This window comes from Amycolatopsis sp. (assembly GCF_035546795.1).
Taxonomy (GTDB): domain Bacteria; phylum Actinomycetota; class Actinomycetes; order Mycobacteriales; family Pseudonocardiaceae; genus Amycolatopsis_E.
This window is the reverse complement of record NZ_DASZWC010000052.1, coordinates 55423-111617: the sequence shown is the minus strand read 5'-3', so window position 1 is coordinate 111617 and position 56195 is coordinate 55423. Positions and strand designations below refer to the sequence as shown.

Sequence of the window (56195 nt, the reverse complement as noted above, 5' to 3'; positions counted from 1 at the left end):
GGGCCGGCGCCGTCGACGACGAGCAGGTTCGGCGGGTACGCGAACTTGCGCGGGCGCCCCGTCTCCGGGTCGATGCCGGGCTTGCTCTCGTCGACGGCGGTTTCCTTGAGGTAGCGCTGGAACCGGCGCCGCACGACCTCCGCGATCGAGGCGACGTCACCCTCCTCCGCCGCCTCGCGCAACGCGAAGCGCTTGTACTCGGACTTGCGTGGCAGCCCGTCCTCGAAGACCACCAGGGACGCGACCACGTCACTGCCCTGGATGTGGCTGATGTCCACGCATTCGATCCGCAGCGGCGCGCTGTCCAGGCCGAGCTGCTCCTGCAGCTCCGACAGCGCCGCCGACCGCGCGGTGAGATCGCCGGCGCGGCGCAGTTTGTGTTGCTGGAACGCCTCTTGCGCGTTGCGCTGCACGGTTTCGGCCAGCGCGCGCTTGTCCCCGCGCTGCGGCACCCGCAGCTGCACCCGGGAACCACGCAGCGTGGACAGCCACTCGATGAGCGCCTCGGCGTCGGCGGGCAGCTCGGGCACCAGCACCTCGCGCGGCACCGGCGTGGCGTTGTCCGCCGTCTGCTCGGCCAGCTCCGCCTGCTCGCCGTAGAACTGGGCCAGGAAGTGGTCGACGAGATCCGCGACGTCCATCTCCTCGGCCTTGTCGATCACCCAGCCGCGCTGGCCGCGCACCCGGCCGCCGCGCACGTGGAAAACCTGCACCGCCGCTTCGAGTTCGTCGTGCGCGAAGGCCACCACGTCCGCGTCCGTGCCGTCACCGAACACCACGGCCTGCTTCTCCATCGCGCGGCGCAGCGCCCCGAGATCGTCCCGGAGCCGGGCGGCCCGCTCGAACTCGAGCGTCTCGGAGGCCTCGGCCATCTCCTTTTCCAGGCGGCGCACCATCGCGTCGGTGCGGCCGGCCAGAAAATCGCAGAAATCCTCGACGATCGAACGGTGCTGCTCCGCTGTCACCTTGCCGACACAGGGGGCGGAACACTTGTCGATGTAGCCGAGCAGACAGGGACGGCCGATCTGGGTGTGCCGGCGGAAAACCCCGTTGGAACAGGTGCGCGCCGGGAACACGCGCAGCAGCAGGTCGAGCGTCTCGCGGATCGCCCACGCGTGCGCGTACGGGCCGAAGTACCGCACGCCCTTCTTGCGCGGCCCGCGGTAGACGTGCAGGCGCGGGTACTCCTCGTGCATCGTCACCGCGAGCACCGGATACGTCTTGTCGTCGCGGTAGCGGACGTTGAACCGCGGGTCGAACTCCTTGATCCAGTTGTACTCGAGCTGGAGGGCCTCGACCTCGGTGGCCACCACGGTCCACTCCACGCTCGCCGCGGTGGTGACCATCTGGCGGGTGCGCGGATGGAGCCCGGCGAGGTCGGCGAAGTAGGAGTTGAGCCTGCTGCGCAGGCTCTTGGCCTTGCCGACGTAGATGACCCGCTTCGTCGCGTCGCGGAACTTGTACACGCCGGGCTGGTCCGGGATGCTCCCCGGTGCTGGACGGTAGGTGGACGGATCAGCCACGCACCAAGCCTATGGCTCCGGTGCGACAGCCTCGCGCACCCCCACCATCACAGCGGCGGACCGGCTGTGCAGTGCACCGGCCCGGCGCCGGCGGGGTCGAGCGCGTTGCCGATCATGTCCGCGACCCCGCCGTCGAAGGCGAGCCCGCCGTGGCCCACCGGGTCGGCCGGGCAGGTGTCCTGGACGAAGGCGTTGTGCACACCGGATTCCGGCACGAACGACGTCGCCGGCGGCGTGACGACGACGTCCGTGCGCGAGGCGATGATGGTGTAATCCACGCCGGGCTGGGCGACCGGGCCGCTGGTCAGGGCCTCGACGGCGGAGCCGCCGGGCAGCATCTCGGGACAGGACTGGCAGCCGGCGGAATTCAGCACCGCATCGACCGCGGGCCGCAGCCCGAGCAGGTCGGCCAGGGTCACGAGCCCGGACACGTCCGTCCCGTGCGTCGGCGGCGCGAGCGCGACCACCCGGCTCACTTTGCCGGCGTACCCCAGCACTTTCGGGACGTACAGGGACTGGAAAGCGCCCTCGGAATGGCCCACCAGAGCGACTTTCGCCGCCCCCGTCACCTGCCGCACGCGATCGATGAAGGCCGCGATTTCGCGCGAGGAGTTCTCGATCGCGGTAGTGCCTCCGACCGGGGAGCCGGGCGCGGCCTGGCCGTAGGTGAGGGTGAACGTGCAGTACCCGGCCTGGCGGAGATACGGGTCGAGGAAGGAGAAGTTGTCCGGCCCGTTCGCGCCGAGCCCGTGCAGCAGGACGACCGGCGCGCCGCCACGGCAGCCTTCCGCGGTGGCCGCGGTCGAGGGCAGGAACAGGCTCGCCAGTACCGCCAGCACCACGGCGATCGCGATCTTGCGCATCGGACTCCCTGTCCCCTCGGCGACGCGGCATCGAAACCCTATGGGCGCGGGGTGGAAAGCGCATTTCGGAAAGCCTTGTCGCGTTGGGGTGGCAACGGACGCGCGCGGGCCGTCGCGTTGCGCGGCGGTGGTGGACAGGCGTGTGCGGCGGGTGTGCGATTCTCGGGGGCATGCGCATCGCCACGTGGAACGTCAACTCGGTCACGGCCCGGCTGGAACGGCTGCTCGCCTGGCTCGAAACCGCCCAGCCCGACGTGGTGTGCCTGCAGGAACTCAAATGCGCCACCGACGGCTTCCCCGCCGCGCAGGTGGCAGAGCTCGGCTACGAAACCGCCGCGTACGGCACCGGGCGCTGGAACGGCGTGGCGGTCCTGTCCCGCGCAGGCCTCGAAGACGTCAAGCGCGGGCTGCTCGACGAGCCGCGGTACGAGGACACCGCCGAGCCGAGGGCGATCGGCGCGACGTGTGGCGGGGTGCGGGTCTGGTCGGTCTACGTACCCAACGGCCGCGAGCCGGGGCACCCGCACTACGAGTACAAGCTCCGGTGGCTGGAAGCCTTACGTGGCACGGTGATCGCGGAGACCGACGGCGCGCGGCCGTTGGCGGTGCTGGGTGATTTCAACATCGCACCCACCGACGACGACGTGTGGGACATCAGCCTGTTCACCGAATCCACCCACGTGACCGACGCCGAGCGCAAAGCGCTGGCTGTGCTCCGCGAAGCCGGCCTCACGGATGTGCTGCCACGCGCGCTCAAGTACGAAAAGCCTTACACCTACTGGGATTACCGCCAGCTGGCCTTCCCCAAGAACAACGGGATGCGCATCGACCTCGTCTACGGGGACGCGAAGTTCTCCGGCGCGGTCACCGACGCCTACGTGGACCGTGAGGCGCGCAAGGGCAAGGGCGCGTCCGACCACGCCCCGGTGGTCGTGGACCTCACGGTCTAGAAGATGTGCAGGCCGCCGTCGACGTTGTAGGTGACGCCGGTGATGAACCCGGCGTCCTCCCCCAGCAGGAAGGCGATCGTGGCCGCCACGTCGGCCGGGGTGCCCACGCGGCCGACGGGCAGGTCCCGCACCAGCTCGCCCTTGCGTTCGTCGCTGAGAGTGCCGCCCATGATGTCGGTGTCGATGGGGCCCGGCGAGACGGCGTTGACCGTGACCCCCTGGCCGCCGATTTCCCTTGCCAGGGCACGGGTGAAGCCCAGCACGGCGGCCTTCGCCGCGGAGTAGGAAACGCGGCTGTACGTGCCGCCGCCGCGCTGCGCGGACACCGAGGAAACGCTCACGATCCGGCCCACGCCATGGGAAACCATGGTCCGCGCGACCCGCTGGGTCAGCACGAACAGGCCACGCATGTTGATCGCGAAAACCCTGTCCCACTCGGCAAGATCGAGTTCGAAGAACGGGACCGGCGAGGCCACCCCGGCGATGTTCGCCAGCCCCACCACCTGCGACAGCTCGGCCTCGACCCGCGCGACGGCAGGCTCGATCTCCTCCGGCCGCGCGAGGTCCACGCCCACACCGAGCGCACGGACTCCGTGCCGCCGCGCCAGATCCGACGCGACCTCCTCGGCACCCGCGCCGTCGATGTCCACCACCGCGACGTCCCAGCCCGCCCCGGCCAGCCTGCCGGCCGTCACCCGCCCTATCCCGCGCGGGGACGCGCCGCCGGTCACGATGGCCGTCCGCCGGGCGGGAAACGACGTCACGGCTGGTTCGACCACGCCTGCTTGTGCAGGCGCCGCAGCGCGCGTACCGCCTCGACCGCCCTGTCCCGGTCCACGGCCTGGATCGCCAGCACGCCGTGGTACTCGTCCTCGGGCAGTTCGAGCCGGGCGAAGGACGCGCCGTCGGGGAAGCTCACCGACAGCACCTCCAGCCAGCTGAATCGCTTCTGCAGCAACAAAACATTGCGCACCTCGATGCCTTCGGCGTCGGCCCGCACGCGCGGCGTGGCGAACAGCAGCGCACCGGCCGCGAGCAGGATCCCCACGCCCATCATCGCGATCTGGTCGGACACCTCGAAGATCGCGCCCGTGTTCGAGCTGCGCAGCAGGATCGCGACCACCGCGAAGGCCACCACCAAGATGACCGCGAGGATGACCGACATCCAGGCAGCCCGGAAGGGGCGGATCACGACGGTTTCGTCCTGCTTGGTCATCGTCCCGTTCATGCACCGCCTCGCTGACGCTCGGTATCGCGTTCACGAACAGTTGCCGTGCCGCATGATTCGCCCGCAGGCTCGCTCATATGAACCCTCGTTCGGTCCACGGCTGGCGCAGCGTCCGCAGCACGTGCGCGGTGTCCAGCGCCGCCTGGGTGGCTTCGCGCCCCTTGTCCTCCGCCGACTCCGGCAGCCCGGCGCGGTCCAGCGCCTGTGCTTCCGTTTCGACCGTCAGCACGCCGTTGCCGACCGGGGTGCCCTCGTCGAGCGCGACCCTCGTCAGCCCGGCCGTCACCGCGTCACAGACGTACTCGAAATGCGGCGTGCCACCACGGATCACGACGCCGAGCGCCACGACCGCGTCGTGGCTGCGGGCCAGCGACTGCACCACGACCGGCAGCTCCACCGCGCCGGCCACCCGCACCACCGTGGGCTCCTCGGCGAGCTTGGCCTCCTTGGCCGTGGCCAGCGCCCGCTCCAGCAGCGTGTCGGTGATGTTCGCGTGCCACCGCGTGGCGACGATGGCCAGCTTGAGGTTCTCGCACTCGCTCAGGTCGAGGTCCGTTTCCGGACGTCCCGCACCGCTCACTGTGCCGCGCCATTTCCGTTCGGCGCCCGGTCGAAGTCGGCTCCGACCTGGTCGAACTCCTCGAGGTTGGACAGGTCGTGCCCCATCCGGTCCCGTTTGGTGCGCAGGTACCGCACGTTCTCCGGGTTGGGCGAGATCGGCAGCGCCACCCGGCCGGTGACCTTGAGGCCGTAGCCTTCCAGGCCGACGCGCTTGGCCGGGTTGTTGGTGAGCAGGCGCATCGAGCGCACGCCGAGGTCGCACAGGATCTGCGCGCCGGTGCCGTAGTCCCGCGCGTCGGCGGGCACGCCGAGCGCCAGGTTCGCGTCCACCGTGTCCGCGCCGAGGTCCTGCAGCTGGTAGGCCTGGAGCTTGTGCAGCAGGCCGATGCCCCGGCCCTCGTGCCCGCGGATGTAGAGCACCACGCCGCGGCCCTCGTCGGCGACCGCCTGCAGAGCCGCGTCCAGCTGCGGGCCGCAGTCGCAGCGCAGCGAGCCGAACACGTCGCCGGTCAGGCATTCCGAGTGCACCCGGACCAGGATGTCCTCGCCGTCGCCGACATCGCCGTAGACGAACGCGACGTGCTCGATGCCGTCGAGCAGGCTGTCGTACCCGACTGCGCGGAAGGTGCCCGCGGCCAGCGGGATCCGGGCTTCGGCGACCCGCTCGACCTGCTTCTCGGTGCGGCGGCGGTAGGCGATCAGATCGGCGATCGTGATGATCTCCAGATCGTGGTCGGCGGCGAACACCTGCAGCTCGTCGCGGCGCGCCATGTCCCCCTCGTCCTTCTGGGAGACTATCTCGCACAGCACCCCCGCCGGCTGTAACCCGGCGAGCCTGGCGAGGTCCGCCGACGCCTCGGTGTGCCCGGGGCGGCGCAGCACGCCGCCTTCCTTCGCGCGCAGCGGCACGACGTGCCCGGGACGCTTGAAGTCGGTGGCCTTCGAATCCGGGTCGGCCAGCAGCCGGATCGTGCGCGCACGATCGGCGGCCGAGATCCCGGTGGTGATGCCTTCGGACGCGTCCACCGTCACCGTGTACGCGGTGCCCCGCGCGTCCTGGTTCGTGTGGTACATCGGCGGCAGGTCCAGCCGCTCGCAGTTGTCCTCGGTCAGCGATACACACACGTACCCGGAGGTGTAGCGCACCATGAAGGCCAGCAGCTCAGGCGTGGCCTTCTCGGCGGCGAAGATCAGGTCGCCCTCGTTCTCGCGGTCCTCGTCGTCGACCACGATCACCGGGCGGCCGTCCGCTACGGCGGCGATGGCCCGCTCGATCCCGGCGGTGTCCACCGGCACTCCAGCGCCGCACGGCGTCCCTGCTGTCACGTTGCCTCCCGGGTCGAAACCTCAAGCTCCATTGTGCTCCGCCAGACCGGCCAGATGCGGTGTGGCCAGCTTCTCGACGTACTTGGCGAGCACGTCCACCTCGAGGTTGACCAGATCGCCCGGCTCTGCTCGGCCCAGCGTCGTCAGCTCCAGTGTGGTCGGGATGAGCGCCACCGTGAACTCGTCGTTCGTCACACTCGCCACGGTGAGCGAAATCCCGTCCACCGCGATCGAACCCTTTTCGACAACATAGCGCGACAAGCCGGCGGGCAGCGCGAACCGGGTCAGCCCGTTTTCGTCCCTGGACCGGAAGACCCCGGTGCCGTCGACGTGGCCCTGCATGATGTGCCCGCCGAGGCGGGCGCCGACCGCGGTGGCCCGCTCCAGGTTGACCCGGTCGCCGGTGGCGATCTTGGCCAGCCGCGAGCGCCGCAGGGTCTCGTTCACCACGTCGAGGGTGAACTCCTCGCCGCGCACCTCGACCACGGTCAGGCAGACCCCGCTGACCGCGATCGAGTCGCCATGGCGGGCGTCGGAACTGACGACGGGCCCGCCCACGGTCAGCCTGGCCGCGTTGGGCAGCTGCTCCACCGCGGTGATCTCGCCGAGCTCCTCGACAATGCCGGTGAACACTGGCGCCTCCCTTTACTGGTGTGCGGCGGCGCGTGCGCGCAGTGCGGCGACGGCCTTGCCCGGGTCTTCGGCGCCGTAGACGGCGGAGCCCGCGACGAAGCAGTCGACTCCCGCTTCGGCGGCCTGTTCGATCGTATCGGCGTTGATCCCGCCGTCGATCTCGACGATCACGTTCAGATGCCCGGTGTCGACAAGGCGGCGCGCGGTACGGACCTTCTCCAGCACGTCCGGGATGAAGGACTGGCCGCCGAAGCCGGGCTCGACCGACATCACCAGCAGCGTGTCGTAGTGCTTGAGCGTGTCGAGGTGGTCCTCCAGCGGGGTGCCGGGCTTGACCGACAACCCGGCCTTCGCACCCGCCGCGCGCAGGTTCTTGGCCAGCATGACCGGGTCTTCGGCGGCCTCGACGTGCACGGTGACGTTGTAGGCGCCGGCCTCGGCGTACCCGACGGCCCAGCGGTCCGGGTCCTCGATCATCAGGTGGCAGTCCAGCGGCAGGTCGGTGGACTTGAGCAGCGACTGCACCACCGGCAGGCCCAGCGTCAGGTTCGGCACGAAATGCGCGTCCATCACGTCGACGTGCACCCAGTCGGCGCGCGTCTCCCCGGCCCCCGCGACGGCGTTGATCTCTTCGCCAAGCCGGGCGAAATCGGCGGACAGAATACTCGGGGCGATCAGGGGTCGGTGGCTCACGGTTACGCAGTGTAGAAGGTCAGACCGGCAGGAGTTCCAGCGCCGTCGTCCACGGTCCCGCCAGCTGGGACACCTGCGCCCCCGCCGAGGCGAGCGAGTCCAGATGCCCGCGCCACGCGGGATGCCCGGCGCGCGCCGGGCTGACCTGATACGCCACCGCCACGGAGACGGCCGGGTCGCCGAGTACATCGCCGAGCACGGTCAGCGCCTGGTTGTCGGCGATGCCCAGCGCCAGCTTCACCACCGAGTTCGCGCTCGCCGGGGCGAACAGGAACACCTCGGGATCCGGATGCGGCCGCGGCTCGCCCGGCAGGCGCGAGCCGCTGCGCACCTCCAGGTCGGTGAGCTCCTGGAGCCGGGCGAGCTCGCCGGTGTGCGCCAGCCAGGCCGCCGTGTTCGGGGTCAGCGTGATCGCCAGCCGCCAGCCTCGCGCCACGGCGGGTTCGGCTATTTCGGTGCGCAGGCGCGACTCGACGCCGCCGCACGAACTGGCGACGAGGCCGAGCAGTCTCATTTCCGCAGTACGGCGCAGAACATCGCGTCCGTGCCGTGCCGGTGCGGCCACAGCTGCACGTACGGACCGTCCCCGAGCAACGGCATTTCGGGGAAGAACTCCCGCGCGTCGAGCATTTCGGCCTTGCTGCGGCGGGCCACGTCGCTGACCACGCCCTCCGTCTCGGCCAGGTGCGGCGAGCAGACGACGTACGCGACGACGCCGCCCGGGCGCACCAGTTCGAGCGCCGCGCCGAGCAGTTGTCCTTGCAGCTTGGTCAGATCCGCGACGTCGGAGGGCTTGCGGCGCCAGCGCGACTCCGGCCGGCGGCGCAATGAACCAAGGCCGCTGCACGGGGCGTCCACGAGGATCCGGTCGTAGCCCGGTTCGAGCCCGGACTCGCGGCCGTCGGCCACGTGCACCTTCACCGGCAGGCCCGCGACGGCGTGCTCCACCAGACGGGCACGATGCGGCGCCTGCTCGACGGCGTCCAGCGTCGCGCCGGAAAGCGCGGCGAGGGCGCCCAGCAGCGCGGCCTTCCCGCCCGGACCGGCACACAGGTCGAGCCAGCGTTCGTCGGCGCCATCGAGGGGCGCCCTGGTCAGCGCGACCGCGCACAGCTGACTGCCCTCGTCCTGGACCGCCGCGAGCTTTTCGCGAATGGGCTCGGAATCCGCCGGGTCGCCCGACCCGGCCGGCAGGTGGACTCCGTAGGGCGAGTAGGGCGCGACGTCCCCGCCGGTGATCGCGGCCAGCTCGTCCGCGCTGATCTCGCCGGGCCGCGCGACCAGGTGCACCTCGGGCCGCTGGTCATCGGCCTCCAGCGCGGCCTGCAGCTCGGTTCCCTTGTCCCCCAGCGCTTCCGCGAACGAACGGGCGACCCAGCGCGGGTGCGCGGTGCGCAGCGCGAGGTTGCCGATCGGATCCTTCACCGGATCCGGCGCGAGCTCGTCCAGCCAGGCCGCTTCGTCCTTTTCGGACACTTTCCGCAGCACCGCGTTGACGAACCCGGCGACGTGCGAACCGCCCTCGACCCTGGCCATGTTGACCATCGAGTCGACCGCGGCGTGCTCCGGGATCCGGGTGCGCAGCAACTGGTAGGCGCCGAGGCGCAGGCAGTCCAGCACCACACCGTCCACTTTGGACACCGGACGGTCGAGGTTGGCGCCGATGACCTCGTCCAGCAGGCCCTGCGCGCGGGACGTCCCGTAGGCCAGCTCCGTGGCCAGCGCGGCGTCCCGGCCGCCGAGCTTGCGCTGCCGGAGCAGGTCGGGCAGCACGAGGTTCGCGTACGCGTCGCGTTCGCGGACCGCGCGCAGCACCTCGAAGGCCACCCTGCGCGCCGGGTCCTCGTACGGCGGCGGGCGGCGGGGCCCCTGTTTACGCGGGGCAGGCCTGTTCCGCTGCGGCCGTGACGGCCGTTGCTGACGTTCACCACTCATGAAAGGCGCTCTCCCTGGTCGATCCTCGTGCCACGCGCCCAGTCGGTGGCCGCCATCCGTTTCTTGCCCTGCGCCTGCACCTCGCCGAGCCGCACCGGCTGCGTGGCGGTGCCCGCGAGCACCCGCTTGCGTTCCACCCGCAGCTCGCCCGGCGGCAGCGCCGGCTCGTCGAGCACCGTCACCGGCCCGAGCTTGAACCGTTCGCCACGGAATTCGGTCCAGGCGCCCGGATCCGGCGTCACCGCCCGGATCAGCCGGTCCACCGCGTGCGCCGGATCGGCGAACGACACCTTGGCGTCCTCCACCGTGACCTTGGGCGCGTAGGTGACCCCGTCGGCGGGCTGCGGTACGGCCTGGATCGTGCCGTCCTCGATACCGTCTATTGTGGACACCAGCAGCCGGGCACCGGACTCCGCGAGCCGCTCCAGCAGCGCGCCCGCGGTGTCCGTGGGCTGGATCTTCTCGGTGACCACGCCGAAGACCGGGCCCGCGTCCAGTTCCTTGACGATCCGGAACGTGGACGCGCCGGTGATCTCGTCCCCGGCCCGGATCGCGGCCTGCACCGGGGCGGCGCCCCGCCACGCGGGCAGCAGCGAGAAGTGCAGGTTCACCCAGCCGCGGGCCGGGATGTCGAGGGTGCGCTGCGGCAGCAGGGCGCCGTACGCGACCACCGGGCAGGCGTCCGGGGCCAGCTCACGCAGGCGATCGAGGAATTCGGGCTCCCCCGCCTTCGCCGGGGTCAGCACCTCGATCCCGTGCTCGTCGGCCACCGCTCCGACAGGCGAGCGCACGACCTTGCGGCCGCGGCCGGCCGGCGCGTCAGGTCGCGTGACCACCGCGACCACCTCGTGCCGGGGCGAGTCGAGCAGGGCACGGAGAGCGGGTACCGCGGGTTCGGGGGTACCGGCGAACACCAGGCGCATCAAGGCACCTCGGCGATTTCAGGCTGGGAGAACATCGTCGCTCAGTCTATGGCCGGCACCATTCCGCCAACATGCGGGAGCGGCCCGCGCCGGTGACGCCCATGCGCTGCCGGTGCCGGACCGCAGCGTCGAGCGGGCCCGCGCCGACCGGATTGTCCAGCACGTCACCGACCCGGCCGCGGTGTTCGCCGAGTTCCACCGGGTACCGCGGCCCGGGCGGGTGGCGTGTGTAGCCGAACCGGACTGGGACAGCATCGTCGTCGATCCCGGCGGGCGCGCTGGAACGTGCGGAGGCAACCGCCGGCTGGCCGGGATGTCCGCAGGCCCGTTCCTCGCGACCAGCATCCTGTTCGTGGCCGTCCTGCGGCGCCCTGACCAGATCGCGCCTAAATGAGCGCCTGCGGGTCCAGCTGGATGCGCACCGGCTCGGCCTCCTTGCGCGCCACGCGGCGCGCCTGCGCCGTCGCCAGGGTGGCCGCAAGCGCCCTGCCGTCCGCGCGGGGCACGCGAACCAGGGCGCGCTCGCGTTCCGTGCGGCCCTCGTCGTCCATCTCGCCCAGCGGCACCGGGCCCAGCACCTCGCCCGACTCGGGCAGCGAGAGCTCGTCCAGCAGCGCGCCGACCGCCTCCGGAGTGCCCTCCAGGCTCGCCATCCGCACCGCGGGCGGGAAGCCCAGTTCGCGCCGCTCGGCCAGCTCGCGTTCGGCATGCCACGCCGGGTCCCACCGGACGAGCGCCTGCACCGGCGTCAGCCCCGCCTCGGCACCCACCACGATCCGGCCACCCGCCGCGCCCGGGCGCACCAGCGCCGCCGCGGCCATCCAGCGGCGCAGCGTCTCCTCTGCCGCGCGGAGGTCCTGCCTGCCCAGCAACGCCCACCCGTCCAGCAGCAGCGCGGCACCGTAGCCGCCTTCGGCCACCGGCTCCGCGCCCGGCGTGCACACCACCAGCGCCGGTTTGCCCGGCACCGTGGCCAGCACTTCCTGCGCGCCCGAAGTCCGCACGGCGAAGCCGGGAAACGCGCGGCCCAGCTCTTCCGCCGTCCGCTTCGAGCCGACCACCATCGCCCGCATCCGCTGCGAACCACAGGAGTTGCACCGGAAACCACCCTCGGGCGCCCCGCACCAGCGGCAGCTCGGCGCCCCGGAACCGGTCAGCGCCAACGGTCCCGCGCAACGGCGGCAGTGCGCCGGAGCGCGGCATTGCGCACACGCCAGCGCCGGCACGTAACCGCGCCGCGGCACCTGCACGAGCACCGGCGCCCCACCGCTCAGCGCCTGCCTCGCCGCCTCGAACGCCACCGACGGCAGCCGTGCGACGCGGGCCGCTTCATCCCGCGCGACATCGAAATCCTCGCCGACCGGCGTGACCCTGGGGACCGCCCGCCGCAGCTCCTCGCGGGACGCGAGCACCGGATGCGCCCAGCCCGATTCGACCAGCAGCTGCGCCTCGGCCGTGCGCGCGAATCCGGCCACCAGCATCGACGCCTTCTCCGCGTGCGCGCGCAGGATCAGCACGTCCCGCACCTGCGGATACGGCATATGCGGGTCGACGTGCAGATCGTCCCCGTCGTCCCAGACCACGAACAGCCCGGGATCGTGCACCGGCGCGAACATCGTCGCCCGGGTGCCGACCACGATCGGCGCCGAACCGCGCGCGACCGCCAGCCACCGCCGGTACCGTTCCGCCGGGCCGAGATCCGCGGACAGCCCGACCACGGCGTCCTCCCCGGCCAGCTCGGCACACGCGGCATGCACCCGTGCCAGATCCCGCTGATCCGGCACCACAAGCACGGCACCGCGCCCACCGGCCGCCACGACGGCGGCCGCTTCGGCCAGCCGCCGCGGCCAGTCCTCGCCCGGCAATGCCTGCCACACGGCGTGCGCCTGTCTGTTCCCGCGCAGCGCTTCGAGGAACGCCGCACCTCGCTGATAGCGCGCCCAGCCGCTCTCCGACGGGACGGCCTTCACCTCCGCGCGCGGACGCGCGGGCTCGGCCTCCGTCTTCGCGTGCCGCGGCGGGATCGCCAGCCGCAGCACGTCGATCATGGTGCCGCCGTAGCGTTCGGCGACCGTCCTCGCCAGCGCCGCCAGCCGCGGATCGAGCACCCGCTCGCTGGACGTGACCCGCTCCAGGAACGCGAGCCGCCCGGTGTGTTCGGTGGTCGCGGCCCGCTCGATCAGGAACCCGTCGACGAGCTGCCCGGCGAACCGCACGCGCACCCTGGCGCCGGGGACCGCGTCGGCGTCGAGCTTGTCCGGGACCTGGTAGTCGAACGTGCGGTCCAGATGCGCCAGCGGCACGTCGACCACGATCCTCGCGATCGGGTCGACGGCCGCCGCCTTCTGCTGTCCCTTGCGCGCCTGGGGTTTCCTGGCCGCCGGTTTCGGCTTGGGGAGGTCCCAGAGCGGGGTGGTCTGTGCTCCGTCAGGCACCGGCGGCGGAGCGGAGGGCTTCGGCTCGATCGGTGTTCTCCCACGGCAGGTTCAGCTCAGGACGGCCGAAGTGACCGTACGCCGAAGTGGGCGCGTAGATCGGGCGGAGCAGGTCCAGGTCGCGGATGATCGCGGCCGGGCGCAGGTCGAACACCTCGGTGATGGCGCCCTGGATCTTCGTCGGGTCCACGGTCTCGGTGCCGAAGGTCTCCACGAACAGCCCGACCGGGGAAGCCTTGCCGATCGCGTAGGCCACCTGCACCTCCACCCGGCTCGCGAGCCCGGCGGAGACCACGTTCTTGGCCACCCAGCGCATCGCGTACGCGGCCGAGCGGTCCACCTTCGACGGGTCCTTGCCCGAGAACGCGCCACCGCCGTGGCGGGCCATCCCGCCGTAGGTGTCGACGATGATCTTGCGGCCGGTCAGCCCGGCGTCACCCATCGGACCGCCGATGACGAACCGGCCGGTCGGGTTCACCAGCAGCCGCACGTCCGTCGCGTCCAGCTCCAGGCCCGCCAGCTCGGGGGCCACCACCTGCTCGCGGATGTCCACACCCAGCATCGAGTCCAGGTCGATGCCCTCGGCGTGCTGGGTGGAGACCACCACGGTGTCCAGCCGCACGGCCTGCTCACCGGCGTACTCGATGGTCACCTGGGTCTTGCCGTCCGGGCGCAGGTACGGCAGCACGCCCTCCTTGCGGACCCGGGTCAGGCGCTGGGAAAGCCGGTGCGCCAGCGCGATCGGCAGCGGCATCAGCTCGGGGGTGTCACTGCACGCGTAACCGAACATCAGGCCCTGGTCGCCCGCGCCCTGGCGGTCGATCTCGTCGAGCGCGTTCTCCAGGCGCGACTCGTACGCGGTGTTCACGCCCTGCGCGATGTCTGGGGACTGGGAGCCGATGGCCACGTTCACACCGCAGGAGTTCCCGTCGAACCCCTTCGCGGAGGAGTCGTATCCGATCTCCAGGATCCGCTCCCGCACGATGGTCGGGATGTCGGCGTAGGCCTCGGTGGTGACCTCGCCGGCGACGTGCACCTGACCGGTGGTGATCATCGTTTCGACGGCGACCCGGCTACGCGGATCCTTGGACAGCAGCGCGTCCAGGATCGAGTCGCTGATCGCGTCGCAGATCTTGTCCGGATGACCTTCCGTCACCGACTCCGACGTGAACAGCCTGCGGGTCTCGGTCACGACGCACCTCACATCCCCTCAACTCGGTGGGCCTTGCCAGCCTACCGAGTTAAACCTAGGCGGACGGTCAACGGCGGATGAACTCGGCCACCGCATCCCACAATGTGGCCGCCAGCTGGGATTTCGAACCGAGCGGAATGGGACGTTCGGCACCGTCGGCGGCCAGCAGCCAGCCGGCGTTGTCCTCGACCTCGAACGCGCGCCCGTCCCCGACCGCGTTGACGACCAGCAGGTCACAGCCCTTGCGGGCGAGCTTGGCGCGGGCGTGGTCGAGCACCGATCCGTGCTCGTCGCCGGTCTCGGCGGCGAACCCGACGATCGTCTGGCCGCCGCGCCGCTTGAGCACCAGTTCGGCGAGGATGTCCGGGTTCCTGGCCAGAGTGACCACGGGATCGGGCTGGTCGTCGGACTTCTTGATCTTGTACTCGGCGCTGTTCTCGGGCCGGAAATCCGCCACCGCGGCGGCCATCACCACCACGTCGGCGTCCTGCGCGCGTTCGTGCACCGCGTCGCGCAGCTGAGCGGCCGTGGACACGTGACGAAGATCGACTCCGGCGGGCTGGGGCAGGTCGACCGTATGCGCCGCGACGAGCGTGACGTCGGCGCCGCGCTGCGCGGCCACCCGCGCTATCGCGTAGCCCTGCTTGCCCGAGGACCTGTTCCCCAGGTAGCGCACCGGGTCCAGCGGCTCCCTCGTGCCACCGGCGGACACCACCACCCGCAGGCCCTCCAGGTCACGCGGGAGCGCGTCGCGCGCGGCGAGCAGCAGCCGGGCCAAATCCACGATCTCGGCGGGATCGGCGAGCCTGCCCTTGCCGGTGTCCGCGCCGGTGAGGCGGCCCGCGGCCGGTTCGGCGACCACGATCCCGCGCGAGCGCAGCAGCGCCACGTTGTCGCGCGTGGCCGGGTGCTCCCACATCTCGGTGTGCATCGCCGGGAAGAACGCGACCGGGCAGCGCGCCGTCAGCAGCGTGCTGGTCAACAGGTCGTCCGCGCGGCCGTGCGCGGCACGGGCCAGCAGGTCGGCCGTGGCGGGCACGACCAGCACCAGGTCCGCCTCCTTGCCGACGCGGACGTGCTGGACCTCGGGCACCTCGGTGAACACGCCGGTGTGCACCGGATGCCCGGACAGCGCTTCGAAAGTGGCCGCGCCGACGAAGTTCAGCGCGGCCTCGGTGGGCACCACGCGGACGTCGTGACCGGACTCGGTCAGCCCGCGCAGCACCTCGCACGCCTTGTAGGCGGCGATCCCGCCACCCACGCCGAGGACGACGCGGGGTTTTTCACTCACCTTCGGTGTGCTCGAGCAGGCCGCCGTGGATCTCGCGCAGGGCGATGGACAGCGGCTTCTCGCGCGGGCCCGGCTCGACGAGCGGGCCGACGTACTCCAGCAGGCCCTCGCCGAGCTGGGCGTAGTAGTCGTTGATCTGGCGTGCGCGCTTGGCGGCGTAGATCACCAGCGCGTACTTGGAGCTGACCTTGGCCAGCAGGTCGTCGATCGGCGGGTTGGTGATGCCCTCGAGCTCTTCACCGTGGACACCCAGCGCTGCGGTCACTCGTTCTGCTCCCGAATCAATTCGAAGTCCGTGTTCATCAAGCTTAACAACTGCTCGGCCGCTTCCCGCACGTCGGCGTTGACAACGCGTGCGTCGAACTCCCCCGCCGCGGCCAGTTCGCGCTCCGCTTCGGCCAGCCGCGCCTTGACCGCGGCCTCCTCCTCGGTGCCGCGGCCGGTCAGCCTGCCGACCAGTTCCTCCCAGGACGGCGGCATCAGCATCACCAGCCGCGCGCCGGGCATGGCCCGGCGGACCTGCCGCGCGCCCTGCAGTTCGATCTCCAGCACCGCGGGGCGGCCTTCGGCCAGCGCCCGCTCGACCGGCTCACGCGGGGTGCCGTAGCAGTTGCCCGCGAACTCGGCGTATTCGAGGAGCTCGCCCGCGGCGGCCATCTTGTCGAATACGGCCTTGTCGATGAAGTGGTAGTGCTCCCCGTCGACCTCGCCGGGCCGGGGAGCCCGCGTGGTCACCGAGACGCTGAAGTAGATGCTCGGGTCCAGCTTCCGCAGTTCCGAGACCACGCTGGACTTGCCGACCCCGGAAGGCCCCGAGACGACGGTGAGCCGACGCCGGGACTCGCGCCCCGGCACCGGCTCACCGTGCTGCGCCCGGCCGGTGTTCCCGGCCGCCGCCGCGTGGTCGTTGCCCGTCTCGCTCACTCGCCGCTGAACTCGGCCAGCAGCGCCTTGCGCTGCCGGTCGCCAAGGCCGCGGAGCCGGCGGCTCGGCGCGATCTCCAGGCGCTCCATCGTCTGCTGAGCGCGCACCTTGCCGACGCCGGGGAGAGCTTCGAGCAGAGCCGAAACCTTCATCTTGCCGAGGACCTCGTCCTCGTCGGCCTGCTTGAGAACGTCGGTCAGGGTGGTGCCGCCCCGCTTGAGGCGTTCCTTGAGCTCGGCACGGGCACGTCGAGCGGCAGCGGCCTTCTCCAGCGCCGCCTTGCGCTGTTCCTCGGTCAGCTGGGGAAGTGCCACGTTTTCCTCCGTAGTACTCAAAATTCCGGGTGGGTGACGCGACGGTACCCACCCCTGGCCACCGGCCACAATGCGGGGGTGGCCGGTCAGTTCCCTGGGCGGGGCCTGATATTAGCCTTCATTTCGCCAACTCGGACCGCACCCGGCGCACCTGCTCGCGCAGCGCGCGCGGGTCCGGCCCGTGCCGCAGCAGGTCCCTGGACGACGCCGGGAGCACGCCCCGCAGTTCCGTGCCGAACACCGCGCGAAGATCGCTCACCGTGGCCCCCTGGGCCCCGAAACCGGGCGCCAGCACCGGTCCGTTGAGCGCGCCGAGGTCGAGCTCCCCCGGCGGCACGGTGGCCCCGACGACCACCCCGATGTCGCCCAGCGGCCCGGCGCCGGCGTTGACCTTCGCCACTTCGTCCACAATGGATTGAGCGACGGTTTTTCCGTTGACCAGCAAGGCTTTCTGCAGTTCTGCCGCCTCCGGGTTGGAGGTGCGGGCCAGCACGAACACACCTCGTCCCCCGGCCCGGGCGGTTTCGATGGCGGGCGCCAGCGAACCGAAACCGAGGTACGGGGAGACCGTCACGGCGTCCGCCGCGAGCGCTGTGTCACCACTCAGATACGCGGCGGTATACGCGCCCATCGTCGAGCCGATGTCGCCGCGCTTGACGTCCAGCAGGACGAGCGCGCCGGCGGCCTTGGCCCCTGCGATCACCCGCTCCAGGACGGCGATCCCAGGGGCGCCGTAGGCCTCGAAAAAAGCCGACTGCGGCTTGATCACAGCCGCCTCCGCGGCCAGCACCTCGGTGGCGGAGAGGGCGAATTTCTCCAGCCCCGACACCGTGCGTTCGAGGCCCCATGCGTCGAGTAACCCCGGATGCGGGTCGATCCCGGCGCAGAGATTGCCGCGTTCGGAAATCTTCTCGCACAGCCTTAGCCCGAATGGCGCAGTCACGAGTGCGCCCGCAACGCCGCCTGGAGGTCCTGCAGTGAGCGCACCCGGATGTCCCCGCGGATCAGCGCCTCGATTCCGTGCACCGCGGCCGCGGCCCCCTGCACCGTCGTGATGCACGGGATGTCCCGCGAGACCGCGGCGGTGCGGATCTCGTAGCCGTCGATCCGGGGCCCGCTGTTGCCGTACGGGGTGTTGATCACCATGTTGACCCCGCCGTCGAGGATGACCTCCACGATGTTCGGGCCGGGAATCGAAGAACCTGCCGCGTCCTCGCTGTGCTTGCGCACTTCGGTGCAGGCGACCCCGTTGCGGCGCAGCACTTCCGCGGTGCCCGCGGTCGCCAGGATCTCGAACCCGAGGTCGGCCAGCCGCTTCACCGGGAACACCAGCGCCCGCTTGTCCCGGTTGGCCACCGACACGAACACCCGGCCCGAGGTGGGCAGCGAACCGTAGGCACCGGCCTGCGACTTCGCGAACGCCTCGCCGAACGAGGTGTCCACGCCCATCACCTCACCGGTCGACTTCATTTCCGGCCCGAGCAGCGAGTCCACGCCCTTGCCCTCCGGCGTGCGGAACCGGTGGAAGGGCAGCACGGCCTCCTTCACCGCCACCGGGGAGTCCGCGGGCAGGTGCCCGCCGTCGCCCTCGGCGGGCAGCACGCCGCGGGTGCGCAGGTCCTTGATGCTGGAACCGGTCATCACCAGCGAAGCGGCCTTGGCCAGCTGCACCCCGGTCGCCTTCGAGACGAACGGCACCGTGCGCGAGGCGCGCGGGTTGGCTTCCAGGACGTAGAGCACGTCGTCCTTGAGCGCGTACTGGACATTGAGCAGCCCGCGCACGCCGACACCCCGCGCGATCGCCTCCGTTGAGGCGCGCACGGTCTCCACGTCCTGGCGCCCCAGCGTGATCGGCGGCAGCGCGCACGAGGAGTCACCGGAGTGGATCCCGGCCTCCTCGATGTGCTCCATCACGCCGCCCAGGTACAGCTCCTCGCCGTCGAACAGCGCGTCCACGTCGATCTCGATCGCGTCGTCGAGGAAGCGGTCCACGAGCACCGGGTGCTCGGGGGTGACCTCGGTGGCGCGCTGGATGTAGCCCTCCAGCGTCGGCTCGTCGTAGACGATCTCCATACCCCGGCCGCCCAGCACGTACGACGGCCGGACCAGCACCGGGTAACCGATCTCGTCGGCGATCCGCTTGGCGCCCTCGAACGACGTGGCGGTGCCGTACTTCGGCGCCGGCAGCCCGGCGTCACCGAGCACCTCGCCGAACGCGCCGCGGTCCTCGGCCAGGTTGATCGCGTCCGGTGACGTGCCCACGATCGGCACGCCGGCGTCGGCGAGCCGCTTGGCCAGCCCCAGCGGGGTCTGCCCGCCCAGCTGCACGATCACGCCGGCCACGGTGCCCGAGTTCTGCTCGGCGTAGACGACCTCCAGCACGTCCTCGAACGTCAGCGGCTCGAAGTACAGCCGGTCGGAGGTGTCGTAGTCGGTGGACACCGTCTCGGGGTTGCAGTTGACCATGACGGCCTCGAACCCGGCCTCGCGCAGCGCGATCGCCGCGTGCACGCAGGAGTAGTCGAACTCGATGCCCTGCCCGATCCGGTTCGGCCCGGAACCGAGGATGAGCACCTTCGGCTTGTCCGGCTGCGCGGCGACCTCGGACTCGGCGGCGGGATCGGACTCGTAGGCCGAGTAGTGGTACGGCGTCTTCGCGGCGAACTCGGCGGCACAGGTGTCCACGGTCTTGAACACCGGCCGCACCGCCAGCCGGTGCCGCAGCGTGCGCACCCCGTCCTCACCGGCCAGCTCCGGCCGCAGCGCGGCGATCTGCTGGTCGGACAGCCCGGTTCGCTTGGCTTCGCGCAGCAGCTCCGCGTCGAGCACCGGCGCGTCCCGCACCTGCGCGCCGACCTCGCCGATCAGCGCGATCTGGTCGATGAACCACGGGTCCAGCCCGCTCGCGTCGTGCACCTGCTCGACGGAGGCACCGAGGCGCAGCGCCCGCTCGACGGCGTACAGGCGGCCGTCGTGCGGGGTGCGCAGGGACTCGAGAGTGTTCTCCAGCGTGGCGCCTTCGGGGTCGGGCCTCGTCCAGAACCCGGCCGCCTTGGTGTCGATGGAGCGCATCGCCTTGCCCAGCGCCTCGGGGAAGCTGCGGCCCAGTGCCATCGCCTCGCCGACCGACTTCATCGTGGTGGTCAGTGTCGGGTCGGCGCCGGGGAACTTCTCGAAGGCGAACCGCGGCACCTTCACCACGACGTAGTCCAGCGTCGGCTCGAAGGACGCCGGGGTCTCGCCGGTGATGTCGTTGCGGATCTCGTCGAGGGTGTAGCCGATGGCCAGCTTCGCGGCGATCTTGGCGATCGGGAAACCGGTGGCCTTCGAGGCCAGCGCGCTCGACCGCGACACCCGCGGGTTCATCTCGATGACGACCATCCGGCCGTCGTCGGGGTTGATCGCGAACTGGATGTTGCAGCCGCCGGTGTCCACCCCGACCTCACGCAGCACGGCGATGCCGACGTCACGCATGTGCTGGTACTCGCGGTCGGTCAGCGTCATCGCCGGGGCGACGGTGACCGAGTCGCCGGTGTGCACGCCCATCGCGTCGATGTTCTCGATGGAGCAGATCACCACCACGTTGTCGTGGCGGTCGCGCATCAGCTCGAGCTCGTACTCCTTCCAGCCGAGCACACTCTCCTCGATCAGCACCTCGGTGACCGGGGACTCGCTCAGCCCCACCGAAGCCAGCCGCTCCAGCTCCTCGTCGGTGTGCGCCATGCCCGAGCCGAGCCCGCCCATGGTGAACGACGGCCGGATGACCACCGGCAGGCCGAGGCCGGCGACCGTCTCGCGCACCTCGTCCATCGAGTGGCAGACCTTGCTGCGCGGCACCTCGGCGCCGATGCTGCGCACGATGTCCTTGAACTTCTGCCGGTCCTCACCGCGCTGGATGGCGTCGATGTCGGCACCGATCAGCTCGACCTGGTACTTCTCCAGCACGCCACGGTCATGCAGGGCGACGGCGGTGTTCAGCGCCGTCTGCCCGCCGAGGGTGGCCAGGATCGCGTCCGGGCGCTCGGCCGCGATGACCTTCTCCACGAAGTCGGCGGTGACCGGCTCGATGTAGGTGGCGTCGGCGAACTCCGGGTCGGTCATGATCGTGGCCGGGTTCGAGTTCACCAGGCTGACCCGCAGGCCCTCTTCGCGCAGCACGCGGCAGGCCTGGGTGCCGGAGTAGTCGAACTCGGCGGCCTGCCCGATGACGATCGGGCCGGACCCGATGACGAGAACGTGCTCGATGTCTGTCCGCTTCGGCATCAGTTGCTCTTCTTCTCCGTGTCTTGCGGGACGACCCGCACCCGATCGGTCCTCGTCGACGGCACTGCCGTGTCGCGCCTGCTCCTGCGGTCCTCCATCAAGGTCACGAATTCGTCGAACAGCGGCGCGGCGTCGTGCGGGCCGGCGGCCGCCTCCGGGTGGTACTGCACCGAGAACGCGGGCACGTCGGCGCAGCGCACGCCCTCGACAGTGCCGTCGTTCGGGCAGTAGTGGCTGACCTTCGCGGTGCCGAACGGCGAGGCGAAGGTCTGGCCCGGCTCGCCCTCCAGTGCGAACCCGTGGTTCTGCGCCGTGATCGCGACCCGGCCGGTGTCGGTGTCGATCACCGGGATGTTGATGCCGCGGTGGCCGTAGCGCATCTTGTAGGTGCCAAGCCCCAGCGCGCGGCCGAGGATCTGGTTGCCGAAGCAGATGCCGAACAGCGGGATCTCCCGGCGCAGCGTCTCCTCGGTGAGCGCGATCGCGTGGGCCTGGGTCTCCGGGTCGCCGGGGCCGTTGGACAGGAACACCCCGTCCGGTTCCACCGCCAGCAGGTCCTCGATGGTGCTGGAAGCCGGCAGCACGTGCAGCTCGATACCCCGGCGGGCCATCTGCCGCGGGGTGTTGGACTTGATGCCCAGGTCGAGCGCCGCGACGCGGAAGCGCCGCTGCCCCTCCGCCGCGACCATGTACGGCTTCGCCGTGGTGACCTCGCCGGCCAGGTTCGCGCCCTTCATCGGCGGGATGGCCAGCACCTCGGCCACCATCGCGTCCTCGGCGGCCAGCGCGTCACCGGAGAACACCCCGGAGCGCATCGCGCCCTGCTCGCGCAGGTGCCGGGTGAGCGTGCGGGTGTCCACGCCGGCGATGCCGACCACGCCCTGACGCACGAGTTCCTCGTCCAGGGTCCGGCGCGAGCGCCAGTTCGACGGGGTGCGGGCGGGGTCGCGCACCACATAGCCGGAGACCCAGATGCGGGCCGACTCGTCGTCCTCGTCGTTCCAGCCGGTGTTGCCGATCTGCGGCGCCGTCTGCACCACGATCTGGCGGTGGTACGACGGATCGGTCAGCGTCTCCTGGTAGCCGGTCATGCCGGTGCAGAACACCGCCTCGCCGAGCGTGCGCCCCTGCGCGCCGTACGCCGAGCCGCGGAACACACGGCCGTCCTCCAGCACCAGCGCCGCGGGTGTACGCGTGCTCACTGGGCCCCTCCCTTGCTCTTGTGTGCCAAGCTTTCGATCCACTGTGGATAGACGCCGTGGTCGTCTCCCCGGAACCCGGTGTCCAGTTCCACCTCGCCGAGACGCCAGGTGATGATCAGCAGACTGTCCGAGCCCATCACCTTGCCCGCGATCGCACTGCCCCGTTTGATGTCCACAATGGACTCCTCGGGGATCCAGTACCCGGGCGCGCCCGCCCGGTCGACCTCGACGCCACGGGGGTAGCGGCGCAGCACAGCGCGCCCGCGCAGGCCCATGCCGCGGGTGACGATCCGGTCCTGCCAGTCGCCGGCCGTGGTGGTGCTCACGTACAGGCCGGGCGCCTCCAGCAGGGGCTCGCCGGGCTCCTCGGGAACCTCCGGGAACGGAGCCACCCTGGCGCTCTGCGACCGCGCCTTTCGTCGCCAGCCCAGGCGCATGCCCCACACCGCCAGCAGGAAAAAGGCGAGAACCACCAGGACGAGAATGAAGCGCTCCATTACCCAATCTTCCCTTCGCGCGCGGTGATTCGCCCACGCAGCAGCGTGAGGGTGACCACGCCCGGCAGGCGCATGCCCTCGTACGGCGTGTTCGCCGCGATACTCGCCAGCTCGGCGCCGCGCACCGTCCACTCCGCGTCGGGGTCGACCAGCACCAGGTTGGCCGGCTCCCCGGTCTCCAGCGGGCGGCCGTGGTCGGGCAGCCCGGCGATCTCCGCGGGCCGCTCGCTCAGCACCCTGGCCACGCCGCGCCAGTCCAGCAGCCCGGTGCGCACCATTGTCTCGACGACCACCGACAGCGCCGTCTGCAGGCCGAGCATGCCCGGCTTGGCCGCCATCCACTCGCAGTCCTTGTCCTGCACCGGATGCGGGGCGTGGTCGGTGGCGACGCAGTCGATCACGCCCTCGGCCAGCGCGGCCCGCAGCCGGGCGGCGTCCCCGCTCGTGCGCAACGGCGGGTTGACCTTGTTCACCGGGTCGTAGGTCTCGAGCCGTTCGTCGGTGAGCAGCAGATGGTGTGGCGTGACCTCGGCCGAGACCCGGGTGCCGCGGTCCTTGGCCCAGCGGAGCACGTCCGCGGTTCCGGCCGTGGACACGTGGCATACGTGCAGCCGCGCCCCGGCGTGCCGGGCGAGCAGGCAGTCACGGGCGACGATCGACTCCTCGGCCGAAGCGGGCCAGCCCGCGTAACCCAGCCGGGACGCGCGCTCGCCTTCGTTCGCCTGCGCGCCGACCGTGAGCCGGGGCTCTTCGGCGTGCTGCGCGATGACCACGCCCAGCGCGGTCGAGTACTCCAGCGCCCGCCGCATGATCAGCGGGTCGGCGACGCAGTGCCCGTCGTCGGAGAAGATCCGCACGTTCGCGGCCGATTTCGCCATCGTGCCCAGCTCCGCGAGCTGCTCGCCCTTGAGCCCGACGGTGACCGCGCCGACCGGATGCACGTCGACCAGCCCTGTCTCCCGGCCGCGCCGCCACACGTGCTCGACCACCACCGAGTTGTCGGCGACCGGGCTGGTGTTGGCCATCGCGAACACCGCCGTATAGCCGCCGAGGGCCGCGGCGGCCGAACCACTTTCGACGGTCTCCGCGTCTTCGCGGCCGGGCTCACGCAGGTGGGTGTGCAGGTCGACGAAGCCGGGCAGCAGCACCTGGCCGTTGGCTTCGATCACCTCGGTGTCCCCGGCCGCTTCGAGCGAACCGATCCCGGCGATGATCCCGTTCGAGACCAGGACGTCCACCGGGTCGCCTTCGCCGTAGCGCCGGGCTCCCTTGATCAGTACCTGGTCGCTCACGCCTTCTCGTCCTCTCCGGCCAGCAAGTGGTACAGAACCGCCATCCGCACGTGCACCCCGTTGCGGACCTGTTCGGTGATCGCCGAGGCCCCGGAATCGGCCACCGAGGACGCGATCTCCATGCCGCGCAGCATCGGCCCCGGGTGCAGCACGACGGCGTGCTCGGGCAGCATCTGCAGTCGTTTTTCGTTGAGCCCGTAGGTGATCGAGTACTCGCGGGCCGACGGGAAGAACGCGCCGTGCATCCGCTCTGCCTGTACGCGCAACATCATCACCGCGTCCACCGCGGGCAGTTCGGCGTCCAGCTCATGCGAAACCGTCACGGGCAGGGACTCGATCCCGGCCGGCAGCAGCGTCGGCGGCGCGACCAGCACCACCTCGGCGCCGAGCGCGGCCAGCAGGTGGATGTTCGAGCGGGCGACCCGGCTGTGCAGGACGTCCCCGACAATCGCGATGCGCCGGTCCTTGATCGTGCCGAGGCGCTCCCGCAACGTCGCGGCGTCGAGCAGCGCCTGCGTCGGGTGCTCGTGCATCCCGTCCCCGGCGTTGACCACGGCTGTGCCCGCCTCCGCGAGCCAGCCCGCCAGCCGTTGCGCCGCACCGGAAGCCGGGTGCCGGATGATCACGCAGTCCGCGCCCGCGGCGGCGAGCGTCAGCGCCGTGTCGCGCAGCGACTCCCCCTTGCCGACCGACGAGCCACCGGAGGACACGTTGATCACGTCCGCGCTCATCCACTTGCCGGCGATCTCGAAGGAGACCCTGGTGCGGGTGGAGTTCTCGTAGAACAAGGTGATCACAGTGCGGCCGCGCAACGTGGGCAGCTTGCGCACCTCGCGCCCGAGCAGGGTCTTCTTCAGCCCGTCGGCGGTGTCCAGCACGGCCGTGGCCAGGTCCGGGTCCAGCCCGTCGGTGGCCAGCAGGTGCTTCATTCGCTCTCCTCCCCCTTGCCGCGCAGCAGGACGGCGTCACGTCCGTCCACTTCGGACAGCAGCACGTGCACTTCCTCGGACCGTGAGGTCGGCACGTTCTTGCCCACGTAGTCGGCCCGGATCGGGAACTCGCGGTGGCCGCGGTCCACCAGCACGGCCAGCTGCACCGAGCGGGGGCGGCCGTGATCGCGCAGGGCGTCGAGCGCCGCGCGGACGGTGCGGCCGGAGAAGAGCACGTCGTCGACCAGGATCACGACGCGATCGTCGAGACCGGCTTCGGGCAGCCGGGTGGACGCGAGCGGCCGGGTGGGCCTGCGGCGCAGATCGTCGCGGTAGAGGGTGATGTCCAGATCGCCGGTCGGCGGGGTGACCCCGGCGAACTCGGCTATCCGCTCGGCCAGTCTTCCGGCGAGCGAGGTGCCCCGGGTCGGAATACCGAGCAGCACCGGCGGCTCGGCCGAATCCGCACCGAGCGCGGTCTTCTCGATGACCTGATGGGCCATCCGGGCGATGGTGCGCGCGACATCACCAGCGGAGAGCAGTTCACGCTCACCGGCCGGCTCCGTCGCGCCACGAGGGCGTGACGCCAAGGCAGACTCCTTCCCCGCCTCACGGGACGGGTCCTTAAAGGATGTCGACACCCTGTTTGGCCAGGGAATCTCCGGGCACGATACCAGGGGGTTTGGGCCGCTCGGCGAGTGGTATGCCCTCTTCCCGGCCGGACATTTGCTTGACCTGGTGACGACAATGCGTAACCATTACTCTGAGTATTCAGCTCAGGCTATTTCCCCGGCGGTCGCCTTGACCGACTGGGCGAGGAAACGGAGAACCACCAGATGGGCGATTACGCCAAGGCGCTTGGGGCCAAGCTCCGCGGGATCCGCCAGCAGCAGGGGCTCTCCCTGCACGGGGTCGAGCAGAAGTCCGGCGGCCGCTGGAAGGCGGTCGTGGTCGGTTCCTACGAGCGGGGTGACCGTGCGGTAACCGTCCAGAAGCTGGCCGAGCTGGCCGATTTCTACGGCGTCCCGGTGGTCGAGCTGCTCCCGGAAGGCCGCGTTCCCTCGGGCGCCGAACCCGCTACCAAGATCGTCATCAACCTCGAACGGCTGCAGCAGCTGCCCGCGGAGAAGGTCGGCCCGCTGGCCCGCTACGCGGCGACCATCCAGAGCCAGCGCGGCGACTACAACGGCAAGGTGCTCTCCATCCGCACCGAGGACCTGCGGTCGCTGGCGATCATCTACGACATGACCCCCGGCGAGCTGACCGAGCAGCTCATCGACTGGGGCGTCCTGCCGCCGGAGGCGCGGCCGGCGAAAGAGGACTGAACCCCGCGCGATCCGGGAGCCCGTACGTGCGGTGCGGTACTCGTCTCCCGGCGCGCGAGTTCCGGACGGCTAGAGAACGGCGCGCAGCCGGTCGGCGATGTTGCCGATCCGGCCGAGTACGCCGTTGACGAAGCGGGGCGAGTCGTCCGTGGACAGCTCCTTGGCCAGCCCGACCGCTTCGTCGATCGCCACCGGGTCGGGCACGTCCGTGGCCCACAGCAGTTCGTAGACCCCGACGCGCAGCACGGCGAGATCGACCGGGGGCATCCGGTCCAGCGTCCAGCCCTGCGCGTGCTCGGACAGCAGTTCGTCGATGCGCTCGCGGTTCGTGGTCACGCCCTCGACGAGCGAGATCGTGTAGTCGCCGATCGGATCGACCTCGGTGGAACCGACCCGGTCCGCCAGCATGGTCACCGGATCGAGTGAGCGCTGCGCGGCCTCGTAGAGCATCTCCACGGCACGCCTGCGCAAAGCGCGGCGGCCCGGAGAGCCGCCGCGCTGTGAGGAACCGGCAGGACTCAAGACGAGATCCTGCCCAGGTAACGCCCGTCGCGGGTGTCCACCTTGACCTTCTCACCGGTGGTGACGAACAGCGGCACCTGGATCTCGGCGCCGGTCTCCAGGGTGGCCGGCTTGGTGCCACCGGTGGAACGGTCGCCCTGCAGGCCGGGGTCGGTGTGCTGGATGACCAGCTCGACCGAGGTGGGCAGCTCGACGTAGAGCGGGGTGCCTTCGTGCACCGCGACCTGGGCCTCGGTGTTCTCCAGCAGGTAGCCCGCCGCGTCACCCACCGTCTCGCTCGGGACGTTGATCTGCTCGAACGTCTCGCCGTCCATGAAGACGAAGTCGGTGCCGTCGTTGTACAGGTAGGTCATGTTCCGGCGATCGACGGTGGCGGTCTCCACCTTGGTGCCGGCGTTGAACGTCTTGTCCACCACCTTGCCGGAGAGCACGTGCTTGAGGGTGGTGCGCACGAAGGCACCGCCCTTGCCCGGCTTGACGTGCTGGAAGTTCACGACGGACCAGAGCTGTCCGTCGAGGTTGAGCACCAGGCCGTTCTTCAGGTCGTTGGTGGTGGCCACGGGTAGTCCAGTTCTCCTGTTTGTCTTCGTTGCGCGGCCGCTAGACGACCACGAGTTCCTTGCTGCTCAGGGTGAGGAGTTCGGGAGCGGCGTCCCGCACGACCAGCGTGTCCTCTATGCGCACGCCACCACGGCCGGCGAGGTAGACACCAGGCTCGACAGTGACCGTCATACCAGCGGACAGTGTAGCGTCGCCGGTCTTGGCCAGGCTGGGTGCCTCGTGTATCTCCAGTCCCACGCCGTGCCCGAGGCCGTGTGAGAACTCGTCGCCGTGCCCGGCGTCCTCGATCACCTGGCGTGCCGCCTTGTCCACGTCGGCGGCGACCGCGCCGGGCCGGACAGCCACGCTGCCTTCGGCCTGGGCGCGTCGCACCAGGTCGTAGAGCTCGCGCTGCCAGTCCGCCGGCTCCCCCAGCACCAGGGTGCGCGTCATGTCGGAATGGTAGCCGTCGACGGTGGCACCGAAATCGAGCTTGACGAAGTCGCCGGCCGTCAGCACGGTGTCGTCCGGCCGGTGGTGCGGGATGGCGGAGTTCGCGCCCGCGGCCACGATCGACTCGAACGAGCGCGCCGACGAACCGTGATCGAGCATCAGGTTCTCCAGCTCGCGGGCGACCTCGCGTTCCGTGCGGCCGGGACCGATCCCGCCGCGCGCCAGCAGATCCGCCAGCGCCCGGTCGGCCGCCGCACACGCCTGGCGCAGTGCTTCGATCTCGGTTTCGTCCTTCACCAGCCGCAGCCCCTCGATCAGACCAGGCGCGCGCCGCAGCTCGAACCCCTCGGCGAGCTTGGCGAACGCGTCGTATTGCTCGACGCTGACGTACTGGCTCTCGAAGCCCGTGCGCCCGTACTCCCGGCTGTGCTCGCTGCCGCGCCGCAGCAGCGCGGCAGCGCTCTGCCTGTCGATCACGCGCTCCAGGTCGGGGACCTCGCCCTCGGACTGCGTGGTGTACCGCCCGTCGGTGCAGAAGACGGTGCCACTGTCGCCACCGGAATGCAGCAGCAGCGCGGCGTTCGAGCCGGTGAACCCGGTCAGGTAGCGGATGTTGAGCAGGTCGGTGACCAGCAGCGCGTCCAGCTCGGCGGCGCGCACGAGGGCGCGCAGGGACTCACGGCGGGTGGCGTGGATCTCGGGCACACGCTCAGCCTACTGGCGAGTTGCCTTACAGTAGGGCAATGCGGCCCTGGTTGACGCGTGGTCTCGGCATGGCACTGTTGCACGCCGCGGCCGACACCGCCCTGGCGAAGGCGTCGGTCTACGAACCGACCGGCCTGCTCACCACCAAGATCGTCGTGATCGCGCTGCTGGTCGGCGCGGCGGCATTGTGGAGCGCGATCGACGGCCTGCTGCACCGAGAGGATCTCGGCCGCACCTGGCTCATCGCGGCCATCGTCTCCGGCCCCGTGTCGGGGATCCTGTACGTGATCGGGCGGGCGATCTTCGTCGACCAGAGCGGGACGAGCGAACTGTGGCCCGCGCTCACCGGCGGGGCCGCGTTCACCGCGCTGCTGGTGCTGGTGCCCGCCGGGCTGGGCATGATCGTGGGCCCGCGGCTGCGGCCCGCTCGGCCGGAGCCCGTTGAGGCCGCCGAGCGCCCCGCGCGCAAGCCTTCGCCGAGGCGGCGGCCCTCACCGGCGCCTCGGCACAGCAAGTAGCGTTCACTTACCCAGTTCGGGTGCTTTCGGGTAGGCCCGCCACTGCGCGGCCGTCACCGGCTGGACGGACGAGCCGTTGAGCGCTGCGATGTCTTCCGGGCGCACCGGCCACAGGTTCCCGTCGTCGAGCAGCAGCCCGAGCCCGATCCCGGCGGCTTGCACCGCACGCACCCCGGAGGCCAGGTGCGCCGAGACCGGCACCTGGTCGATAGCGGCGATCCGCTTGTCCAGCACGTGCGTGGCCAGCTGCTGGGCGACCGACCGGCGGTCGATGCGGACCACCTTGCCGCCCACCACCAGGTCCATCGTGCGCGCCGGCGAGGGCATCGCGAACCCGTCGAGGACGGCGAGCGCCCTGGCGGGTTCGGCACAGCCCGTGGCGCCGGTGATGTCGAGCCCGAAATGGCGGAGGTCGGTGGGCGCGCCCGCTTCGCCGATCGCGGTGGCGCGCAGGACGTCGACCGGCACCCGGCCGCAGGGGTCGTCGGCCGCGACCGGCGCGTGACCGGCCGGGCTGCGCACCAGCCCGGGCCCCTCCTGCCAGGCGCCCGGCAGCACGATGGGCTGGTAGGGGCTGGCGGTGAAGTCGCTGTTCCAGAACGAAATCGTGGTGCCGTCCCGGGTTTCGTGCGCGATGGCGAAGGCGTCGAGCGCGTCCACCCACTCGATGTCGGCGCTGAAGGCGTCGGCCACCGATTTGGTGCGCGGCACCCCGGTGCCCGTTGCCGAGCTGAAACCCTTGTCGCCCAACGATTCCACGTCCGTGGTGAAGGACGGGTCCTTGGCGCGCAACACGAACTGCCCGGCGCCGTTCCAGCCCGCGGCGCGGCCGGTGGTGTCGGTGAACATCAGGTAGAACCAGCCGTCCACGTACACCGCCGACGGCTGCCCGGCGCCGTACAGGTTGTCGCGATGGACGTCGTGCGAAGGGCTCACGACGGGGCCGGCGGCGCGGTTCCAGGTGACGCCGTCGGTGCTGGTGGCCAGGCCGATCGAGTTGCCGAGGGTGTGATCGCCCGCCGCGCCCGTGTAGTACAAGTAGTAGATCCCGTTGACCCGGATGACCGACGGGTCACACGTGTGCGCCCCGTCGAAATGGCCGGGATCCCCGGACAGCACCGCGGGAGGCACTCCCCCACCGGGTCCGGTGAACGGGCCGTCGAGCGAGGTGGACTCGCCGTAGAGGATGTCGTCGCCCGGCGGCAGCGCGCCGGGGTACTGGCTGCACCACCACACGCGGGCCTTGCCGCCGTCGAGCATCGCGCTCGGGCCATAGTTGTACGGCGCACCAGGCCCACCGGCGGCGACCGTGCCCGGGCTCTGGCGCGCGTTCCCGGTGGCGAGCGCGACGTCACTGGGCCTGGTGGCGGTCGGCTTCGCGCCGCCGAGGCCGCCGTCGCCTTCGGCCTGGGTCTGCGCGTTTCCGGCCGTGCAGCCCGTCAACCCGGCGACGCCGAGTAGCACGGCCAGCAGCATCGCTCCCGGCCGCCGGCGAACTCCGCGCATCAACTCGGTGACCCACTTTCCTGCCGCGTCGGTCCGGTCAGTTTAGAGAGCCGCTACCGGCCGGTGCCCGCGTTGTGCGCTACCGCGACGAGTTCGACCTCGAAGCCATCCTCGTTTTCCAGGTACGCGGCGTAGTGCTGCGGCCCTCCGGCGTGCGGGTACTTCTCGGGGAACAGCGGGCGCCAGCCGTGCTCGAGCGCGGCGGCGGACAGTTCGTCGACCCGGCTTTCGCTGCCGGCGTGCAGCGCGAGATGGTTGAGCCCCGGCGCCAACCGGTCGTGCCGGGCCGAGCTCAGAGCGGGCGATTTCTCCGCGACAACGTACGTGGCGCCGTGTTTCCAGCTGACACCGTCGCGCCACCGCTGGAACTCGCCCCAGCCGAGTTCGGTGAGCAGCCAGCCGAGGCTCGCCTCGATGCGCGCCACGTTCGGCACCCACAGCTCGACGTGGTGCAGCCTGCCGTGCACGGCGGGCAGCGCGACGAGGATCCGGTGCGTGGCGCCGTAGTGCTCGCCTTCGCCCATGTCGAGAAAACCCAAGCGCGCGGCCAGTTTCCGACTGGCCACATTGGACTCGTGGACGACCGCCCAGATCGCGGGCAGGCCCAGGGTGGCGAATCCGTGGCTCAGCAACGCTTGCGCCGCTTCGGTGGCCAGTCCCTTGCCGCCGTGGGCGGGGTCGAGGAAGTAGCCGATCTCGGCGGCCTTTCCGGGCAGCTCGGCCGACGGCCGCAGGTGGGCGAGGCCGACGACCTCGCCTTCGTGTTCCAGCACCCAGTGGCCCTGGCCTTCGGGGCCTTCGTAGGCGAGCCGCCTGCCGATCATCGCGCGGCATTGCCCGGGGTCGCTGAAGTCCGCCGCGAAGTACCGGCTCGTTTCCGGATCGGCGAAGACCCGCAGCACGGCGCCGGTGTCTTCGGCCCGCAGACCACGCAGCACGAGCCGGCTCGTGGTCAGCGTGGGAACGCTCATCCGGCGTTTTCCGCCAGCCACCGCAGGGCCAGCGGGTACCCGGGCACACCGAACCCGGCGATGACCGCGGTCGCGATGTCGGAAAGCACGCTGTGGTGCCGGAATTCCTCGCGTTTGTGCACGTTGGAGATGTGCAGTTCGATCAGCGGCGCCGTGAGCTGGGCGGCCGCGTCCCGCACCGCGATCGAGTAGTGCGTCCACGCGCCGGCGTTGAGCACCACCGGGTGCCCGCCGTCGGCGGCTTCGTGCAGCCAGCCGACCATTTCACCTTCGTGATCGGTCTGCCGTACCTCGACGTCGAGGCCCAGCTCGGTGCCGGTTTTCACGCACAGCTCGGCGAGGTCGGCGTGCGTCGTCGAGCCGTAGACCGCCGGCTCCCGCTTGCCCAGCCTGCCCAGGTTGGGGCCGTTGAAGACGAAGACCTTCACAGCAGCACGCTCCCGCTCTGGCCCGGGTTGTCCGCGGCGACCGCCGAGTACGCGGCGGCCAGCAGGGACGGGTCGGGGCCTTCCATCCTGCCCGGTTTGCCGAGCCCGTCGAGCACGACGAAGCGGAGCACCCCGGAGCGGGTTTTCTTGTCCCCGCGCATGTTCTCGAGAAGCTGCGGCAGCGCGTCGGCGTCGTAGCTGACGGGCAGGCCGAGCCGGGTCAGCACCGCGGCGTGGCGATCGGCCGTCGCGTCGTCGAGCCTGCCCGCCAGACGGGCCAGCTCGGCGGCGAAGACGAGGCCGACGCTGACGGCCGCGCCGTGCCGCCAGCGGTAGCGCTCGCGGCGTTCGATGGCGTGCCCGAGCGTGTGCCCGTAGTTGAGAATCTCCCGCAGATCCGACTCGCGCAGGTCTGCCGCGACGACGTCGGCCTTGACCTGGATCGACCGCCGGACCAGCTCGCCGAGGACGTCACCGGTCGCGTCGACCGCCGCGGCCGGGTCGGCCTCGACGAGGTCGAGAATGGCCGGGTCGGCGATGAACCCGGCCTTGACCACCTCGGCCATGCCCGCGACCAGCTCGTTGGGCGGCAGGGTTTCCAGCGTGGCCAGGTCGGCGAGGACCGCCGAGGGCTCGTGGAAGACGCCGACGAGGTTCTTGCCCGCGTCGGTGTTGATCCCGGTCTTGCCGCCGACCGCGGCGTCCACCATGCCCAGCAGCGTGGTGGGCACGTTGACCAGCCGCACCCCGCGCATCCAGGTGGCCGCGACGAACCCGGCCAGATCGGTGACCGCGCCGCCGCCGAGCCCGACCACCACGCCACGGCGGTCGAGCCCGATGCGCCCGAGGACCTCCCAGCAGAAGGCGGCGACGGTGAGCGCCTTGCCGTCCTCGGCGTCGGGGATCTCGACCCGATGCGCGTCCAGCCCGGCCGCGTTCAGCTCGTCGCGGATGGCGTCGGCCGTGGTGGTGAGCGTCGGCGGGTGGATCAGGGCGATCTTCGACGCGTCCCGGACGGTCTCGGTGAGCTCGCCCAGCAGGCCGCGGCCGATCACCACCTCGTACGGGTTGCCGGTCCTGACCGGGATCCGTACCGGGTCGGTCACTGCGTCTTCTCCAGTTTCTTGTTCAGCGCGACCGCGATGGCGGCCACGACCTCTTCGGGCGTGCGGTGGTCGGTATCGACCTCGACCGTGGCGACCTCGCGGTACACGGGCAACCGGGCTTCGAGCAGGGTGCGGTAGGTGGCGCGCGGGTTCACCCCGGCCAGCAGCGGACGCGCCGTGGAGAGGCCGACGCGCTGCACCCCGGCGGCGAAGCCGACGTTGAGGAACACCACCAGGTGCGCCTTCAGCCGCGCCCGGGTGCCCTCGGCCAGCACCGCGCCGCCGCCGACGGAGAGCACACCGTCGTACTCGGCCAGCGTCTCGGCGATGATCTCCTCTTCGAGCGCGCGGAAGGCCGGCTCGCCGTCCTCGGTGAAGATGTCGGCGATGGCACGCCCGGCCCTGGCGACGATGATGTCGTCGGAATCCCGGAATTCCATGCCCAGGTGCTTGGCCAGCAGCGGCCCGATGGTGCTCTTACCGGACCCCGGCGGCCCCGCGACCACGATGCACGGCTTCACCACCGTTCCTCCAGCGCCTTCAGGTATGCGTCGGCGTTGCGCTTGGTCTCGGCCAGCGAGTCGCCGCCGAACTTCTCCAGCGCGGCGTCGGCGACGATCAGCGCGACCACGGACTCGAGGACGACCCCGGCCCGCGGCACGGCGCAGACGTCCGAACGCTGGTGGATAGCCACCGCGGGCTCACCCGTCGCGACGTCCACTGTGGACAGTGCCTTCGGCACGGTGGAGATCGGCTTCATGGCGACCCGCACCCGCAACGGCTCGCCGTTGGTGATGCCGCCCTCCAGCCCACCGGCACGGTTCGACCTCCGGGTGACGCCGACCGGCCCGCTGCCGCGGTCGATCTCGTCGTGCGCCTGGCTGCCCCAGCGGCGGGCCGTGGTGAAACCGTCACCGACCTCGACGCCCTTCATAGCCTGCACGCCCATCAGCGCGCCCGCCAGCCTGGCGTCCAGGCGCCGGTCCCAGTGGACGTGCGAACCGAGGCCTGGCGGGAGCCCGTAGACGATCACCTCGATGACGCCACCGACCGTGTCCCCGGCCTTCCGGACCGCGTCCACCTCGGCGACCATCGCGTCGGTGCCTTCCTGGCCGAACGCGCGCACCGGGCTCTCGTCGATCGCCGCGAGATCCTGAGGCCCCGGCAGCGGCCCTTCGGGCGCCTCCGCACCGCCGATCGACACCACGTGACTGATGATCTCCGCACCGAGCAGCTGCCGCAGGAACGCCCGCGCGACCGTGCCGAGCGCCGTGCGCGACGCCGTCTCCCGCGCGCTCGCCCGCTCCAGGACGGGGCGCGCCTCGTCGAAGCCGTACTTCTGCATGCCGGGCAGGTCGGCGTGGCCGGGGCGGGGCCGGGTCAGCGGTTCGTTGCGGGCCAGGCCGGCCAGCTCCGCCGGGTCGACCGGGTCCGCGGCCATGACCTTCTCCCACTTGGGCCATTCCGCGTTGTCGATGTGGACCGCGATCGGGCCGCCCTGGGTGACGCCGTGCCGGACGCCGCCGAGAAACTCGATGTGGTCGGTCTCGAAGCCCATGCGGGGGCTCCGCCCGAACCCGAGCCGCCGCCGGGCGAGCTGCTCGCCCAGCTCAGCGGTGGTGACCTCTACGCCGGCCACCATTCCTTCCAGCACGGCCGCCAGCGCGGGCCCATGCGATTCACCAGCGGTAATCCAGCGCAACACCCGACGATCCTGTCACGTCGCCGGTCTTGCGCTGCAACTACCCGCCCAGTTCGGCCGGATCCGCCCAGCCAGGTCACGGGCCCGGCGGGGGCCGTGGACGGTTCGGGGTGCCGGGGTTCGTCATGGGTTTTGGTCCTGCCTCCTGGTTTCGGATGTTCTCCCGGGTGTTGCCCCGGGGTGGATTTGGGCGGTGGTTCCGGCGGGCGGTGACCGAGGGTGGTCGTTCACCGGGACGGGCGCGGCGGGCAGCGGATGGGAAGGCTGTGAGGTGCAGGCGCGATCCGCTCGCGGTTGGGGCTCCTTTCTCCAGTGCTGGCTTGGACTGCCCGAAGTACGCGAGGCTTGGGCCAGGGGGTGAGGGCGGCAGTCAGGATGCTCGCGGCGCGGCGGTTCACGTGGGTCGGTCAGGTGGAGGCCGTGCCTGTGGCCGGAAACAGGGAAACCAGCCATGTCGCGCCGAGTAGGCCTGGACCATGAGGGACGCCGTCGGCCCATCGGCGCGTCAGGGCGAGCAGCAAGGTCACCACGGCCGCCAGGACGGATGCGACCACGAGCGCGGCCCAGTGCACGGCGCCGAGGACCGCGCCCAGGGAGCCGGCCAGTTTGACGTCACCGGCTCCGAGGGATCGCCGGGCGAGCGCGTAGATCAACAGATGCAGACCGCCGAACACGATCGCCGCATTCAGGGCGCGAAGTCCGATCTGCGGGCTTGGGCCTGCCACCGCCGCGAGCGCGAGAACCCCGCCCAGCAACGGATACGCGGGCAGCGTGAGGACATTCGGCACTCGCTGGTAACGCAAATCCGTTGCAATCAAAGGAATCGCGAGCGCGCTCACCACTAGCGGGACCGGCAGCCACCAGGGCGGGATGGCACCGGCGAGCCATCGCCAGGCCGTGACCCCCCACAGCACGGCGGTGGCCGACGCGACCGGCCACCCCGGAACCGGGGCGGGCGAACGGGCTCTGGCCAGAATCGAGGACAACAGGAACCCGGTGCCTATTGCGGCGAGGACGAAGGCCGCGAGGATGCCCAGCACTGCCGGAACGGTTAGGGCGCAAGGAGTTGCGAGGCCGGTGGCATGGCCCGGCGCTGCCACGTCGCAGCCTCGCGCGGCGGCTTGGGCGGCTGGCAAGAGGTATCTCGAGGACATGTATTCAGCCTGGCCACCGCGTGCGGTTTGCCGCAAGAACTAATTTGCACGGTTGGTCCACTCGTGCGCTTAAACGGTGTTTCTCATTCTTGTGGGTGCTTGTGGCGGGCGATTTTCTTGGGGTTGGGGCGGGGTGAGGGCGGAAGACGCTGGGCTCGCAGGGTGGGGAGTTTTGGGCTGGCGCGGCGGACCGAGAGCAGGAGACGAGGGCCTGGGGAGCGGGGGGTGCGAGAGACGCGAGAGTCGCGCGGGCCGGACTTTGAGACCCGGACGGCCGACCGAGAGCGAAAGACGCGCAGACGGGGAAGCCAGGCAGCGGCAAGCAGGGCCCACAAAAGCTGGGATTTTGGGCTGGCGCGGCCGACCTAGAGCCAGAGATGCGAACGTCAGGCGAGCAGGCATCCGAGGGCATCGAGTGCGAGAACGGCCGCGAAGACCAGGGCGGCTACGTAGGACGCGGACTGCCCCGGGAGGGCCGGGAGCGGAACAAGAAATCCGCGCCGCGCTGGGCGGAATGGGACTGGGCGGGTGGCAGGTGAAATGGACAGGCGCGATGGGATGAGCGGAACGGGACGGTCTGGGATGAGATTCAGGGCCGGCGTCCACACAGGACAGGGACGAGCAGCCGGTACGGACGAACGCCGAAAACCGTTGACAGCAGGGCAATTCGGCGAACAACGACTGCACCCTCGGTGGACGCGCAGCAAATCCGAGAAGGCCGGACGCACCGCAAAACCTCAGGGCTGCCACCGCAACAGGGCCATCCCGGAGACCGTCCGGACCTCGAGTGACTGGATGTCGGCCGGGGCGAGGTCGGTGTCCAGGGAGATCTTGGCCGTCCGGTTGGGATCCGCCCACCACGTGGCCAGCTGCGTCTCCGAGCCGTCCCGGCGGACGGCCACCAGCAGATAGTCCGCCCCGTACTGCGCACCCTGGTATTCGCACGACATGTCCACGCGGGAGCCACCGGAAACGGCGGCGACGGCGGCCGTCGCCTGTACCGGGAACGCGCCCAGCGGGGTCATCGCCGAGCCTGGGACGCCGCTTTCGTTCGGTGGCAACAGAACCGCCGCGATCACGGCTGCCGCGGCGGCCACCGCGACACCGATGGTGGTCAGGGTGCGCCGGCGCCGGACCCGGCTCACCGAGCGCAGCATCGACGGCAACAGCCCGCCCGGCGGCTCTTCGGCCTCCACCATCTCGGGCGTCACCTGGGCCAGCAGACCCGGCAGCCCGGCCAGTTGCTGCACAGCTTCGGCGCATTCCGGGCACACCTTGAGATGCGCCTCGAAGGTAGCCCGGTCTTCGGGGGACAGGGCACCGAGGACGTACGCGGCGTCGTAGGTTTCGAACGGGTCAGCCGGCCTGCTCACTGGGTCACCCCCCTCTCCTCCAACGCGAGCCGCAATGCCCGCAACGCGTAGTGTGTCCGCGATTTCACCGTGCCGGGCGCAATTCCCAGGCGCTTGGCCGCATCCGCGACCGAGTACCCCTGGAAGAAGCACAACCCGAGCACTTCGCGGTGCGCGGCCGACAGCTCCCCCAGCGCTTCGGCCACCAGCCAGCCCTGCAGGGCACGTTCCGTCCCGTCCGGCAAGGCAAGCTCCGGTGGCGCGTCGGTGGTCACTTCCGACCGTGCCGCGGCGGAACGCCACCCATCGATCGCGATCCGCCGCGCCACGGTGAACAACCAGGCTCGCGCGGAACCCTGCGACTGGTCCAGGACCCGTGGATGCTTCCACGCTCGCAACAGGGTCTCCTGCACCAGATCCTCGGCGCGCGCCCGGTCGCCGCTGGTGAGTTTGAGCGCGTAGGACCACAGCGCCGCCGCATGATCATCGTGCAGCGCGCGCATCAACTGGTCCTCCGCGGCCTCCTTCACGCCCGGACGGCCTGCCTGCCCCGGCTGCGGCCGCGCACCTGCACGGCCAGCAGCGCGATGCCGAACACCACGCAGCCCGCTTCGGTGATCACGCCCCATACCTCCGACGCCATCCGGAACTCCTCCTGCACCCCGAACAACCCGCCGGGGGTCAGGGAGATCAGGTACGCCCCCAGGGTGACCGCGCCGAAGCCGATCGCGCCGAGCACCGGCAGCCAGTGGTGCCAGGCCAGCACGACCAGCGCCAGCACGACCCCGGCGATCACGTTGACCAGGAACAACGGCCCGATCATGTCGATGTCGGAGAACCCCTGGTTGGCCCACAGGTCGTAGTGCACCCAGGCCGAGCCCAGCAACCCCAGGACGACGAGTATCCGAAGTACCCAAGCGACCATTGGTCCACCCTCCGTCCGCTGGAAACAGTACAACCGTCCCCACGAGACGCCACCCGCTTCGGTTCAATCCTCAAGGACCTTGAACCGGTGGCGTTGCCGGATCGTGTCTAACCACATGACTGCTGAATCACCCACCCGTCGTACCGTCCTGACCACCGGAGTCGCCGTGGCCGGCGCAGCCGCCGGCACCGTCGCCCTCGCGGCCTGCGGCACCGACTCGGGTTCGTCCTCGAACTCGACCGGGGGTTCCGGAAATTCAGCCGCCAACGTGCCTGCCGGCACGGCTGTCGCGGCGTTGTCCGACATCACGGTCGGACAGGCCAAATCCGTCACGGTGAACGGTCAGGAGGCCGTTGTCTCCCGCCCCACCGAGACCACGGCCGCCTGTTTCAGCGCCATCTGCACCCACCAGGGCTGCACCGTCAAACCGGACGGGGCCGAGCTCAAATGCCCGTGCCACGGTTCGGTGTTCAACGCGCTCACCGGCGCGGTCGAGAAGGGGCCGGCGTCCACGGCGCTGCCTTCGATTCCGGTGAAGGTCGACGGGACCAATGTCGTGACCGCCTGACCACCGGCCCCGGGCCGGCGCATCTCGAGGGGACGCACCGGTCCGGGCGGCGATGAAGCCGCGTTAATCCCAGACGAACAGCTGCTCGCCGGCGGTGACCTCGCCGTCGGTGAGCAGCCCGGACAACGCCTCCGCCGCCGCGTCGAGCGCCACCACCGGCACCACCGGCGAGTAGCCCGCCGCGCGGACGGCATCGGGATCCCAGCTGATCAACGGCTGGCCCGCGCGCACGGACTCACCCTTGACCACGTGCAGGGTGAAGCCCTCGCCCTTCTGCTTCACCGTGTCGATGCCCAGGTGCACCAGCACGCCCTTGCCGTCGCCGCCGGCGATCACGAACGCGTGCGGATGCAGGGTGAGCACCGTGCCCTCGATCGGCGCGAGCGCGTCCTGCCGCCCGCCCGCCGGCTCGACCGCGACGCCGGGCCCGACCATCGCCTGCGCGAACACCGGGTCCGGCACCCCGGTCATCGGCAGTGCCTTGCCCGTCACCGGGCTCGTCACCGCCAGGCTCACATCAGGTCCTGGATGTCCTCGGCGATGGTGTCGGCCTCCGGGCCCACTACCACCTGGACCACCGAGCCCATCTTCATGACTCCCATCGCGCCCGCCTTCTTCAGCGCCGCCTCGTCCACCACCGAGCCGTCCTGAAGCTCGCACCGCAGGCGCGTGATGCAGCCTTCGATGTCGATGATGTTCCCGGCGCCCCCGAGCGCGGCGAGGATCTTTTCCGGCCTTTCGTCCGCCACGGCGGCCTCCTTCTCTCTGGTCCGAACACGAACCCGTAACGGTGGTTGACACCTCAACGGTCCGCGGAGCATTCTGCCCCATCAAGAAATGGTCTAGACCGGAACGTACCAATCTTCGGCGCCGGGGGCGAGACCCGCGGCGCCGGAACTCGAAGAAAACAGGTTGGCGACATGGCTGCTCCGAACGTCACCCCGGACCGGGTGGTGAACGGACCGACGCCGAAACACGCCCAGCTACGGGAAATCCTGCGCCGCGCGATCGAACGCGAACTGCCGCCCGGCTCGCCCATCCCGTCCGAACGCGAGCTCGCCGAACGCTACGGCGTATCGCGGCTGACCGTCCGCTCGGCCATCGGGAAACTCGTCGAGGAAGGCCTGCTGACCCGGGCTCGCGGCAAGGGCACCTTCACCGCCGCCCGCCGGATGGAACTGCAGCTGTACCTGATGTCCTTCACCGGTGACATGCGCCGCCGGGGGCTCGTGCCCACCACCGAGCTGCTGGAGAAGGACGTGCGGATCCCGCCACCGCCCAACGCGCAGGCGCTCGGCCTCGGCGCGGGACAGCCCGCGTACCGGCTGGCCCGGCTGCGCCGCGCCGACGGTGTCCCGCTCGCCGTCGAACGCGGCTGGTACCACCCCGGTCACGTGCCCGGGCTGCTCGACTTCGACCTCACGCAGTCGCTGTACGAGCAGATCGCACGCCACCACGACCTCCGCTTCGACCACGCCAGGCAGACCGTCTGGGCCGAAGCGGCGGACCGGGAAACCGCACGGCTGCTGGGCATCCGCGCCGGGGACCCGCTCCTGGTCTTCCGCCGGATCTCCACCACCAGGGGGGAACCGGCCGAGGACATCACCTCCTGGTACCGGGGCGACCGGTACCAGGTGAGCATGCAACTGGATCCGACAGTCCCCGCCGAAGACGGAGGTTTGCCGTGAGTACCACCACCGCGGAATCGACAAAGGGCAAGGGCAGGGGTGTCGCCGGGCTGCAGCGCTTCGGCCGCAGCCTGATGCTGCCCATCGCCACCCTGCCCGCCGCCGGCCTGCTCAACAGGCTCGGGCAGGACGACATGCTGGGCCGCTGGGATGCGACGAAGAAGGTCGCCGCCGTGTTCGCCGCCGCGGGAGGCGGGCTGTTCGACTGGCTCCCGCTGCTGTTCGCGGTGGGCATCGCGGTCGGCTTCGCCCGCAAGGGCGACGGTTCCACCGGCGTCGCCGCCGTCGTCGGCTTCGTCGTGTTCAACAAGGTCGTGCAGGTGTTCGCGCCGATCAGCGACCTGGAAGGGTTCAAGGAAGGCTGGTATCTGCAGCCGATCAAATGGCCCTACAGCGTGCTGGGCGGCGTGATCGTCGGCCTCGTCACGGCGGTGCTGTGGCAGCGGTTCCACCGCATCAAGCTCCCGCCGTACCTGGCGTTCTTCGGCGGCCGCCGGTTCGTGCCGATCATCAACTCGTTCGCCCTGCTCATCCTCGGCGTGATCTTCGGCCTGATCTTCCCCGCCGTGGACAGCCTCATCCAGCACATCGGCAACGGGGTCACCAGCGACGCGGTGATCGGTGGCGGGCTCTACGGCGTGCTCAACCGCGCGCTGCTGCCGATCGGCCTGCACCAGCTGATCAACGTGCCGGTGTGGTTCATCTTCAAGGGCGGCGACATCAACAACTTCTTCGCCGGCGACCCGAACGCGGGCGCGTTCACCACGGGCTTCTTCCCGATCTTCATGTTCGCCCTGCCCGCCGCGGCGCTGGCGATCTGGCGCACCGCCCGGCCGGAGCAGAAGAAGGTGGTCGGCGGGATCATGATCGCGGCGGCGTTCACCTCGTTCCTGACCGGGGTCACCGAGCCGATCGAGTTCGCGTTCATGTTCGTGGCGTGGCCGCTGTACGTGATGCACGCCGTGCTGACCGGGGTGTCGCTGGCGGTGTGCAACGCGCTGGGCATCCACCTCGGGTTCTCGTTCTCGGCGGGCGCGATCGACTTCGCGCTCAACGCGGGCGCGCCCGCGGCGTCGAAGGCGTGGCTGTTGATCCCGATCGGGCTGGTGTTCGCGGCGATCTACTACTTCGTGTTCAGCTGGGTGATCAGGAAGTGGAACCTGCGGACGCCGGGGCGCGAGGAGGAAGGCACCGAAATCACCGACAACACCGCCGTCTGAGCAGCCGCACCGGCCCCGGCCCGACATCGGGAGATGTCGGGCCGGCGTCGTAGGGTGGCGGCGTGGAAAGTCTGGGAGTGATCGGACGGTGGCCGGTGGACAACGCGGCGGCCGCGGTCGTGCTGGCGAACGGTGAACTGGCCGGCAAGGCCGGGGACGAGCAGCGGCAGTACCCGCTCGCGTCGGTGAGCAAGCTGCTGACGGCGTACACCGCGCTGATCGCGATCGAAGAAGGCGTCGTGGAGCTGGACACCCCGGCCGGGCCGGCGGGGTCGACGATCCGGCACCTGCTCGCGCACACTTCGGGGCTGGCGTTCAACGAGCACCGGCAGATGGCCGCGGCGGGCACCCGCCGGCTGTACTCGAACGCCGGGTTCGAGGAGCTGGCCGACGCGCTGGCGGAGCAGTCCGGGATCCCGTTCGCCGAATACCAGGCGGAGGCCCTGTTCGAGCCGCTGGGCATGGGGGCGACCAAGCTCGAAGGCTCCCCCGCCGCGGGCATCGTGTCCTGCCTGCGCGATCTGATCCCGTTCGCCGCCGAGCTGCAGCGGCCCACGCTGCTCGACCCTGGCACGTTCGCCGCCGCCACCGAGATCGCGTTCCCCGGCCTGAACGGGGTGCTGCCGGGATTCGGTCACCAGAAGCCCAACGACTGGGGGCTGGGCTTCGAGATCCGCGACCACAAGCGTCCACATTGGACAGGAGCACGCAGCTCACCCCGCACTTTCGGCCATTTCGGGCAATCCGGCACGTTCATGTGGGTGGACCCGGACGCGGGCGCGGCCTGCATCGCGCTGGCCGACCGCGCGTTCGGGCCGTGGGCGGCCGAGGCGTGGCCGCCTTTCACCGACGGGGTGCTGGCGGAGCTGGCCGGCTAGTCCAGGCTCATCACGCGGACGGGCTCGCCCGCCACGTACGCGGCGATGTCCTCGACCGCGTCACGGAAGAAGACCTCGTACACGTCCTTGGACACGTAGCCGATATGCGGGGTGAGCGTCGCGTTCGGCAGGCTCCGCAGCGGATGGTCCGCCGGCAACGGCTCGACATCGTAGACATCCAGGGCCGCGCCGCCGATCTCGTTGCGCCGCAGGGCATCCAGCAGCGCGGCCTCGTCGATGATCGGACCACGCGACGTGTTCACCAGCAACGCGCCCGGCTTCATCAGCGCGAGCTCGGCGGCTCCGACGAGGCCACGGGTGCGGCGGCTGAGCACCAGGTGCACCGACAGCACGTCCGCACGGCGGAACAGCTCCTCCTTCGGCACGGCCGTCACGTCGACCTCGGCCGCCCGCTCCGGGGTGAGATTCTGGCTCCACGCAATGGTTTCCATGCCGAACGCCTGCCCGACGCGCGCCACCCGGGACCCGAGCCTGCCCAGCCCGAGCAGGCCGAGCGTCCGGCCGTGCAGCGGCGTGCCCACGGTGCTCTGCCAACGTCCTTCGCGCATCGCGGGGAGCTCCACCGCGAGGTTGCGCGCCGCGGCCAGGATCAGCGCCCACGTGTGCTCGGCCGTGGGGTGCGAGAGATATCCGGTGCCGCAGACGAGGATTCCGTACTCCCCGGCCGCCTTCAGGTCGATCGCCGCGTTGCGCTGCCCCGTGCTGACCAGCAGCTTCAGGTCACCGAGACGGGCGAGCAGCTCGGCGGGAAACCGGGTGCGCTCGCGCATCGCGACGACGACCTCCGCGCCCGCCAGCCGCGCCACGAGCTCGTCCTGGTCGCCGATATGGCCGGTGAACACCTCGATCTCGGCACCGAGGGAAGCCCAGTCGGCCAGGCCGAGCGCGATGTTCTGGTAGTCGTCGAGAATCGCGATCTTCACAACGCAAGACCGTACCCGCTCAGGCCAGTGGCAGTGGCAGGACGTGACCGGTGGCCGCGCGCAGCGCGTCCCGCATCGGCTCGCGGGGCGCCGGCCTGCCGGTGAACTGCTCGACCTGGCCGAAAGCCTGGTGCAGCAACATGTCCAGCCCCGTGGCGATCCGGCCGCCGGTGGCCGCCACCGCTTCGGCCAGCGGGGTCGGCCACGGGTGGTAGATCACGTCGAGCACGCATTCGGCGCCCGCGAGTTCCCGCGCCTGATCGGCGACCGCGGCCGGGGGAACGGTGGAGACGAGCACCGAGGCGTCCGAGACGATCTTGCCGAAATCGACCTCGGCCCAGGTCAGGACCTCGGTCTCGACCCCGGCCCGATCGGCCGCGGCCAGGGTCTCCCCCGCACGGACGGGATCCCGCACCACGAGCCGGGCCCGCGACACCCCGAGCTCCGCGAACGCCACGACTGTCGCCGACGCCGTGCCCCCCGCGCCCAGGATCACGCCCGTCGAGCCCGGCGCGGCGTGGAAGCCGCCCGCCGCTCGCAGCGCGCCCGTCACGCCGTCGACATCGGTGCAGTCGGCGAACCAGCCGGAGTCCTTGCGCACCAGCGTGTTCGCGGCCCCGGCGGCGAGCGCGCGGGGCGCCGCCGCGGTGGCGAACTCGAGCGCGGCACGCTTCCCCGGCATGGTCACCGACAGCCCGGCCCACTCCGGGCCAAGGCCCGCGACGAACGCCGGCAGGCCGTCGGCGTCCATCTCGACGCGCTCGTAGCTCCAGCCCGTCAGGCCCAGCGCGGCGTACGCGGCTTCGTGCAGTACCGGCGAAAGGGAGTGCTCCACCGGTTTCCCGAGCACGGCGGCCCTAGTAGGCACCGTTCTGCCTCGCGATGTCCTTGTTGTGCTGGTGCTCCTCGATCGTCGACGCGAAGCAGGACAACCCGTTCTTGTCGCATTTGACGAAGTACAGCCAGTCACCCTGCGCCGGCTGCAGCGCGGTCTGGATCGCGTTCGCGCTCGGCGAGCCGATCGGCGTCGGCGGCAGCCCGGCGAACGTGTACGTGTTGTACACCCCGGGCCGCTGGCGGTCGGCGTCCGTCGTGGTCACGACGGGCTTGTCCAGCAGGTAGTTCACCGTGGAATCCAGCTGCAGCCGCATGTTGTCGCCGATCCGGTTGTAGATCACCCGGGAGATCTTGGCGAAGTCGGCGTTCACGCCCTCGCGCTCGATCAGCGACGCGATGATCAGGATCTGGTACGGCGTCATGTTCTGCACCTGCGAGGAAGACGCCAGCCCGGCGGACTGGATCTTCGTCGCCGAGTTCTTCAGCACGAACCCGAGCAGTTCCGACGCGTTCCAGCCGGGTTTGACGTCGTAGACGCCGGGCGCGACCAGGCCCTCGATGCGGCGGCTGTCGGTGCCCTTGCCCGCGATGCCCGCCGCCCAGCCCGGTACACCGAGCGCCGACAGGTCCGCCGTCTGCGCCTGCTTGCGCAGGTCGTCGGCGGAGACACAGGTGCTGTGCCCGTTCAAGGTCGCGCAGGAAGCCTTGGCCAGCAACGAGAACACGCCCGGGGTCACCGAGCCGTCGGGCTGGGTGATGTCGTCGAGCTGCGTCCCGGCGCGCACCTGGAGCACGCCGACGCGGGCGGCGGCCGACGTCAGCTGCGTGACCGCGGCGGCGCCGGACATCTTCGTCTTCACCACGTAGTAGCCGGGCTGCAGGCCCAGCACCTTCGAGTTGTCCTCGCTGGCCTTGACGAACGCCTTCGCGCTGGCCACCACGCCGGAGTTGAACAGTTCGGTGCCGATCGCGTTGGTCGAGTCGCCCTGGCCGATCTCGATCACGACGTCGGAGTCGCCCTGGCCGTCGTAGTCGTCGTAGCCGAAGATCGAGTCGATCCCGTACCAGGCGCCGCCGCCGATGAGCACGATCACCGCGAGCGCGGCGACCCACCGGAAGACCTTGCGGCCGCGTTTGACCTTGCGCCGCGGCGGTTCCTCGTCGTCGGCGCCGGGTGGCTCGATGTACTCGGGCTCGGCGCGTTCGTCGTCGTCCGGATAGTCGTCCTCGTAGTCCTCCTCGGCGAAGAACCCGTCCTCGCCCTCGGCGTACTCCTCGTCGGCGTAGTCGTCCTCGCCGTCGTAGTAGTAGCCGTCCTGGACCGGGATGACGTCCGTCGGCGGGTCCTCCGCCCGGCGCGGGGGACGCGGCGGCAGCTGGTTCGGCGGCGGGGCCTGGCGGCGCGGCGGCGGGGCCTGCCTGTCCTCGAACAGATCCATGCCGTGATCGGGCGCCGGCGGGCGGCGCACCGGCGGGCGCCGGGCCGGCGGCGGCTGCTGCGGGACCGGACGCGCGTGCCTCGGCGCACCGGCACGCGGCGGCACAGCCGGCGGCCGGCGACGACCACCCGGCGAAGGCGGCGGCTGCTCTCGGCTCACTGTCGGCCCTCCCGAGCCAGGTAGGCGGCCCGGCCGTCCAGCCAGCCCTGCAGGATTTCGACGGCGGCGGCCTGATCGACCACAGCACGCTGCTTGCGCCCCTTCACCCCGCGCTGGGAAAGCATGCGGGCGGCGCTGACCGTGGTCAAGCGTTCGTCGGCCAACCGTACCGGAACAGGAGAAACCCGGTCGGCGATCCGGTCCGCGTAGGCAACGGCGAGCTCCGCCGCGCTGCCGTGGCGGTCCGCGAGGGTCCTCGGCAACCCCACGATCACCTCCACCACTTCGTGTTCGGCAACGAGCCGGGCGAGCTGGTCCAGATCGCTGTCGGCCCCTTCGTCACGCGCCAGGGTAACGAGTGGGCTAGCCAGAACGGGTGAGGGATCACTGAGTGCGAGCCCGACCCGGACCGAGCCCACGTCCACGGCAAGCCTTCGACCGGCCCCGGGATCGGTCTCCCCGGGCCGGTCGGCCTTCGGTGCGCTCACCCGCCGGCGACCGCCGTACGCAGCGCCGTGATCGCCTGCTCCACTCCCCCGGGGTTCGTGCCGCCACCCTGCGCCATGTCCGGCTTGCCGCCGCCGCGGCCGCCGACGGCCGGGGCGAACGCGGGCACCAGCTTGCCCGCCGCGAGCCCCTTGTCCCGCGCGGCCGCGGTGGTGGCGACCACGAAGCTGAGCTTTTCGCCCTGTGGCGCGAAAAGCGCCACCACGCCGGGCCGCGAGCCGAGCCGGTTGCGGACCTCCATCGCCAGCGCCCGCAGGCCGTTCGCGTCGATCTCGCCGCCGACCTTCTCGGCGACCAGCGCCACGCCGCCCACGTCGGAAGCCTTGTCCGCCAGCGAACCCGCCGAGCCGAGCACCTGCTGGGTGCGCAGCTGCTCGATCTCCTTCTCCGCGTTGCGCAGCCGGGTCAGCACGTCGTCGATCCGGGCCGGCAGCTCGGCGGTGGGCACCTTGAGGGTGCTCGCCAGCTGGGAGACCAGCAGCTGCTCCTTGCGGACGTGCTTGAGCGCGTCCTGCCCGACCAGTGCCTCCACCCGGTGCACGCCGGAGCCGATCGAGGCGTCGCTGACCAGTTTCACCAGGCCCAGCTCACCGATCCGGCCCACGTGCGTACCACCGCACAGCTCACGCGAGTAGTCGCCCATGTCGACCACCCGGACGTCGTTGCCGTACTTCTCGCCGAACAGCGCTATCGCGCCCAGTTCGAGCGCCTTGTCCTTGGTGGTGGTGTAGGACTGCACCTCGACGTCGGTCTGGAGGTAGTCGTTGACCTCCTGCTCGACCTCGGTGAGGATGTCCGCCGACACCGGGCCCGGGGTGGTGAAGTCGAACCGCATCCGGCCCGGCGAGTTCAGCGAACCGGCCTGCGCCGCGCGGCGGCCGTACGCGCCGCGGACGGCCGCGTGCACGAGGTGCGTGGCCGAGTGGGACCGCTCGATGGAGCCGCGGCGCCCGGCGTCGACCGAACCGGTCACCTCGGTGTCCAGCCCGATCTCGCCCTCGGTCACCTCGACCCGGTGCACCCACAGCCCCGGCACGATCTTCTGCACGTCGAGGACCTTGGCCTCGCCGCCGTCCCCGACCAGCACGCCAGTGTCGGCGACCTGGCCACCGCTCTCGGCGTAGAACGGGGTGCGGTCCAGGATCAGCTCCGCCTTGTCGCCGGCGCGGACGCTGCGCACCCCCTGGCCGTCCTTGAGCAGGCCGACGACCCGCGAGGTCGACTGCAGATCGGTGTAGCCGAGGAAGTCCGTCTCGCCGTGCCGCTCCAGCAGCTCGCGGTAGACCGACAGGTCACCGTGGCCCTTCTTGCGGGCGGCGGCGTCGGCCTTGGCGCGCTGCCGCTGCTCGTTCATGAGGGCGCGGAAGCCGTCCTCGTCGACCTCCAGGCCCTGCTCGGAGGCCATCTCCAGGGTCAGGTCGATCGGGAAGCCGTAGGTGTCGTGCAGCTGGAACGCCTTGTCCCCGGCCAGCACGTTGCCGCCGGCGGACTTGGTCTGCTCCGCGGCGAGGTCGAAGATGCGCGAACCGCTGGTGAGCGTCGAGAGGAACGTCTCCTCCTCGACCCGCATCACGTCGCTGATCCGGTCGAAGTCGCGGGCGATCTCCGGGTACGACGGGGCCATCGCGTCGCGCACGATCGCGGCGAACTCGGGCAGCACCGGCTCGTGCACGCCGAGCAGGCGGATCGACCGCACGATGCGGCGCAGCAGGCGGCGCAGCACGTAACCGCGCGCCTCGTTGCCCGGGGTCACGCCGTCACCGATCAGCATCACGCCGGAACGGGCGTGGTCGGCGATCACGCGGAAACGGACGTCGTCGGTGTGGTCGGCGCCGTAGCGGCGGCCGGAGAACTCCTCGGCCTTGGCGATCACCGGGCGCACGAGGTCGGTCTCGTAGACGTTGTCCACGCCCTGCAGGAGGTACGCGACCCGCTCGACGCCCATCCCGGTGTCGATGTTCTTCTTCGGCAGCTCGCCGAGCACCGGTGCGCCCTTCTTCGGGCTCACGTCACCCCGGATGTCCTGCATGAACACCAGGTTCCAGATCTCGAGGTAGCGGTCCTCGTCCATCGCCGGGCCGCCCTCGCGGCCGTGCTTGGGGCCGCGGTCGTAGTAGATCTCCGAGCAGGGGCCGCCGGGGCCGGGCACGCCCATGTCCCAGTAGTTGTCGTCGGCGCCGCGCAGCTGGATGCGCTCCTCCGGGATGCCGGTCGCCTTGCGCCACAGCGCGGTCGTCTCCGCGTCGTGCTCCCACACCGTGGCCCACAGCCGGTTCGGGTCGAGGCCGAAACCGCCCTCGTCGACGGACTTGGTGATCAGCTCCCAGGCGAAGGAGATGGCGCCTTCCTTGAAGTAGTCGCCGAAGGAGAAGTTGCCCGCCATCTGGAAGAAGGTGTTGTGCCGGGTGGTCTTGCCCACCTCGTCGATGTCCCCGGTGCGAACGCACTTCTGGATACTCGTCGCGCGCGGGTACGGCGGCGGGACCTCACCGAGGAAGTAGGGCTTGAACTGCACCATGCCGGCGTTGACGAACAACAGCGTCGGGTCGTCGAGGATGAGCGACGCACTGGGCACGCGGGTATGGCCTGCCGACTCGAAATGTTCGAGGAAGCGTTTGTTGATCTCGTGTGTTTCCACTGGTCTTTTCCTTGGGCCTGGCGGCAGGGCGCGCGAGCGCCGCGCCTTGGTCTACGGGTGCGGCGACGGCGGAGAGCGCGGTCGGTCAGCTCTCCGCCCGGCGCGCTCGCGCCGGGCGGGGACGCGCCGCGTGCCTGCCCTCGGGGGCCGGGCGCGGGGCCGGCATCCCGGACCGCTGCTCCACCATCTCGTGCAACTCCTGCTCGCGTTCGCTCATCCCGGCGCGGATGTCCGCGCCGAACGACCCGATGGCGCCTGCCAGCTCCGACACGGCGTCACCCAGGTTCGAGGCCAGCCCGGCCGGGGTGGCCTGACGAGCGGTCCTGTTGGCTTTGCGGGACAGCGCGACACCGGTCGCGACGCCCACCCCCACCCAGAATAACCGCTTCATGAGGTGGCGCCCTTCTTGCCGCGGCGCGTGTGCCTGCCCTCGGCACCGGCGGCCTTGGCCTTGCGCCGGGCCCGCACCGCCTTGCTCACGCCGTAGGAGAACGCCGCGGTCTTGACCAGCGGGCTGCCCAGGGTGGCGGTGAACACCGACGTCAGCGCCGAGACGTTCCCGCTGACGGCCTGCGCGTTGGCCGTGATCCCGTCCACCCGCTCCAGCTGGGTGTTGACGTGCGTGATGGTGTCGTTGGCCCCGATCAGCAGCGGGTCGGTGTTCTCGTGCGCCTTGCGGATCGCGATCGTCGCCTCGTCCAGCGTGCGGCCGAGCTTGATCAACGGGATCGCCAGCAGCACCACCAGCAGCACGAATGCACCTGCGGCGATCAGCGCGGCGATCTGCCCTGCCGACACGGGTTCCTCCTCGTAAGGACGGCGGCTCGAATGCCGGTCAGGCTACCGTGCGTCGCGGTTCACGGCCGGTCGGGGCCACCGCGCGTCGCGGCTACTGTGCCGCTCATGGCCAATCCGGCTGCAGCCACGTCGGAAACAGGTCTGTGCGAGCAGATCGGCCGCGGCCGCGTATCCGCCTGCTTCCGGTCGGATCGCTAACGCGTGCCGAAGTACAGGACAGCCATGTCCTCGTCCCCGTGGCCCAGTTCGATCGCGCGTTCCAGGTGCGCCAGCGCCGCCCGCGCGGAACCGAGGTCGGGATGGCCGTCCTTCGCGACCTCCAGCGCCAGCCGGGCGTCCTTCGCGGCGTGCTTGGCGGGGAAGGCGAGCGGGAACTCGCGGTCGATCATCGCGCCGCCCTTCAGGTGCGCGTAGGGCACGTCCAGCGCGCCGCCGCTGATCGCTTCGAGGAACAGTTTCGGTTCCACGCCAAGGCTTTCGGCCAGCGCGACGCTTTCGGCGGTCGCATTGGTCAGCGCGAGCACCCACGCGTTGGCGACGAGCTTGAGCCTGCTGGCGGCACCGGCCTCGCCGATCCACATGGTGCGCGAGCCGATGGCGTCGAACACCGGGGCGCAGCGCTCGCGCAGTTCCTCCTGGCCGGCCGCGAGCACCACGAGTTTTCCTTGCTCGGCCGGCTGTTTCGTGCCGAGCACCGGCGCGTCCACGAACGCGAGCCCGGCTTTGTCCGCGAGTGCGGCGAGTTTGCCCGTCCACTCCGCGCCCACGGTGCTCGTCTGCAGCCACACCGCGCCGGCAGGCACCGCGTCGAGCGCGCCCGCCACGACTTCGTGCACGGCGGGCCCGTCGGCGAGCATCGTGAGCACGAAGTCCGCGCCCTGCACCGCTTCCTCGGGCGTGCCGCAGATCCGCGCGCCCTGGTCGGCAAGCGGCTCGGCCTTCTCGCGGGTGCGGTTCCACGCCCGCACGGCCAGCCCGGCCGCGAGCAGGTTGGCCGCCATCGGCCGCCCCATGATCCCCGTTCCGAGCACTGCCACCGTGGTCATCGATCCTCCTCTGCGAGATGGGTCCTGCTCCCGATGATGACACCGCGCGGCGAAGTCTTCTTGACCTCCAGTTAACTTGAGGTTTCATGCTGGCTGCATGACCAACCCTCAGCCCACCGCGATCGTCACCGGTGCCTCACGTGGCCTCGGCCTCGCCCTGACCAGGGAGCTCGCCCGGCGCGGATGGCACGTCATCGCCGACGCGCGCGCCCCGGGCCCGGCCGTCGCCGGCGTGACCTTCGTGCCCGGCGACGTGACCGATCCCGGGCACCGGCGGAAGCTCGCCGAAACGGCACACCATGGCTTGAACCTGCTCGTGAACAACGCGAGCGCGCTCGGCCCGAGTCCGATGCCACGCCTTTCCGGATACCCGCTCGCCGAACTCGAACACGTCTACGCGGTCAACACGTTCGCGCCATTGGCGCTGATCCAGTTGCTGCTGCCCGGTTTGCGCGCCGCCCACGGCCGGATCATCGACATCAGCTCCGACGCGGCGGTCGAAGCCTATGCGGGCTGGGGCGGCTACGGCTCGTCCAAGGCGGCACTGGATCAGTTGACCGCCGTGCTCGCCACGGAAGAGTCCGGCATGCGGATCTACTCGTGCGACCCGGGCGACATGCGCACCGACATGCACCAGCTCGCCTTCCCCGGCGAGGACATCTCCGACCGCCCACTGCCGGAAACCGTGGTCCCGGCGCTGTTCCGGCTGATCGACGGGGATCTGCCCAGCGGCCGGTACCAGGCCGCCGGACTCGGGGTGCCCGCATGACCATCGACTTCTCGCTGCCACCGGACAGCGAAGCGGGCAGCCCGCCGGAACGCCGCGGGCTGCGCCGCGACGGAGTGCGCCTGCTCGTCGCGCGGCCGGACGGGATCGAACACCGGCATTTCCGTGACCTGCCGTCGTTCCTGGCGCCGGGAGACCTCGTCGTCGTGAACACCTCGGCGACGCTGCCCGCCGCGGTGGACGCCCACCGCGCGGACGGCAGCCTCGCTCCGGTGCACGTTTCGACACCGCTGGACGACGGCAGCTGGGTGGTCGAGATCCGGCTGCTGGACAGCAGCGGGCCCGACCTCACCGCCGCGCCCGGCGACGTCCTCACCCTGCCCGGCGGCGTCCGGCTGACCCTGCGAAACCCTTACCCGGAGCCGAAAGCGCAGATTTCGCGGCTCTGGCGGGCGGCCACGGACCCGGCGCTCGCGGCCGCCGACTACCTGCCGCGGCACGGTCGTCCGATCGGCTACGGCTACCTCGCCGGGCGCTACCCGCTCGGCGACTACCAGACGGTCTACGCGACCGAACCCGGCAGCGCGGAGATGGCCAGCGCGGGCCGCCCGTTCACCGAACCGCTGCTGGTGCGGCTGATGGCCCGCGGGGTGATCGTCGCGCCGATCGTGCTGCACGCCGGGGTGTCCAGCCCGGAACTGCACGAACCGCCGACGAGGGAACGGTTTTCGGTGCCGGAGTCCACCGCGCGGCTGGTGAACTTGGTCCGTGCCGCGGGCGGGCGGATCGTCGCGGTGGGCACGACGGCCGTGCGCGCGCTGGAAAGCGCGGCCGAGCCGGACGGCACGGTGCGCGCCGCGGGCGGGTGGACCGGGCTCGTGCTCGGCCCGCAGCGCCCGGCCAGGGTGGTCAGCGGCCTCGTCACGGGACTGCACGCGCCCGAGGCCAGCCACCTCCTCCTGCTGGAAGCGGTGGCCGGCCGCGGACTCGTGGAGGCCGCCTACGACGCCGCCGTCGACCGCCGCTACCTCTGGCACGAGTTCGGCGATTCGACGCTGTTCCTGCCCTGAGCTACTCGTCACCGGAGTCGGCGCCGACTCCGGTGTGGCCGAACCCGTGCTGCAGCCCGGCCGTGCGCTCGACGGTGAACCGGTCGATCTCGGTGCCGTCCTCCTTCAGCGCCCGCAGGGTCAGCGTCGTCTTGCGGCCGCGGAAACCGGGCTTGACGTCGATCGCGACGAACGAGTACCCGGTGTAGCGCACCCGGGACCAGGTGATCGTCTCGGTCACCTTCGTCCCGTCGGGGCTCCAGTAGTACGACGGCACCGCGGTGTGCGGCTGCTCGTTGCCGAGGTAGCTGTCCGGCGCCGGGAAGCTGTACAGACTCCGGCCGCCGCCACCGCAGGTCGCGTACACCGTGCCATCACGGTCCGGGTCCACCGTGGCGCCGATCGGCACCTGCCGCGTGACCTGGTTGCCGCGCAAGGCATCGCTGCGCTCGTACACGTGGTTGTGCCCGTTGATCACCAGGTCCACGTGGTACTGGTCGAACAGCGGCACCCAGTCGGCGCGCACCCCGCCTTCGGAGGCGTGCTGGTTGGTGGTGGAGTAGGCACAGTGGTGGAAGAACACCACGATGAAGTCCACATCGGACTGCAGCCGGAGGAACTTCAGGCGGCGCTTGAGCCACGCCGTCTGCCCGCCGGAGGAGTAGCCGCGGTTGGCCCTGATCTCGTTGGACACGTCGTTGGCGTCGAGCGAGATCACGCCGACATTGCCGTAGATGAACGAGTACACGCTCGGGCAGTCCGACGGGCCGGAGCCGGGGAAGTCCCAGCGGGCGATCTGGCCGCCGTAGCCGTCCGGCGAGTACAGCGCCTCCATATCGTGGTTGCCGGTCGCGACCATCCACGGCACGGACGCGGCGACCGGCTCGATCTGCGTCAGGTAGGCGTCCCACACCGACGGGTCGAAGACGTCGTGTGCCGGGTCGGCGACCGAGCCGATCGGCAGGCCCTGCCCGGACGGGTCGGCGTAGGCGATGTCCCCGGCCAGCAGGTGGAAAGCGGGGTTCTGCTTGGCGATCGTGCCGTCCTGGGCCAGCGCGTGCGCGCTCACGCCCTGATCGCCGAAGGCGGTGAAAGTGAAGCCCTCACTGGGAAATCCACGCGCGGGCGCGGTACTGAACGGCACCCCGGGTGTGCCGGTCGGGTCGTAGCCGTCGTGGCCGACGATATAGCGGTAACGGCCGCCGGGGCGCAGCCGGTCGGCTTCGGCGTGCACGTAGAACTGGTCGCGCGGGGCGATCACGCCGGCCACTTCGGAGTGCAGCACCCGCAGCTCGGCGGGGATCTTGTGGCTCCACTGCCCGTGTTGCTCGGCGATGCGGACGAACGGGTTGCGCACGGCGGTGGGGACCTGCCAGCCGACGCGGACGGACGTGCGCGGGTTGCGCCCGAAGGCGAGGTGGCGGCCGGTGGGGACGACCTGGTCACCGGCCGCGTACGCGGCCTGCGGCAGCAGCATCGGCCCGGCGGCGAGCAACGCCCCGCCGGCGGCCGCGCCTTTCAGCAGGGACCGGCGGCTGAGGTACTCGTGCTGTTCGGCGATCGACAGCCGGGACGCGAGCTTGTCGGGGAGACCTACTCTCGGGATTTCCATGCCGGGATATTCGCCGGTCCGCATGCCTTTTGCCCGGATTCGCGCTGAACAGCCGGCATACAGTTCCCCAGCGGATGGTCAAGCTATGGCAAAGGATTCTTTACTCGCCGCGGATGGTGCGGCGGAGCTTGGGGACGCGGTCGGCGAGGGTGCGTTCGCCACCGCGCTGGGTGGGCTCGTAGTAGTCCCGGCCCGCCAGCTCGTCGGGCGGATACTGCTGGCGCAGCACGCCTTCGGGGACGTCGTGCGGGTAGCGGTAGCCCTGCGCGTTGCCGAGCTTCGCCGCACCCGCGTAGTGCCCGTCGCGCAAGTGCGGCGGGACCGTGCCGATCCGGCCCGCGCGGACGTCGGCCAGCGCGCTGTCGATCGCCGTGACCACGGCGTTCGACTTCGGTGCCGTCGCGAGGTGGATCGTGGCCTGCGCGAGCGCGAGCCGCCCCTCCGGCATACCGATGAACTGCACGGCGTGCGCGGCGGCCACCGCCGCCTGCAACGCCGTGGGGTCGGCGAGCCCGATGTCCTCGCTGGCGTGCACGACCAGCCGCCGCGCGAGGAACCGCGGGTCCTCCCCCGCCTCGATCATCCGCGCCAGGTAGTGCAGCGCCGCGTCCACGTCCGAACCGCGGATGGACTTGATGAACGCGCTGATCACGTCGTAGTGCTGGTCGCCGTCGCGGTCGTAGCGCACCGCCGCTTTGTCCACAGTGGACTCGACGGTGGCGAGATCGATCGTGCGGTGCTCGGTGGCCGCCGCCGCGTCCGCCGCCGCCTCCAGCGCCGTCAGCGCGCGGCGCGCGTCCCCGGACGCGAGCCGGACGAGGTGATCCTCCGCCTCCCCGGTCAGCTCCAGCTCGCCGCCGAGGCCGCGTTCGTCGGCCAGCGCTCGCTGGATCAGCCCGCGCACGTCCTCGTCGGTCAGCGGGCGAAGCTGCAGCACGAGCGAACGCGAAAGCAGCGGCGAAACGACCGAGAAGGACGGATTCTCCGTCGTGGCCGCCACGAGGAGCACCGTCCGGTCCTCGACCGCGCCCAGCAACGCGTCCTGCTGGGTCTTGGAGAACCGGTGCACCTCGTCGATGAACAGCACGGTGTTCTCCGAGTTGTAGAGGAGCCTCCGCTGTGCTTCTTGGATGACCCCGCGCACCTCCTTCACCCCGGCCGAGAGCGCGGACAGCGCGACGAACCGGCGGCCGGTGGCGGTGGAGACCAGGTTCGCCAGCGTGGTCTTTCCGGTGCCGGGCGGACCGTAGAGCAGCACCGACGCGGGCGCGGCACCCTCGACGAGCCGGCGCAGCGGCGCCCCTTCCCGCAGCAGATGCTGCTGGCCGACCACCTCGTCGAGCGAGCGCGGCCGCATCCGCACGGCCAGCGGGGAGCCCGGGGGCACCACGGGCTCGACAGGCGCGCCGACCGGATCCGGCGGGCGCACGTGGGGGTTGACGGTGAAGAGTTCGTCCTGCTGCACATCTCCACGGTAATCGTGGGGTCCGACAAAGAGACTTCCCGGCTACGAAGCCCGCTGGACGGGCGCCGGCGCGGCCTCGACCGCCGCGGGCTGATCGGCCCGCCACGCCGCCATCGCCGCGCTCGCCATGATCCCGGCGGCATACGGCAGCAGGTCGCGGCCCCGCCGCCACAGCCACGGAATCCCTTTCAGCACAAGCCATCCGACGTGGTCGATGGTGCGCGGCCGGATACCGCCCGAGCACACCAGGCTCACCGGCTCTGGCACCAGGATCCCGTGCCGCGCCAGCACCACGGTCAGCCCGTCGGCCAGCATCCGGTGGCCGAGTTCGGAGGGATGCAGCCGGTCCACGCTCCACGACGACAGGTCATACGCGCCGGGCAGCGCGTCGAGGTCCAGGCACGGCAGTTCGTGCCGGCGCACCACGCTGTCGATGGCC

General features: G+C 70.9%; 60 protein-coding genes and 1 pseudogene (2 of these 61 only partly in view). 11 read left to right on the top strand and 50 right to left on the bottom strand.

All coding sequences use genetic code 11. The features are described 5' to 3' along the window. Both uvrC and VHD82_RS27860 read right to left on the bottom strand, forming a co-directional pair. Positions 1 to 1523 carry the 5' portion of an excinuclease ABC subunit UvrC gene (gene uvrC, locus VHD82_RS27865; protein ID WP_325710339.1) on the bottom strand. 409 nt of this gene lie to the left of the window's left edge, so only the first 1523 of its 1932 coding nucleotides appear in the window; the start codon lies at positions 1521 to 1523; the stop codon falls past the left edge of the window. A gap of 47 nt (positions 1524 to 1570) precedes the next feature. Next, a complete protein-coding gene (locus tag VHD82_RS27860) occupies positions 1571 to 2386 on the bottom strand; it encodes an esterase/lipase family protein (protein WP_325710336.1) in 816 nt (271 codons plus the stop codon). 170 nt (positions 2387 to 2556) lie between these two features. Here VHD82_RS27860 and VHD82_RS27855 point away from each other — a divergent pair, with 170 nt between their 5' ends. Then, entirely contained in the window at positions 2557 to 3336 is a 780-nt protein-coding gene (locus VHD82_RS27855; RefSeq protein WP_325710333.1) for an exodeoxyribonuclease III, read from the top strand. Here VHD82_RS27855 and VHD82_RS27850 read toward each other — a convergent pair. The 9 genes from VHD82_RS27850 to fmt all read right to left on the bottom strand — a co-directional run bounded on the left by VHD82_RS27850 (position 3333) and on the right by fmt (position 10635). Continuing rightward, complete coding sequence (locus VHD82_RS27850; RefSeq protein ID WP_325710330.1) at positions 3333 to 4115, bottom strand: SDR family NAD(P)-dependent oxidoreductase; 783 nt, start codon at positions 4113 to 4115, stop codon at positions 3333 to 3335. The genes VHD82_RS27855 and VHD82_RS27850 overlap by 4 nt on opposite strands. Then, positions 4097 to 4564: a PH domain-containing protein gene (locus tag VHD82_RS27845; RefSeq protein ID WP_325710327.1), complete on the bottom strand. Its 468-nt coding sequence runs from the start codon at positions 4562 to 4564 to the stop codon at positions 4097 to 4099. The genes VHD82_RS27850 and VHD82_RS27845 overlap by 19 nt, the downstream gene beginning before the upstream one ends. A 73-nt stretch (positions 4565 to 4637) precedes the next feature. Continuing rightward, positions 4638 to 5144 carry a 6,7-dimethyl-8-ribityllumazine synthase gene (ribH, locus tag VHD82_RS27840; protein WP_325710324.1) on the bottom strand — a complete coding sequence of 169 codons (507 nt, stop codon included), beginning with the start codon at positions 5142 to 5144 and terminating at the stop codon, positions 4638 to 4640. Continuing rightward, positions 5141 to 6421 carry a bifunctional 3,4-dihydroxy-2-butanone-4-phosphate synthase/GTP cyclohydrolase II gene (locus tag VHD82_RS27835; RefSeq protein WP_325710439.1) on the bottom strand — a complete coding sequence of 427 codons (1281 nt, stop codon included), beginning with the start codon at positions 6419 to 6421 and terminating at the stop codon, positions 5141 to 5143. Before VHD82_RS27835 ends, ribH begins: the two co-directional genes overlap by 4 nt. 51 nt (positions 6422 to 6472) lie before the next feature. Next, positions 6473 to 7084 (bottom strand): riboflavin synthase, encoded by a 612-nt coding sequence (locus VHD82_RS27830; RefSeq protein WP_325710321.1) that lies wholly within the window; start codon positions 7082 to 7084, stop codon positions 6473 to 6475. Between the two features lie 12 nt (positions 7085 to 7096). After that, entirely contained in the window at positions 7097 to 7762 is a 666-nt protein-coding gene (rpe, locus tag VHD82_RS27825) for a ribulose-phosphate 3-epimerase (protein ID WP_325710436.1), read from the bottom strand. A 34-nt stretch (positions 7763 to 7796) separates the two neighbouring features. Further along, the gene (locus VHD82_RS27820) at positions 7797 to 8291 is read right to left on the bottom strand and encodes a flavoprotein (RefSeq protein WP_325710317.1); all 495 of its coding nucleotides are present in this window, start codon (positions 8289 to 8291) and stop codon (positions 7797 to 7799) included. Next, on the bottom strand, positions 8288 to 9712 hold the full coding sequence (locus VHD82_RS27815; RefSeq protein WP_325710315.1) for an RsmB/NOP family class I SAM-dependent RNA methyltransferase: 1425 nt from the start codon (positions 9710 to 9712) through the stop codon (positions 8288 to 8290). The genes VHD82_RS27820 and VHD82_RS27815 overlap by 4 nt, the downstream gene beginning before the upstream one ends. Next, a complete protein-coding gene (gene fmt, locus VHD82_RS27810; RefSeq protein ID WP_325710312.1) occupies positions 9709 to 10635 on the bottom strand; it encodes a methionyl-tRNA formyltransferase in 927 nt (308 codons plus the stop codon). Before fmt ends, VHD82_RS27815 begins: the two co-directional genes overlap by 4 nt. Here fmt and VHD82_RS27805 point away from each other — a divergent pair. Beyond that, complete coding sequence (locus VHD82_RS27805) at positions 10541 to 11029, top strand: methyltransferase domain-containing protein (RefSeq protein ID WP_325710309.1); 489 nt, start codon at positions 10541 to 10543, stop codon at positions 11027 to 11029. The genes fmt and VHD82_RS27805 overlap by 95 nt on opposite strands. Here VHD82_RS27805 and VHD82_RS27800 read toward each other — a convergent pair. From VHD82_RS27800 to pyrR, 13 genes are all read right to left on the bottom strand, one after another. After that, positions 11022 to 13070 (bottom strand): primosomal protein N', encoded by a 2049-nt coding sequence (locus VHD82_RS27800; protein WP_325710306.1) that lies wholly within the window; start codon positions 13068 to 13070, stop codon positions 11022 to 11024. The genes VHD82_RS27805 and VHD82_RS27800 overlap by 8 nt on opposite strands. Then, positions 13063 to 14244 carry a methionine adenosyltransferase gene (metK, locus tag VHD82_RS27795; protein WP_325710433.1) on the bottom strand — a complete coding sequence of 394 codons (1182 nt, stop codon included), beginning with the start codon at positions 14242 to 14244 and terminating at the stop codon, positions 13063 to 13065. Before metK ends, VHD82_RS27800 begins: the two co-directional genes overlap by 8 nt. A gap of 85 nt (positions 14245 to 14329) precedes the next feature. Continuing rightward, positions 14330 to 15553: a bifunctional phosphopantothenoylcysteine decarboxylase/phosphopantothenate--cysteine ligase CoaBC gene (gene coaBC, locus VHD82_RS27790; RefSeq protein WP_325710302.1), complete on the bottom strand. Its 1224-nt coding sequence runs from the start codon at positions 15551 to 15553 to the stop codon at positions 14330 to 14332. After that, complete coding sequence (gene rpoZ, locus VHD82_RS27785) at positions 15546 to 15818, bottom strand: DNA-directed RNA polymerase subunit omega (RefSeq protein ID WP_325710299.1); 273 nt, start codon at positions 15816 to 15818, stop codon at positions 15546 to 15548. Before rpoZ ends, coaBC begins: the two co-directional genes overlap by 8 nt. Beyond that, positions 15815 to 16477, bottom strand: a complete 663-nt coding sequence (gmk, locus tag VHD82_RS27780) for a guanylate kinase (protein WP_325710295.1) — start codon at positions 16475 to 16477, stop codon at positions 15815 to 15817. Before gmk ends, rpoZ begins: the two co-directional genes overlap by 4 nt. Next, entirely contained in the window at positions 16474 to 16791 is a 318-nt protein-coding gene (gene mihF, locus VHD82_RS27775; RefSeq protein ID WP_017983071.1) for an integration host factor, actinobacterial type, read from the bottom strand. The genes gmk and mihF overlap by 4 nt, the downstream gene beginning before the upstream one ends. A gap of 118 nt (positions 16792 to 16909) precedes the next feature. Next, positions 16910 to 17734 (bottom strand): orotidine-5'-phosphate decarboxylase, encoded by an 825-nt coding sequence (gene pyrF, locus VHD82_RS27770; RefSeq protein WP_325710293.1) that lies wholly within the window; start codon positions 17732 to 17734, stop codon positions 16910 to 16912. After that, a complete protein-coding gene (carB, locus tag VHD82_RS27765) occupies positions 17731 to 21054 on the bottom strand; it encodes a carbamoyl-phosphate synthase large subunit (RefSeq protein ID WP_325710290.1) in 3324 nt (1107 codons plus the stop codon). Before carB ends, pyrF begins: the two co-directional genes overlap by 4 nt. Then, a complete protein-coding gene (gene carA / locus VHD82_RS27760; RefSeq protein WP_325710288.1) occupies positions 21054 to 22256 on the bottom strand; it encodes a glutamine-hydrolyzing carbamoyl-phosphate synthase small subunit in 1203 nt (400 codons plus the stop codon). The genes carB and carA overlap by 1 nt, the downstream gene beginning before the upstream one ends. After that, entirely contained in the window at positions 22253 to 22753 is a 501-nt protein-coding gene (locus tag VHD82_RS27755) for a transporter (RefSeq protein WP_325710285.1), read from the bottom strand. The genes carA and VHD82_RS27755 overlap by 4 nt, the downstream gene beginning before the upstream one ends. After that, complete coding sequence (locus VHD82_RS27750; RefSeq protein WP_325710282.1) at positions 22753 to 24045, bottom strand: dihydroorotase; 1293 nt, start codon at positions 24043 to 24045, stop codon at positions 22753 to 22755. The genes VHD82_RS27755 and VHD82_RS27750 overlap by 1 nt, the downstream gene beginning before the upstream one ends. Beyond that, a complete protein-coding gene (locus tag VHD82_RS27745; protein WP_325710279.1) occupies positions 24042 to 24974 on the bottom strand; it encodes an aspartate carbamoyltransferase catalytic subunit in 933 nt (310 codons plus the stop codon). Before VHD82_RS27745 ends, VHD82_RS27750 begins: the two co-directional genes overlap by 4 nt. Next, on the bottom strand, positions 24971 to 25564 hold the full coding sequence (pyrR, locus tag VHD82_RS27740; RefSeq protein WP_325710276.1) for a bifunctional pyr operon transcriptional regulator/uracil phosphoribosyltransferase PyrR: 594 nt from the start codon (positions 25562 to 25564) through the stop codon (positions 24971 to 24973). The genes VHD82_RS27745 and pyrR overlap by 4 nt, the downstream gene beginning before the upstream one ends. A gap of 246 nt (positions 25565 to 25810) precedes the next feature. Between pyrR and VHD82_RS27735 the strand changes: the two genes are divergently transcribed. Beyond that, positions 25811 to 26299, top strand: a complete 489-nt coding sequence (locus tag VHD82_RS27735) for a transcriptional regulator (RefSeq protein WP_020422358.1) — start codon at positions 25811 to 25813, stop codon at positions 26297 to 26299. A gap of 69 nt (positions 26300 to 26368) precedes the next feature. Here the strand turns inward: VHD82_RS27735 and nusB are convergent, their stop codons facing one another. From nusB to VHD82_RS27720, 3 genes are read right to left on the bottom strand one after another with little or no spacing between them, the layout of a single operon-like run. Then, entirely contained in the window at positions 26369 to 26821 is a 453-nt protein-coding gene (gene nusB / locus VHD82_RS27730) for a transcription antitermination factor NusB (protein WP_325710272.1), read from the bottom strand. Then, positions 26818 to 27381, bottom strand: coding sequence for an elongation factor P (gene efp / locus VHD82_RS27725; RefSeq protein WP_325710270.1), 564 nt, complete (start codon positions 27379 to 27381; stop codon positions 26818 to 26820). The genes nusB and efp overlap by 4 nt, the downstream gene beginning before the upstream one ends. A gap of 40 nt (positions 27382 to 27421) precedes the next feature. Then, positions 27422 to 28519, bottom strand: a complete 1098-nt coding sequence (locus VHD82_RS27720; protein WP_325710267.1) for a Xaa-Pro peptidase family protein — start codon at positions 28517 to 28519, stop codon at positions 27422 to 27424. Between the two features lie 38 nt (positions 28520 to 28557). On the opposite strand from VHD82_RS27720, the gene VHD82_RS27715 reads away from it, so the two are divergent. Beyond that, complete coding sequence (locus VHD82_RS27715; RefSeq protein ID WP_325710265.1) at positions 28558 to 29037, top strand: B-4DMT family transporter; 480 nt, start codon at positions 28558 to 28560, stop codon at positions 29035 to 29037. 3 nt (positions 29038 to 29040) lie between these two features. On the opposite strand, the gene VHD82_RS27710 is transcribed toward VHD82_RS27715, so the two are convergent. From VHD82_RS27710 to VHD82_RS27680, 7 genes are all read right to left on the bottom strand, one after another. Then, complete coding sequence (locus VHD82_RS27710; protein ID WP_325710262.1) at positions 29041 to 30513, bottom strand: beta-xylosidase; 1473 nt, start codon at positions 30511 to 30513, stop codon at positions 29041 to 29043. Between the two features lie 83 nt (positions 30514 to 30596). Next, positions 30597 to 31514, bottom strand: a complete 918-nt coding sequence (locus tag VHD82_RS27705) for a GNAT family N-acetyltransferase (protein ID WP_325710259.1) — start codon at positions 31512 to 31514, stop codon at positions 30597 to 30599. After that, entirely contained in the window at positions 31511 to 31942 is a 432-nt protein-coding gene (gene aroQ, locus VHD82_RS27700) for a type II 3-dehydroquinate dehydratase (protein WP_325710256.1), read from the bottom strand. Before aroQ ends, VHD82_RS27705 begins: the two co-directional genes overlap by 4 nt. Beyond that, a complete protein-coding gene (gene aroB, locus VHD82_RS27695) occupies positions 31939 to 33048 on the bottom strand; it encodes a 3-dehydroquinate synthase (protein WP_325710253.1) in 1110 nt (369 codons plus the stop codon). The genes aroQ and aroB overlap by 4 nt, the downstream gene beginning before the upstream one ends. Beyond that, on the bottom strand, positions 33045 to 33554 hold the full coding sequence (locus VHD82_RS27690) for a shikimate kinase (protein WP_414637582.1): 510 nt from the start codon (positions 33552 to 33554) through the stop codon (positions 33045 to 33047). Before VHD82_RS27690 ends, aroB begins: the two co-directional genes overlap by 4 nt. Positions 33555 to 33565: 11 nt before the next feature. After that, positions 33566 to 34753 carry a chorismate synthase gene (gene aroC, locus VHD82_RS27685; protein ID WP_325710250.1) on the bottom strand — a complete coding sequence of 396 codons (1188 nt, stop codon included), beginning with the start codon at positions 34751 to 34753 and terminating at the stop codon, positions 33566 to 33568. 404 nt (positions 34754 to 35157) lie between these two features. Continuing rightward, complete coding sequence (locus VHD82_RS27680) at positions 35158 to 35790, bottom strand: prepilin peptidase (RefSeq protein WP_325710247.1); 633 nt, start codon at positions 35788 to 35790, stop codon at positions 35158 to 35160. A 491-nt stretch (positions 35791 to 36281) separates the two neighbouring features. Between VHD82_RS27680 and VHD82_RS27675 the strand changes: the two genes are divergently transcribed. After that, positions 36282 to 36443 carry a hypothetical protein gene (locus tag VHD82_RS27675; RefSeq protein WP_325710244.1) on the top strand — a complete coding sequence of 54 codons (162 nt, stop codon included), beginning with the start codon at positions 36282 to 36284 and terminating at the stop codon, positions 36441 to 36443. Between the two features lie 198 nt (positions 36444 to 36641). On the opposite strand, the gene VHD82_RS27670 is transcribed toward VHD82_RS27675, so the two are convergent. Genes VHD82_RS27670 through VHD82_RS27660 form a run of 3 tightly spaced genes read right to left on the bottom strand, consistent with a single transcriptional unit; the run spans position 36642 to position 38181 of the window. Beyond that, on the bottom strand, positions 36642 to 37277 hold the full coding sequence (locus VHD82_RS27670; RefSeq protein WP_325710241.1) for a zf-HC2 domain-containing protein: 636 nt from the start codon (positions 37275 to 37277) through the stop codon (positions 36642 to 36644). Beyond that, the gene (locus tag VHD82_RS27665) at positions 37274 to 37786 is read right to left on the bottom strand and encodes a sigma-70 family RNA polymerase sigma factor (RefSeq protein WP_325710238.1); all 513 of its coding nucleotides are present in this window, start codon (positions 37784 to 37786) and stop codon (positions 37274 to 37276) included. Before VHD82_RS27665 ends, VHD82_RS27670 begins: the two co-directional genes overlap by 4 nt. Then, positions 37783 to 38181, bottom strand: coding sequence for a hypothetical protein (locus VHD82_RS27660; RefSeq protein ID WP_325710235.1), 399 nt, complete (start codon positions 38179 to 38181; stop codon positions 37783 to 37785). Before VHD82_RS27660 ends, VHD82_RS27665 begins: the two co-directional genes overlap by 4 nt. Positions 38182 to 38296: 115 nt before the next feature. Here VHD82_RS27660 and VHD82_RS27655 point away from each other — a divergent pair, with 115 nt between their 5' ends. Then, the gene (locus tag VHD82_RS27655; RefSeq protein WP_325710231.1) at positions 38297 to 38749 is read left to right on the top strand and encodes a Rieske (2Fe-2S) protein; all 453 of its coding nucleotides are present in this window, start codon (positions 38297 to 38299) and stop codon (positions 38747 to 38749) included. Between the two features lie 63 nt (positions 38750 to 38812). On the opposite strand, the gene VHD82_RS27650 is transcribed toward VHD82_RS27655, so the two are convergent. Beyond that, positions 38813 to 39265, bottom strand: a complete 453-nt coding sequence (locus VHD82_RS27650) for a PTS glucose transporter subunit IIA (protein ID WP_325710228.1) — start codon at positions 39263 to 39265, stop codon at positions 38813 to 38815. Beyond that, the gene (locus tag VHD82_RS27645) at positions 39262 to 39498 is read right to left on the bottom strand and encodes a PTS glucose/sucrose transporter subunit IIB (RefSeq protein ID WP_325710225.1); all 237 of its coding nucleotides are present in this window, start codon (positions 39496 to 39498) and stop codon (positions 39262 to 39264) included. Before VHD82_RS27645 ends, VHD82_RS27650 begins: the two co-directional genes overlap by 4 nt. Before the next feature lie 171 nt (positions 39499 to 39669). Between VHD82_RS27645 and VHD82_RS27640 the strand changes: the two genes are divergently transcribed. The 3 genes from VHD82_RS27640 to VHD82_RS27630 all read left to right on the top strand — a co-directional run bounded on the left by VHD82_RS27640 (position 39670) and on the right by VHD82_RS27630 (position 42535). Continuing rightward, entirely contained in the window at positions 39670 to 40437 is a 768-nt protein-coding gene (locus VHD82_RS27640; protein ID WP_325710222.1) for a GntR family transcriptional regulator, read from the top strand. After that, positions 40434 to 41657, top strand: a complete 1224-nt coding sequence (locus VHD82_RS27635) for a PTS transporter subunit EIIC (protein WP_325710219.1) — start codon at positions 40434 to 40436, stop codon at positions 41655 to 41657. The genes VHD82_RS27640 and VHD82_RS27635 overlap by 4 nt, the downstream gene beginning before the upstream one ends. A 62-nt stretch (positions 41658 to 41719) precedes the next feature. Further along, the gene (locus tag VHD82_RS27630; protein WP_325710216.1) at positions 41720 to 42535 is read left to right on the top strand and encodes a serine hydrolase domain-containing protein; all 816 of its coding nucleotides are present in this window, start codon (positions 41720 to 41722) and stop codon (positions 42533 to 42535) included. On the opposite strand, the gene VHD82_RS27625 is transcribed toward VHD82_RS27630, so the two are convergent. From VHD82_RS27625 to VHD82_RS27590, 8 genes and pseudogenes are all read right to left on the bottom strand, one after another. After that, the gene (locus VHD82_RS27625; protein ID WP_325710213.1) at positions 42532 to 43479 is read right to left on the bottom strand and encodes a D-2-hydroxyacid dehydrogenase family protein; all 948 of its coding nucleotides are present in this window, start codon (positions 43477 to 43479) and stop codon (positions 42532 to 42534) included. The genes VHD82_RS27630 and VHD82_RS27625 overlap by 4 nt on opposite strands. Before the next feature lie 19 nt (positions 43480 to 43498). Next, entirely contained in the window at positions 43499 to 44329 is an 831-nt protein-coding gene (locus VHD82_RS27620) for a shikimate dehydrogenase (protein ID WP_325710427.1), read from the bottom strand. 7 nt (positions 44330 to 44336) lie between these two features. Further along, positions 44337 to 45755 (bottom strand): endolytic transglycosylase MltG, encoded by a 1419-nt coding sequence (mltG, locus tag VHD82_RS27615; RefSeq protein WP_325710210.1) that lies wholly within the window; start codon positions 45753 to 45755, stop codon positions 44337 to 44339. Positions 45756 to 45910: 155 nt separating this feature from the next. Continuing rightward, on the bottom strand, positions 45911 to 46402 hold the full coding sequence (gene ruvX / locus VHD82_RS27610) for a Holliday junction resolvase RuvX (RefSeq protein ID WP_325710207.1): 492 nt from the start codon (positions 46400 to 46402) through the stop codon (positions 45911 to 45913). Continuing rightward, on the bottom strand, positions 46399 to 49059 hold the full coding sequence (gene alaS, locus VHD82_RS27605) for an alanine--tRNA ligase (RefSeq protein WP_325710204.1): 2661 nt from the start codon (positions 49057 to 49059) through the stop codon (positions 46399 to 46401). Before alaS ends, ruvX begins: the two co-directional genes overlap by 4 nt. An 85-nt stretch (positions 49060 to 49144) precedes the next feature. Further along, positions 49145 to 49450, bottom strand: coding sequence for a hypothetical protein (locus VHD82_RS27600; RefSeq protein ID WP_325710201.1), 306 nt, complete (start codon positions 49448 to 49450; stop codon positions 49145 to 49147). After that, positions 49447 to 49857, bottom strand: a complete 411-nt coding sequence (locus VHD82_RS27595) for a DUF948 domain-containing protein (protein ID WP_325710198.1) — start codon at positions 49855 to 49857, stop codon at positions 49447 to 49449. The genes VHD82_RS27600 and VHD82_RS27595 overlap by 4 nt, the downstream gene beginning before the upstream one ends. 194 nt (positions 49858 to 50051) lie before the next feature. Then, positions 50052 to 50921: pseudogene (locus VHD82_RS27590) on the bottom strand (NAD(P)-dependent oxidoreductase); the annotation flags it as partial. A 79-nt stretch (positions 50922 to 51000) separates the two neighbouring features. On the opposite strand from VHD82_RS27590, the gene VHD82_RS27585 reads away from it, so the two are divergent. After that, positions 51001 to 51672 carry an SDR family oxidoreductase gene (locus VHD82_RS27585; protein ID WP_325710191.1) on the top strand — a complete coding sequence of 224 codons (672 nt, stop codon included), beginning with the start codon at positions 51001 to 51003 and terminating at the stop codon, positions 51670 to 51672. Then, positions 51669 to 52700 (top strand): S-adenosylmethionine:tRNA ribosyltransferase-isomerase, encoded by a 1032-nt coding sequence (locus VHD82_RS27580; RefSeq protein WP_325710188.1) that lies wholly within the window; start codon positions 51669 to 51671, stop codon positions 52698 to 52700. Before VHD82_RS27585 ends, VHD82_RS27580 begins: the two co-directional genes overlap by 4 nt. A gap of 1 nt (position 52701) precedes the next feature. On the opposite strand, the gene VHD82_RS27575 is transcribed toward VHD82_RS27580, so the two are convergent. The 3 genes from VHD82_RS27575 to VHD82_RS27565 all read right to left on the bottom strand — a co-directional run. Then, positions 52702 to 54291 (bottom strand): metallophosphoesterase family protein, encoded by a 1590-nt coding sequence (locus VHD82_RS27575; protein ID WP_325710185.1) that lies wholly within the window; start codon positions 54289 to 54291, stop codon positions 52702 to 52704. Between the two features lie 100 nt (positions 54292 to 54391). Then, complete coding sequence (locus VHD82_RS27570; protein ID WP_325710183.1) at positions 54392 to 55756, bottom strand: replication-associated recombination protein A; 1365 nt, start codon at positions 55754 to 55756, stop codon at positions 54392 to 54394. Positions 55757 to 55798: 42 nt separating this feature from the next. Next, positions 55799 to 56195, bottom strand: the final stretch of a protein-coding gene (locus tag VHD82_RS27565; RefSeq protein WP_325710181.1) for an SGNH/GDSL hydrolase family protein. 455 nt of this gene lie beyond the right edge of the window; the window shows 397 of its 852 coding nt (coding positions 456–852); its start codon lies off the right edge, out of view; the stop codon is at positions 55799 to 55801.

Bases quoted from the DNA above. Each gene is read 5' to 3' on its own strand.
- VHD82_RS27855 (WP_325710333.1), top strand. From the start codon at position 2,557: ATGCGCATCGCCACGTGGAACGTCAACTCGGTCACGGCCCGGCTGGAA.
- VHD82_RS27675 (WP_325710244.1), top strand. From the start codon at position 36,282: ATGCGAACGTCAGGCGAGCAGGCATCCGAGGGCATCGAGTGCGAGAAC.
- VHD82_RS27860 (WP_325710336.1), bottom strand. From the start codon at position 2,386: ATGCGCAAGATCGCGATCGCCGTGGTGCTGGCGGTACTGGCGAGCCTG.
- VHD82_RS27640 (WP_325710222.1), top strand. From the start codon at position 39,670: ATGGCTGCTCCGAACGTCACCCCGGACCGGGTGGTGAACGGACCGACG.
- carB (WP_325710290.1), bottom strand. From the start codon at position 21,054: ATGCCGAAGCGGACAGACATCGAGCACGTTCTCGTCATCGGGTCCGGC.
- VHD82_RS27705 (WP_325710259.1), bottom strand. From the start codon at position 31,514: ATGAGCGTTCCCACGCTGACCACGAGCCGGCTCGTGCTGCGTGGTCTG.
- VHD82_RS27660 (WP_325710235.1), bottom strand. From the start codon at position 38,181: ATGGTCGCTTGGGTACTTCGGATACTCGTCGTCCTGGGGTTGCTGGGC.
- VHD82_RS27585 (WP_325710191.1), top strand. From the start codon at position 51,001: ATGACCAACCCTCAGCCCACCGCGATCGTCACCGGTGCCTCACGTGGC.
- VHD82_RS27600 (WP_325710201.1), bottom strand. From the start codon at position 49,450: ATGAAGCGGTTATTCTGGGTGGGGGTGGGCGTCGCGACCGGTGTCGCG.
- VHD82_RS27575 (WP_325710185.1), bottom strand. From the start codon at position 54,291: ATGGAAATCCCGAGAGTAGGTCTCCCCGACAAGCTCGCGTCCCGGCTG.
- VHD82_RS27820 (WP_325710317.1), bottom strand. From the start codon at position 8,291: ATGAGACTGCTCGGCCTCGTCGCCAGTTCGTGCGGCGGCGTCGAGTCG.
- VHD82_RS27845 (WP_325710327.1), bottom strand. From the start codon at position 4,564: ATGAACGGGACGATGACCAAGCAGGACGAAACCGTCGTGATCCGCCCC.
- fmt (WP_325710312.1), bottom strand. From the start codon at position 10,635: ATGCGCCTGGTGTTCGCCGGTACCCCCGAACCCGCGGTACCCGCTCTC.
- mltG (WP_325710210.1), bottom strand. From the start codon at position 45,755: ATGGATCTGTTCGAGGACAGGCAGGCCCCGCCGCCGCGCCGCCAGGCC.
- VHD82_RS27580 (WP_325710188.1), top strand. From the start codon at position 51,669: ATGACCATCGACTTCTCGCTGCCACCGGACAGCGAAGCGGGCAGCCCG.
- VHD82_RS27710 (WP_325710262.1), bottom strand. From the start codon at position 30,513: ATGCTGCTGGCCGTGCTACTCGGCGTCGCCGGGTTGACGGGCTGCACG.
- VHD82_RS27655 (WP_325710231.1), top strand. From the start codon at position 38,297: ATGACTGCTGAATCACCCACCCGTCGTACCGTCCTGACCACCGGAGTC.
- VHD82_RS27755 (WP_325710285.1), bottom strand. From the start codon at position 22,753: ATGGAGCGCTTCATTCTCGTCCTGGTGGTTCTCGCCTTTTTCCTGCTG.
- VHD82_RS27715 (WP_325710265.1), top strand. From the start codon at position 28,558: ATGCGGCCCTGGTTGACGCGTGGTCTCGGCATGGCACTGTTGCACGCC.
- VHD82_RS27815 (WP_325710315.1), bottom strand. From the start codon at position 9,712: ATGAGTGGTGAACGTCAGCAACGGCCGTCACGGCCGCAGCGGAACAGG.
- VHD82_RS27745 (WP_325710279.1), bottom strand. From the start codon at position 24,974: ATGAAGCACCTGCTGGCCACCGACGGGCTGGACCCGGACCTGGCCACG.
- VHD82_RS27735 (WP_020422358.1), top strand. From the start codon at position 25,811: ATGGGCGATTACGCCAAGGCGCTTGGGGCCAAGCTCCGCGGGATCCGC.